This is a genomic window from Nevskia ramosa DSM 11499, assembly GCF_000420645.1.
Classification (GTDB): domain Bacteria; phylum Pseudomonadota; class Gammaproteobacteria; order Nevskiales; family Nevskiaceae; genus Nevskia; species Nevskia ramosa.
In genome coordinates this window covers 1-56299 of the sequence record NZ_ATVI01000007.1, presented here as the reverse complement: position 1 = coordinate 56299, position 56299 = coordinate 1, and the positions used below count along the sequence as shown (strand labels likewise).

60 protein-coding genes (1 of these 60 cut by a window edge) are annotated in these 56299 nt (G+C 63.7%); 47 read left to right on the top strand and 13 right to left on the bottom strand.

Going from position 1 to position 56299, the window contains the following annotated elements; translation table 11 throughout:
- From G513_RS22680 to G513_RS0111555, 18 genes are all read left to right on the top strand, one after another.
- Positions 1-179, top strand: the final stretch of a protein-coding gene (locus tag G513_RS22680; RefSeq protein ID WP_022977021.1) for a TetR/AcrR family transcriptional regulator. Its footprint begins 544 nt before the window's first position; only the last 179 of its 723 coding nucleotides appear in the window; the start codon falls outside the window, past its left edge; it ends in the stop codon at positions 177-179.
- A gap of 150 nt (positions 180-329) precedes the next feature.
- Complete coding sequence (lpdA, locus tag G513_RS0111635) at positions 330-1790, top strand: dihydrolipoyl dehydrogenase (RefSeq protein WP_022977020.1); 1461 nt, start codon at positions 330-332, stop codon at positions 1788-1790.
- Positions 1791-1859: 69 nt separating this feature from the next.
- Positions 1860-2582: a YebC/PmpR family DNA-binding transcriptional regulator gene (locus G513_RS0111630; protein ID WP_022977019.1), complete on the top strand. Its 723-nt coding sequence runs from the start codon at positions 1860-1862 to the stop codon at positions 2580-2582.
- 20 nt (positions 2583-2602) lie between these two features.
- The gene (gene ruvC, locus G513_RS0111625) at positions 2603-3148 is read left to right on the top strand and encodes a crossover junction endodeoxyribonuclease RuvC (RefSeq protein ID WP_028475446.1); all 546 of its coding nucleotides are present in this window, start codon (positions 2603-2605) and stop codon (positions 3146-3148) included.
- A gap of 13 nt (positions 3149-3161) precedes the next feature.
- On the top strand, positions 3162-3761 hold the full coding sequence (gene ruvA / locus G513_RS0111620) for a Holliday junction branch migration protein RuvA (protein ID WP_022977017.1): 600 nt from the start codon (positions 3162-3164) through the stop codon (positions 3759-3761).
- A 237-nt stretch (positions 3762-3998) separates the two neighbouring features.
- Positions 3999-6713, top strand: a complete 2715-nt coding sequence (gene gyrA / locus G513_RS22675; RefSeq protein WP_022977016.1) for a DNA gyrase subunit A — start codon at positions 3999-4001, stop codon at positions 6711-6713.
- A gap of 61 nt (positions 6714-6774) precedes the next feature.
- Positions 6775-7848 (top strand): 3-phosphoserine/phosphohydroxythreonine transaminase, encoded by a 1074-nt coding sequence (gene serC, locus G513_RS0111610; RefSeq protein ID WP_022977015.1) that lies wholly within the window; start codon positions 6775-6777, stop codon positions 7846-7848.
- A gap of 151 nt (positions 7849-7999) precedes the next feature.
- Complete coding sequence (locus G513_RS0111605; RefSeq protein ID WP_028475445.1) at positions 8000-9181, top strand: phosphoglycerate dehydrogenase; 1182 nt, start codon at positions 8000-8002, stop codon at positions 9179-9181.
- Positions 9178-10275: a prephenate dehydratase gene (gene pheA, locus G513_RS0111600; RefSeq protein WP_022977013.1), complete on the top strand. Its 1098-nt coding sequence runs from the start codon at positions 9178-9180 to the stop codon at positions 10273-10275. Before G513_RS0111605 ends, pheA begins: the two co-directional genes overlap by 4 nt.
- Positions 10276-10296: 21 nt before the next feature.
- A complete protein-coding gene (gene hisC, locus G513_RS0111595) occupies positions 10297-11436 on the top strand; it encodes a histidinol-phosphate transaminase (protein WP_022977012.1) in 1140 nt (379 codons plus the stop codon).
- Entirely contained in the window at positions 11433-12314 is an 882-nt protein-coding gene (locus G513_RS26125) for a prephenate dehydrogenase (protein WP_028475444.1), read from the top strand. The genes hisC and G513_RS26125 overlap by 4 nt, the downstream gene beginning before the upstream one ends.
- Positions 12315-12332: 18 nt before the next feature.
- Positions 12333-13661 (top strand): 3-phosphoshikimate 1-carboxyvinyltransferase, encoded by a 1329-nt coding sequence (aroA, locus tag G513_RS26120; RefSeq protein ID WP_028475443.1) that lies wholly within the window; start codon positions 12333-12335, stop codon positions 13659-13661.
- A complete protein-coding gene (gene cmk / locus G513_RS0111580) occupies positions 13658-14347 on the top strand; it encodes a (d)CMP kinase (protein WP_022977011.1) in 690 nt (229 codons plus the stop codon). The genes aroA and cmk overlap by 4 nt, the downstream gene beginning before the upstream one ends.
- 106 nt (positions 14348-14453) lie before the next feature.
- Positions 14454-16148 (top strand): 30S ribosomal protein S1, encoded by a 1695-nt coding sequence (rpsA, locus tag G513_RS0111575; RefSeq protein ID WP_022977010.1) that lies wholly within the window; start codon positions 14454-14456, stop codon positions 16146-16148.
- A 160-nt stretch (positions 16149-16308) separates the two neighbouring features.
- On the top strand, positions 16309-16617 hold the full coding sequence (locus tag G513_RS0111570; protein ID WP_022977009.1) for an integration host factor subunit beta: 309 nt from the start codon (positions 16309-16311) through the stop codon (positions 16615-16617).
- A gap of 49 nt (positions 16618-16666) precedes the next feature.
- Positions 16667-16960: a LapA family protein gene (locus G513_RS0111565; protein ID WP_022977008.1), complete on the top strand. Its 294-nt coding sequence runs from the start codon at positions 16667-16669 to the stop codon at positions 16958-16960.
- Positions 16961-16973: 13 nt separating this feature from the next.
- Entirely contained in the window at positions 16974-18068 is a 1095-nt protein-coding gene (locus G513_RS0111560; RefSeq protein WP_022977007.1) for a tetratricopeptide repeat protein, read from the top strand.
- Positions 18069-18129: 61 nt separating this feature from the next.
- Positions 18130-19131 (top strand): SDR family NAD(P)-dependent oxidoreductase, encoded by a 1002-nt coding sequence (locus tag G513_RS0111555; RefSeq protein ID WP_022977006.1) that lies wholly within the window; start codon positions 18130-18132, stop codon positions 19129-19131.
- 8 nt (positions 19132-19139) lie between these two features.
- Here G513_RS0111555 and G513_RS22670 read toward each other — a convergent pair whose 3' ends face one another.
- Entirely contained in the window at positions 19140-20597 is a 1458-nt protein-coding gene (locus tag G513_RS22670) for a M48 family metalloprotease (protein ID WP_022977005.1), read from the bottom strand.
- Positions 20598-20758: 161 nt separating this feature from the next.
- Here G513_RS22670 and G513_RS22665 point away from each other — a divergent pair, with 161 nt between their 5' ends.
- Together G513_RS22665 and purF are read left to right on the top strand one after the other, a co-directional pair.
- Entirely contained in the window at positions 20759-21277 is a 519-nt protein-coding gene (locus G513_RS22665; RefSeq protein ID WP_022977004.1) for a CvpA family protein, read from the top strand.
- Positions 21278-21282: 5 nt separating this feature from the next.
- The gene (purF, locus tag G513_RS0111540; RefSeq protein ID WP_022977003.1) at positions 21283-22809 is read left to right on the top strand and encodes an amidophosphoribosyltransferase; all 1527 of its coding nucleotides are present in this window, start codon (positions 21283-21285) and stop codon (positions 22807-22809) included.
- A gap of 14 nt (positions 22810-22823) precedes the next feature.
- Here the strand turns inward: purF and G513_RS26480 are convergent, their stop codons facing one another.
- From G513_RS26480 to G513_RS0111520, 3 genes are all read right to left on the bottom strand, one after another.
- The gene (locus tag G513_RS26480) at positions 22824-23129 is read right to left on the bottom strand and encodes a ferredoxin family protein (protein ID WP_022977002.1); all 306 of its coding nucleotides are present in this window, start codon (positions 23127-23129) and stop codon (positions 22824-22826) included.
- The gene (locus G513_RS0111530) at positions 23129-25267 is read right to left on the bottom strand and encodes a molybdopterin-containing oxidoreductase family protein (RefSeq protein WP_022977001.1); all 2139 of its coding nucleotides are present in this window, start codon (positions 25265-25267) and stop codon (positions 23129-23131) included. The genes G513_RS26480 and G513_RS0111530 overlap by 1 nt, the downstream gene beginning before the upstream one ends.
- 106 nt (positions 25268-25373) lie before the next feature.
- Complete coding sequence (locus G513_RS0111520; protein ID WP_022976999.1) at positions 25374-26378, bottom strand: AraC family transcriptional regulator; 1005 nt, start codon at positions 26376-26378, stop codon at positions 25374-25376.
- A 123-nt stretch (positions 26379-26501) separates the two neighbouring features.
- Here G513_RS0111520 and G513_RS0111515 point away from each other — a divergent pair, with 123 nt between their 5' ends.
- The 4 genes from G513_RS0111515 to G513_RS0111500 all read left to right on the top strand — a co-directional run bounded on the left by G513_RS0111515 (position 26502) and on the right by G513_RS0111500 (position 30332).
- Entirely contained in the window at positions 26502-26999 is a 498-nt protein-coding gene (locus G513_RS0111515) for a DUF2505 domain-containing protein (RefSeq protein WP_022976998.1), read from the top strand.
- Positions 26999-27889 (top strand): alpha/beta hydrolase, encoded by an 891-nt coding sequence (locus G513_RS0111510; protein WP_022976997.1) that lies wholly within the window; start codon positions 26999-27001, stop codon positions 27887-27889. Before G513_RS0111515 ends, G513_RS0111510 begins: the two co-directional genes overlap by 1 nt.
- Before the next feature lie 106 nt (positions 27890-27995).
- Entirely contained in the window at positions 27996-29117 is a 1122-nt protein-coding gene (locus tag G513_RS0111505) for a ferredoxin reductase (protein ID WP_022976996.1), read from the top strand.
- Between the two features lie 12 nt (positions 29118-29129).
- Positions 29130-30332 carry a fatty acid desaturase family protein gene (locus tag G513_RS0111500; protein WP_022976995.1) on the top strand — a complete coding sequence of 401 codons (1203 nt, stop codon included), beginning with the start codon at positions 29130-29132 and terminating at the stop codon, positions 30330-30332.
- On the opposite strand, the gene G513_RS0111495 is transcribed toward G513_RS0111500, so the two are convergent.
- From G513_RS0111495 to G513_RS25800, 3 genes are all read right to left on the bottom strand, one after another.
- Positions 30321-32477, bottom strand: a complete 2157-nt coding sequence (locus G513_RS0111495; protein ID WP_033417720.1) for a glycoside hydrolase family 3 N-terminal domain-containing protein — start codon at positions 32475-32477, stop codon at positions 30321-30323. The genes G513_RS0111500 and G513_RS0111495 overlap by 12 nt on opposite strands.
- 149 nt (positions 32478-32626) lie before the next feature.
- The gene (locus G513_RS22660) at positions 32627-33937 is read right to left on the bottom strand and encodes a sugar MFS transporter (protein ID WP_022976993.1); all 1311 of its coding nucleotides are present in this window, start codon (positions 33935-33937) and stop codon (positions 32627-32629) included.
- A complete protein-coding gene (locus G513_RS25800) occupies positions 33895-34500 on the bottom strand; it encodes a hypothetical protein (protein WP_156891605.1) in 606 nt (201 codons plus the stop codon). The genes G513_RS22660 and G513_RS25800 overlap by 43 nt, the downstream gene beginning before the upstream one ends.
- A gap of 312 nt (positions 34501-34812) precedes the next feature.
- Between G513_RS25800 and G513_RS0111485 the strand changes: the two genes are divergently transcribed.
- The 22 genes from G513_RS0111485 (at position 34813) to G513_RS0111380 (ending at position 48318) form a co-directional block, all read left to right on the top strand.
- Entirely contained in the window at positions 34813-35115 is a 303-nt protein-coding gene (locus tag G513_RS0111485) for a hypothetical protein (RefSeq protein ID WP_156891602.1), read from the top strand.
- Positions 35112-35375 carry a hypothetical protein gene (locus G513_RS0111480; RefSeq protein ID WP_022976991.1) on the top strand — a complete coding sequence of 88 codons (264 nt, stop codon included), beginning with the start codon at positions 35112-35114 and terminating at the stop codon, positions 35373-35375. Before G513_RS0111485 ends, G513_RS0111480 begins: the two co-directional genes overlap by 4 nt.
- Positions 35372-35584 carry a hypothetical protein gene (locus G513_RS0111475; protein WP_022976990.1) on the top strand — a complete coding sequence of 71 codons (213 nt, stop codon included), beginning with the start codon at positions 35372-35374 and terminating at the stop codon, positions 35582-35584. The genes G513_RS0111480 and G513_RS0111475 overlap by 4 nt, the downstream gene beginning before the upstream one ends.
- Before the next feature lie 32 nt (positions 35585-35616).
- Complete coding sequence (locus G513_RS0111470; protein ID WP_022976989.1) at positions 35617-35814, top strand: hypothetical protein; 198 nt, start codon at positions 35617-35619, stop codon at positions 35812-35814.
- Positions 35815-36142: 328 nt separating this feature from the next.
- Positions 36143-36724, top strand: a complete 582-nt coding sequence (locus tag G513_RS0111465; RefSeq protein WP_051144419.1) for a hypothetical protein — start codon at positions 36143-36145, stop codon at positions 36722-36724.
- Positions 36721-38703 carry a replication endonuclease gene (locus tag G513_RS24930; RefSeq protein ID WP_084711491.1) on the top strand — a complete coding sequence of 661 codons (1983 nt, stop codon included), beginning with the start codon at positions 36721-36723 and terminating at the stop codon, positions 38701-38703. Before G513_RS0111465 ends, G513_RS24930 begins: the two co-directional genes overlap by 4 nt.
- 15 nt (positions 38704-38718) lie before the next feature.
- A complete protein-coding gene (locus G513_RS0111455) occupies positions 38719-40116 on the top strand; it encodes a hypothetical protein (protein WP_022976986.1) in 1398 nt (465 codons plus the stop codon).
- A complete protein-coding gene (locus G513_RS25495; RefSeq protein ID WP_022976985.1) occupies positions 40103-40321 on the top strand; it encodes a helix-turn-helix domain-containing protein in 219 nt (72 codons plus the stop codon). Before G513_RS0111455 ends, G513_RS25495 begins: the two co-directional genes overlap by 14 nt.
- Positions 40322-40420: 99 nt before the next feature.
- Entirely contained in the window at positions 40421-41281 is an 861-nt protein-coding gene (locus G513_RS26115; RefSeq protein ID WP_022976984.1) for a transglutaminase-like domain-containing protein, read from the top strand.
- A complete protein-coding gene (locus G513_RS24925; protein WP_022976983.1) occupies positions 41278-41787 on the top strand; it encodes a LysM peptidoglycan-binding domain-containing protein in 510 nt (169 codons plus the stop codon). Before G513_RS26115 ends, G513_RS24925 begins: the two co-directional genes overlap by 4 nt.
- Before the next feature lie 9 nt (positions 41788-41796).
- On the top strand, positions 41797-42432 hold the full coding sequence (locus G513_RS0111435; RefSeq protein WP_022976982.1) for a hypothetical protein: 636 nt from the start codon (positions 41797-41799) through the stop codon (positions 42430-42432).
- 78 nt (positions 42433-42510) lie between these two features.
- Positions 42511-43248 (top strand): hypothetical protein, encoded by a 738-nt coding sequence (locus G513_RS0111430; protein WP_022976981.1) that lies wholly within the window; start codon positions 42511-42513, stop codon positions 43246-43248.
- A 72-nt stretch (positions 43249-43320) separates the two neighbouring features.
- Complete coding sequence (locus G513_RS0111425; protein WP_022976980.1) at positions 43321-43716, top strand: hypothetical protein; 396 nt, start codon at positions 43321-43323, stop codon at positions 43714-43716.
- Positions 43716-44003, top strand: coding sequence for a hypothetical protein (locus G513_RS0111420; RefSeq protein WP_022976979.1), 288 nt, complete (start codon positions 43716-43718; stop codon positions 44001-44003). Before G513_RS0111425 ends, G513_RS0111420 begins: the two co-directional genes overlap by 1 nt.
- Before the next feature lie 573 nt (positions 44004-44576).
- On the top strand, positions 44577-45338 hold the full coding sequence (locus G513_RS26295; RefSeq protein WP_245563108.1) for a hypothetical protein: 762 nt from the start codon (positions 44577-44579) through the stop codon (positions 45336-45338).
- Positions 45339-45454: 116 nt separating this feature from the next.
- Positions 45455-46237 (top strand): polysaccharide lyase family 7 protein, encoded by a 783-nt coding sequence (locus G513_RS0111410; RefSeq protein ID WP_169560620.1) that lies wholly within the window; start codon positions 45455-45457, stop codon positions 46235-46237.
- A 3-nt stretch (positions 46238-46240) separates the two neighbouring features.
- Positions 46241-46810, top strand: a complete 570-nt coding sequence (locus G513_RS0111405) for a lysozyme (RefSeq protein WP_022976976.1) — start codon at positions 46241-46243, stop codon at positions 46808-46810.
- A gap of 5 nt (positions 46811-46815) precedes the next feature.
- The gene (locus G513_RS0111400) at positions 46816-47223 is read left to right on the top strand and encodes a hypothetical protein (protein WP_022976975.1); all 408 of its coding nucleotides are present in this window, start codon (positions 46816-46818) and stop codon (positions 47221-47223) included.
- A 4-nt stretch (positions 47224-47227) separates the two neighbouring features.
- A complete protein-coding gene (locus G513_RS0111395; protein WP_022976974.1) occupies positions 47228-47707 on the top strand; it encodes a hypothetical protein in 480 nt (159 codons plus the stop codon).
- Between the two features lie 5 nt (positions 47708-47712).
- On the top strand, positions 47713-47877 hold the full coding sequence (locus G513_RS25795; RefSeq protein WP_022976973.1) for a hypothetical protein: 165 nt from the start codon (positions 47713-47715) through the stop codon (positions 47875-47877).
- Between the two features lie 58 nt (positions 47878-47935).
- Positions 47936-48133: a hypothetical protein gene (locus G513_RS0111385; RefSeq protein ID WP_156891599.1), complete on the top strand. Its 198-nt coding sequence runs from the start codon at positions 47936-47938 to the stop codon at positions 48131-48133.
- Entirely contained in the window at positions 48130-48318 is a 189-nt protein-coding gene (locus tag G513_RS0111380) for a hypothetical protein (RefSeq protein ID WP_022976971.1), read from the top strand. Before G513_RS0111385 ends, G513_RS0111380 begins: the two co-directional genes overlap by 4 nt.
- A 4-nt stretch (positions 48319-48322) precedes the next feature.
- Here the strand turns inward: G513_RS0111380 and G513_RS25790 are convergent, their stop codons facing one another.
- The 6 genes from G513_RS25790 to G513_RS0111350 all read right to left on the bottom strand — a co-directional run bounded on the left by G513_RS25790 (position 48323) and on the right by G513_RS0111350 (position 55144).
- Entirely contained in the window at positions 48323-49270 is a 948-nt protein-coding gene (locus tag G513_RS25790) for a hypothetical protein (protein WP_156891596.1), read from the bottom strand.
- Positions 49271-49420: 150 nt separating this feature from the next.
- The gene (locus tag G513_RS0111370) at positions 49421-50143 is read right to left on the bottom strand and encodes a hypothetical protein (protein WP_156891593.1); all 723 of its coding nucleotides are present in this window, start codon (positions 50141-50143) and stop codon (positions 49421-49423) included.
- 63 nt (positions 50144-50206) lie between these two features.
- Entirely contained in the window at positions 50207-50671 is a 465-nt protein-coding gene (locus G513_RS0111365) for a hypothetical protein (protein WP_022976968.1), read from the bottom strand.
- 525 nt (positions 50672-51196) lie between these two features.
- A complete protein-coding gene (locus G513_RS0111360) occupies positions 51197-51655 on the bottom strand; it encodes a hypothetical protein (protein WP_022976967.1) in 459 nt (152 codons plus the stop codon).
- A gap of 92 nt (positions 51656-51747) precedes the next feature.
- Complete coding sequence (locus tag G513_RS0111355) at positions 51748-54867, bottom strand: FAD-dependent oxidoreductase (protein ID WP_211219659.1); 3120 nt, start codon at positions 54865-54867, stop codon at positions 51748-51750.
- A 10-nt stretch (positions 54868-54877) separates the two neighbouring features.
- Positions 54878-55144 carry a 4Fe-4S dicluster domain-containing protein gene (locus G513_RS0111350; RefSeq protein WP_022976965.1) on the bottom strand — a complete coding sequence of 89 codons (267 nt, stop codon included), beginning with the start codon at positions 55142-55144 and terminating at the stop codon, positions 54878-54880.
- Between the two features lie 88 nt (positions 55145-55232).
- On the opposite strand from G513_RS0111350, the gene G513_RS24915 reads away from it, so the two are divergent.
- Positions 55233-55973 (top strand): TetR/AcrR family transcriptional regulator, encoded by a 741-nt coding sequence (locus G513_RS24915; RefSeq protein ID WP_169560618.1) that lies wholly within the window; start codon positions 55233-55235, stop codon positions 55971-55973.
- The last annotated feature ends 326 nt before the right edge of the window (positions 55974-56299 follow it).

The window sequence follows — 56299 nt, the reverse complement described above, 5'->3', positions numbered from 1 at the left end:
ATTACTGGCACAGCAGCATGGCGCTGATCGGTGCGATCCGGGAATTGATGATCGAATGGCTGATGAGCAAGGAGCGTCCGCCGATCGACACCGTGCACGGCCAGATCAAGGGCCTGTTTCGCTGCCTGATCGCCGGTGCTGGCGCGATCAATCGCGAGACGGCGAAGCTCAAAGCCTGAGCCCGTAACGATCCTTGGGGTTAAAGTTTTTTCCCGGATTTTCCCGGACGATCACGCCCTTGCGATAAAGTAACGCGCCTTTTCAGATCCGCGCGCAACAGCGCTGCAGGCTGTCAAGCCGCCCTCGAACCAGTCTGGAATTCCGCGATCATGAGCGACTCCCCCGAAGCCCCCTCCACGCCAACATTTGATCTCATCGTTATCGGCGGCGGTCCCGCCGGCTACCCGGCCGCGATCCGCGCCGCCCAGCTCGGCATGAAGGCGTTGTGCATCGATAGCTGGCTGAACCGCGACAACACGCCGAGCTTCGGCGGCACCTGCCTGAACGCCGGCTGCATTCCTTCGAAGGCGTTGCTGGAATCGTCGGAGCTGTTCCACAAGGCCGGCCACGAATTCGCGATCCACGGCATCGGCGTCGGCACGCCGGTCCTCGATCTGAAGAAGATGCAGGAACGGAAGATGGCGGTGTCCAAGGCCAACTCCGGCGGCGTCAAGCTGCTGTTCCAGGCCAACAAGGTCACCGGCGTGTTCGGCCATGGCGAGTTGCTTGGCAACGGCCAGGTCAAGGTCACCGCGCATGACGGTGTGGCCACCACCTACAAGGCCAAGCACATCCTGATCGCCACCGGCTCGGCACCCGTCGAGCTGAAGAAAATCGCGCCGTTCGATGGCGACAAGATCGTCGACAGTTGGGGCGCGCTCGATTTCTCGGCCGTGCCGGAACGCCTCGGCATCATCGGCGCCGGTGTCATCGGTGTGGAACTGGGCAGCGTCTGGTCGCGCCTCGGCGCCAAGACCGTGATCCTCGAAGCGCTGCCAGGCTTCCTGCCGATGGTCGATGCTGCTATCTCCAAGGAAGCGCTGCGCCAGTTCACCAAGCAGGGCCTCGACATCCGTCTCGGCGCCAAGGTCAGTGCCGTTGCCAAGGGCAAGACCGATGTCACCGTGACTTACGAGCAGGACGGCGAAACGAAGAAGGAAACCTTCGACAAGCTGATCGTCGCCGTAGGCCGCCGTCCGTTCACCGACAAGCTCGGTGCCGATGTTGCCGGTGTCGCGCTCGACGAGCGTGGCTTCGTCAAGATCGACAAGAACTACAAGACCTCGGCTGCCGGCATCTACGCCGTTGGCGACGTCACCGGAGGCGTGATGCTGGCGCACAAGGCGATCGAGGAAGGCGTGGTGCTGATCGAGCAGCTGCACGGCGAGAAGTCCGAGGTCAACTACAACGCGATCCCGTCGGTGATCTACACCAACCCGGAAATCGCCTGGGTCGGTCTGTCTGAGGAGCAGGCCAAGGCTGCCGGCCATGAGGTCAAGGTCGGCTCCAGCCCGTTCGCCGCCAACGGCCGCGCCCGCGCGCTGGAATCGATCGCCGGCCAGGTCAAGTTCGTGTCCGATGCCAAGACTGACCGCGTGCTCGGCGTCCACATGATTGGCCCGTATGTCTCCGAACTGTGTGCCGAAGCGGTGCTGGCGCTGGAATTCGCGGCGACCACGCAGGACATCCAGATGACCATGCACGGCCATCCGACCTTGTCGGAAACCTTCCATGAAGCCGCGCTGGCGGTGGACGGCCACGCGATCCACTCCGCGAACAAGAAAAAGTAAATCTTGCTTGGACAGGCATCGCGCCGTGAATGGCGCGGGGCCTGTCCGCACGATACACAGGAGTAGAAAATGGGACGCGGTCCGAGCATCGAAGGGCGCAAGAACGCCACCGACGCCGTCAAGGCGAAGAAATTCACCAAGTTCATTCGTGAGATCACCATCGCGGCCCGTGCCGGCGGTGGCGATCCGAACGCCAACCCTCGTCTGCGGCTGGCGATCGACAAGGCGCTGACCGCGAACATGACCAAGGACACCATCGAACGTGCCCTGAAGCGTGGTACCGGCGAAGGCGCCACCGAGCAGGTCGTCGAAATCCGCTACGAAGGCTATGGCCCGAGCGGCGTCGCGGTGATGGTCGATTGCATGACCGACAACCCGACGCGCACCGTCGCCGACGTACGTGCCGCATTCAGCCGCAACGGCGGCAATCTCGGCACCAGCGGTTCGGTTGCCTTCCAGTTCACCAAGACCGGCGAGATCATTTTCGACATTCGCGATGACGCGGCGCTCGAGGAAAAGATCCTCGAAATCGCGCTCGAGAATGGCGCCGATGATGTGCAGAGCGATGACGGCTTCGTCGACGTGCTGACCACGCCCGAGGCTTATCTGGCGGTGAAGGGCGCGCTCGAGAAAGCCGGTCTGACGCCGATCGATTCCGACGTTCTGATGCGGCCGGCGACCCGCGCCGCGCTGGATGGCGAGGCTGCCGCCCAGCTGACCAAGCTGATCGATCGTCTCGAAGAACTCGACGACGTGCAGGACGTGCATCACAACGCTGACCTTCCGACCTGAGAGTGTCCGCCAACGCGCCGATCCGCATCCTCGGTATCGACCCCGGCTCGCGGATCACCGGTTGGGGCGTGATCGAACACGGCGGCAATCGCTCGCGCTGCGTCGATCACGGCCGCATTCATCTCGAAGCCGGCGACCTGCCGGCGCGGCTGCTGCGCATTTTCAAGGAAGTGGGCGAGGTGATTCGCCAGTACCAGCCGCAGGAAACCGCGATCGAGGAAGTGTTCGTCAATCGCAATGTCTCCAGTGCGCTGATTCTCGGGCAGGCGCGCGGCGCGGCTATCTGCGCGCTGGCTTTCGCTGACTTGCCGGTGGCCGAATACGCGCCGGCGCAGATCAAGTCCGCCGTGGTCGGCAATGGCCGCGCCGAGAAGCAGCAGGTGCAGCACATGATCAAGATCCTGCTGAACCTGCCGGAAGCCGCACCGACCGATGCCTCCGATGCGCTGGCCGTCGCGCTCTGCCATGCCCACGTTCGCGGCACGGTGATCAAGACTGGCGAGGCACTGCGCGGCGCCTGGGGCAATGCTGTGGTGGCAAAGCCGCGAACTCCTTCCCCACGATGAACGGCCTCCCAACATGATCGGCAGACTCAGCGGCACCCTGATCGCCAAGCAGCCACCGCTGTTGCTGCTCGATGTGCACGGCGTCGGCTACGAGATCGAAGCGCCGATGTCGACCTTCTTCAAGCTGCCGGCGATTGGCGAAGCAGTGGTGCTGCAGACCCATCTGGTGGTGCGCGAGGACGCCCATCTGCTGTTCGGCTTCGCGACCCAGACCGAGAAGAACCTGTTCCGCGAGATCATCAAGATCAGCGGCATCGGCCCGAAGCTGGCGCTGGCGATCCTGTCCGGCATCGGCGTCGATGATTTCTGGGCGGCGGTCCGTGCGGCGGAGACCGGCCGGCTGGTCAAGCTGCCGGGCATCGGCAAGAAAACCGCTGAGCGCATCGTCATCGAACTGCGCGACAAGGCTGGCGCTGGCGGTCCGGGCGATCTCGGCATGCTGAACGCCTCCGGCGTGACAATCTCGGCCAGCCCGATTGCCGAAGCGCGCGCGGCGCTGGAATCGCTGGGCTACAAACTGCCGGAAGCGCAAAAGCTCACCGATGCCGTGCACAAGGAGGGCATGAGCACCGATCAGATCATCCGCGAAGCCCTGAAACGCGCGATTCGTTGATCCTGACGCCCGTTTCGGCGCGTAGCCGCTTACCCCTTTCCCCCTGACGGGATATCCCGCTTCGCGTCACAGGCGGCAAATGCGGGCCTTGCGGGGCGTGAACTGCTAAAATGCCGGCTTCTATTGGCAGCCCGCCCGCAGGCTTTCCGATGACGACCATGGCCAGGCAGTACCGGCCACCGCATCGCAGGAATCCTGAGCCGGTGCGCCTAAAACCGCATTCAGAACACTCTACGAATGACTGATTTCGCCAAAGAAGTTCTGTCCGTCAATCTCGAAGACGAGATGCGGCGCTCCTACCTCGATTACGCGATGAGCGTGATCGTGGGCCGAGCGCTCCCTGACGCCCGTGACGGCCTGAAGCCTGTGCATCGCCGCTCGCTGTACGCGATGAACGATCAGGGCAATCACTACAACAAGCCGTTCCGGAAATCGGCGCGCATCGTCGGCGACGTGATGGGCAAATACCATCCGCACGGCGATACCGCGATCTACGACACCATCGTCCGCATGGCGCAGCCGTTCTCGCTGCGCTACATGCTGGTCGACGGCCAGGGCAACTTCGGCTCGGTGGACGGCGATCGCCCGGCGGCGATGCGCTACACCGAAGTTCGGATGTCGAAGATCGCCATGGAACTGGTTGCCGACATCGACAAGGACACCGTCGATTTCGTGCCGAACTACGACGGTTCCGAGCACGAACCGGCGGTGTTGCCGACGCGCATCCCGAACCTGCTGGTCAATGGTTCGAGCGGCATCGCGGTCGGCATGGCGACCAACATCCCGCCGCACAACCTGTCCGAAGTGATCGACGCCTGCGTGGCGCTGATCGAGAACCCGGACATGGATCTCGACGCGTTGATGAAGCTGGTGCCGGCACCGGATTTCCCGACCGCCGGCCTGATTCTCGATGCCGCGGGCCTGAAGGAAGCCTACGAAACCGGTCGCGGCCGCATCGTGCTGCGCGCCCGCACGCACTTCGAGGACTTCGAGCGCGGCGGCGATCGCCAGGCGATCGTCACCACCGAGCTTCCGTATCAGGTCAACAAGGCGCGGCTGATCGAAAAGATCGCCGAGCTGGTCAAGGAAAAGAAGATCGAAGGCATCACCGATCTGCGCGATGAGTCCGACAAGGACGGCATGCGCATGGTCATCGAGCTGCGCCGCGGCGAGAACGTCGAGGTGGTGCTCAACAATCTCTACCAGCAGACCCAGCTGCAGACCGTGTTCGGCATCAACATGGTCGCGCTCGACGACGGTCAGCCGAAGACCATGGGGCTCAAGCAGCTCCTGGAAATCTTCCTGCGCCATCGCCGTGAAGTGGTGACCCGCCGCACCCAGTTCCTGCTCAACAAGGCCCGCGATCGCGCCCACATCCTCGAAGGTCTGTCGGTTGCGCTGGCCAACATCGATGAAGTGATCGAGCTGATCCGTCGCTCGCCGAATGCCGCCGAAGCCAAGGCCGGGCTGATGGGCCGCGACTGGCGAGCCGGGCAGGTCGCCGACATGCTGTCGCGCGCCGATGCGTCGCGTCCGCTCGGCCTCGATAGCCAGTTCGGCATGCAGGTCGTCAGCGGCGCGGCACTGGGGCCGGAAAGCCTGTATCGGCTGTCTGACCTGCAGGCGCAGGCGATTCTCGATCTGCGCCTGCAGCGCCTCACCGGCCTGGAGCAGGACAAGATTCACGACGAGTACCGCACGATTCTCGAAGCGATCCTCGACTACATGGACATTCTCGCGTCCGAGCCGCGCCTGCTGGGCGTGATCAAGGCCGAGCTGCTCGACGTCAAGGACAACTTCGGCGACGAGCGTCGTACCGAGATCACCGATTTCGCACTCAATCTGAACCGTGAAGATCTGATCACGCCGATGGACATGGTTGTGACCCTGTCCAAGGCCGGCTACGTGAAGGCGCAGCCGCTGTCCGAATACCAGGTGCAGAAGCGTGGCGGCCGTGGCCGTACCGCGGCGGCGACCAAGGAAGACGATTACGTCAACGGTGTCTGGGTCGCCCATTCGCACGACTGGCTGCTGTGCTTCAGCTCGCGCGGCCGCATGTACTGGCTGCGCGTGTTCGAACTGCCTACCGGCGGCTCGGGCGCTAAGGGCAAGCCGTTCAACAATCTGTTGCCGCTGGAAGACGGCGAACGGATCAGCGTCGCGCTGCCGATCAAGCGTTTCGACACCGGCCAGTACGTGTTCATGGCCACCCGCGGCGGCACGGTCAAGAAGACGCCGCTGGAAGATTTCTCGCGGCCACGCACTGCCGGCATCATCGCGGTCGATCTGAGAGTCGACGACGAACTGGTCGGTGTCGTGCTGACCAGCGGTGAAAGCGACGTGCTGCTGTTCTCCGACGCCGGCCGCGTGATCCGCTTCAACGAAAAGGACGTGCGCCCGATGGGCCGCGGTGCCACTGGTGTGCGCGGCATGCGTCTGATCGTCAAGTCCGGCGCCAGCGACGATGACGACACGGCGACGGTCGAAGCGGATGGCGAGGAAGCCGCCGCCGAACCGATCGCCAGCGGCGCCAAGCTGATCGCGCTGATCGTTGCCCAGGAAGGCGACATCCTCACCGTCTCCGAATTCGGCTACGGCAAGCGCACGCCGATCGCCGGCTTCCCGCTGCGTGGTCGCGGTGGTCAGGGCGTGATTGCCCAAGCGCTGTCGGAGAAGTCCGGCAGGCTGCTCGGCGCGCTGGACATCAACGATCGCCACGAACTGATGCTGATCTCCGACGCCGGCCATCTGATCCGGGTCAAGGCCAGCGAGGTCAAGCAGCTCGGTCGCAACACCCAGGGCGTGCGCGTGGCGCGGCCCAGCGAGGGCGATCGCCTGGTCGGGCTTGACCGGATCGAGCCGGAGCCCGATGCCGTGAACGAATCAGATGATGTGCAGGCCGCCGAACCATCGAACCCCGAAGACGGCAAGAACGCCGCTCCCAACGTATAAAACGAGGATTGATTGAACAGTCCGCGCCAGGGATGGCGCGGTCTTGTTCAGGACGAACACTATGACCAGAGTATTCAACTTCAGTGCTGGCCCGGCGACGCTTCCAGTTCCGGTGCTCGAACAGGTTCGTGACGAACTGCTCGACTGGCATGGCACCGGCATGTCGGTGATGGAAATGTCCCATCGCGACAAGCCGTTCATGTCGATCGCTGCCGAAGCCGAAGCCGATCTGCGTGAAGTGCTCGGCGTGCCGGCGAACTACAAGATGCTGTTCATGCAGGGTGGGGCGACCGCCCAGTTCGCGGCGGTGCCGCTGAACCTGCTGAACGGCAAGGCGGCCGATTACATCGTCAACGGTGCCTGGGGCGCGAAGGCGGTCAAGGAATGCGCGAAGTACGGCAAGGCCAACACTGCTGCCAAGCCGGACAAGTTCAATCACGTGCCGGCGCGTGACGGTTGGAAGCTCGATCCGAACGCCGCTTACGTGCACTACACGCCGAACGAAACCATCGAAGGCGTGGAGTTCCAGACCGTTCCGGACGTGGGCTCGGTGCCGCTGGTGGCCGACTTCTCGTCGAGCTTCCTGTCGCGGCCGCTCGATGTCTCGAAGTTCGGCCTGATCTACGCCGGCGCGCAGAAGAACGCCGGGCCGGCCGGCATCACCTTCGTGATCGTTCGCGAAGACCTGCTCGGCACCTGCAATCCGGTGGCGCCGTCGATCTTCGATTACAAGTCGGTCAGCGAGAACGAGTCGATGCTGAACACGCCGGCGACCTTCGCCTGGTATGTGTCCGGCCTGGTGTTCAAGTGGATCAAGTCGGAAGGCGGTCTGGCGGCGATCGGCGAACGCAACCATCGCAAATCGTCGCTGCTGTACGACTACATCGACAGCGAGCCGTTCTATGCGAACCCGGTCGCCAAGGCTGATCGCTCCTGGATGAACGTGGTCTGGACCCTGGCTGACGCCAACCTCGACGCCGACTTCCTAAAGGGCGCGGCGAAAGCCGGCCTGCCGGGTCTGAAGGGCCATCGCGCCGTCGGCGGCATGCGCGCGTCGATCTACAACGCGATGCCGGAAGCCGGCTGCGCGGTGCTGGTCGACTACATGAAGGAATTCGTGCGGACCCAAGGCTGAAAAGCGGTCGAGCAGCGGCACGCTACTTCCACAACCGTCATTCCCGCGCAGGCGGGAATCCAGTTTTGAAGTCTGCGTGTCGCCGGCGACAGAGAACTGGATTCCCGCCTGCGCGGGAATGACGCGGTTGGTGATTTCGACTTTTGAATCCATGTTCAAGATCAAGACGCTGAACAACATTTCCGTGCTCGGTCTCGAGCGCCTGCCGCGTGCGCGCTATGAAGTCGCGTCGGACATCGCGGCACCGGATGCGCTGCTGCTGCGCTCGGCGGATCTGCACAAGGTCGAGATTCCGTTAAGCGTCAAGGCGATTGCCCGCGCCGGTGCCGGCACCAACAACATACCGGTTGCCGCGATGAGCAAGCGCGGCGTGCCTGTGTTCAATGCACCGGGCGCCAACGCCAACGCGGTCAAGGAATTGGTGCTGGCCTCGATGCTGCTCGCCGCCCGCAACATCGCGCCGGCGATCGCTTTCGTGCAGGGGCTGAGCGGCACGGACGAAGAACTGCACAAGCTCGTCGAGGACGGCAAGAAGCATTTCGTCGGCATGGAATTGCCCGGCCGCAGCCTGGGCGTGATCGGCCTCGGCGCGATTGGTGTGAAAGTCGCCAACGCCGCGCTCGATCTCGGCATGAAGGTCTACGGCTTCGATCCGGCGATGACCGTGCAGAACGCCTGGCAGCTGAATTCCGGCGTCATCCAGGCGCTGTCGGTGGACGATCTGGTATCGAAATCGCAGTTCATCTCGGTGCACGTGCCGCTGCTCGACGCGACCCGCGGCCTGATCAATGCCGAACGCATCGAGCTGATGCAGAAGCCGGGTGTGGTACTGAACTTCGCTCGCGCCGAAATCGTCGATGAGGACGCGGTGCTCGCCGGCCTCAAGAGCGGCGCGCTGCAGGCCTATGCCTGTGATTTCCCGAGCAACAAGCTCGCAGGCAATCCGAAGGTCATCGCCACGCCGCACCTCGGTGCCTCGACCGGCGAAGCTGAAGACAATTGCGCGATCATGGTCGCCGATCAGCTGCGCGAGTTCCTGGAAACCGGCAACGTCCGCAACTCGGTTAACTTTCCGGAGGCGGTTATGCCGCTGCTGCCGGGCAAGCAGCGCCTGACCATCGTCAACGCCAACGTGCCGAACATGGTTGGCCAGATCACCACGGCGCTGGCCAAGCACGAGATCAACATCAACGATCTGCTCAACAAGTCGCGCGGCGAGATCGCCTATACGCTGGTCGATGTCGATCAGGCTTTGCCGGACGAGATGGTCGACGAACTGGCAGCGATTCCCGGCGTGCTGGCGACCCGCGTGATCGGAGGTTGTGTCCGATGAAGCTGACCACTCTGCCCGAGGCTCGCGCTGCGATCGATGCGATCGACGCCGAGCTGCAGACGCTGATCGCCCGTCGCGCTCGCGTTGCCGAAGCGGTGCGCGAGATCAAGGTGGCGGCCGGCGCGACCGGCGACCATTACCGCCCGGCTCGCGAAGCCGAGGTGCTGAAGAAGGCGATGGAGCGCAATCGCGAACTCGGCGGCCCGCTGCCCGATGAAGTGATGGCCAAGCTGATGCGCGAAATCATGTCGGCCTGCCTGGCGCTGGAGTCGCCGCTGTCGGTCGCTTATCTCGGCCCGGAAGGCACCTACACACAGGCTGCGGTCTACAAGCAGTTCGGTGCTCAGGTGGCTGCGCGTGCGGTGGCGACCATCGACGACATCTTCCGTGACGTTGAATCCGGTGCTGCCGCCTATGGCGTGGTGCCGATCGAGAACTCGACCGAAGGCGTGGTGAACTCGACACTCGATCTACTTGCGACCACGCCGCTTTCGATTTGTGGCGAAGTCTGGCTTCCAGTGCATCACCAGCTGCTGTCGCCGCATGCCGATCTGGCCGACGTGAAGGTCGTCTACGCGCATCCGCAGTCGCTGGCCCAGTGCCGGCGCTGGCTGGACGCCAGACTGCCGGGCGTGCCACGCGAGACCGTGGTCAGCAATGGCGCTGCGGCGAAACAGGTGTCCGAAACCGGGCAGGGCGCGGCGATCGCCAGTGCCGCTGCCGGCGAGCGCTACAAGCTGCATGCGCTGGCCGCGAACATCGAAGACGATCCGAACAACACCACGCGCTTCCTGGTCATCGGCCGGCAGCAGCCGGAAGTGACCGGTGCTGATCGCACCTCGCTGGTCTGCTCGGCACCGAGCGGCGGCGAAGCGGGCGCCTTGTTCCGCTTGCTGGAGCCATTCGCGAAAGCCGGCATCAATCTGTCGAAGATCGAGTCGCGGCCTAGCCGTCGCGGCATCTGGGACTACAATTTTTTTCTCGATATCGAAGGTCATCGCGGCGAAGCCATCGTCGCCGAGGCGCTCGATGCCGTGCAGAAGCGCGCGGCGTTCTTCCGGGTGCTGGGCTCCTATCCTCGCGCCGTTGTCTGATCACTGATTTCTGAATCTGTCATGACCAAGATTGAACAGCCTTTTCTGAAGAACGCGCTCGCCGGCGTCATGGCGCTGGAGCCGTATTCGCCCGGCATGCCGATCGACGAGCTGCAGCGCCGTCTCGGCCTGTCCGATGTCATCAAGCTGGCCTCGAACGAGAATCCGCTGGGCCCGAGCCCGCAGGTCAAGGCAGCGCTCGCCGAGCACGCGGCGAGCGGCAATGTCTCGCTGTATCCGGATGGCGGCGGCTTTCGTCTGAAGAAGAAGATCGCCGAATTCCACGGCATCGAAGCAGAGCGGATCACGCTAGGCAATGGCTCCAACGATCTGCTCGAATTCATCGCCCGCGTCTTCCTCGGCCCGGGCCGCAAGGCCTTGTTCTCGGAATACTGCTTCGCGGTCTATCCGCTGGCGACGCTGGCCCAGAACGCTGAAGCGATCGTTGCCAAGGCGTTGCCGTCGGATCACCCGACGATGCCCTACGGCCATGATCTCGATGCGTTCGCCGCGGCGCTGACGCCGGAGGTCAGCGTGGTGATGATCGCCAACCCGAACAACCCGACCGGTACCTGGGTCGAGGCCGCACCACTCGAAGCCTTCATCGCCCAAGTACCGGCATCGACGCTGATCGTGCTCGACGAGGCCTACATCGAATACTTCGAACCGGGCCTCGCGCCTGCCAGTCGTGCCTGGCTCGACCGCTATCCGAACCTGGTCATCACCCGCACCTTCTCGAAGACCTATGGGCTGGCGGGCCTGCGCGCAGGTTATGCGCTGTCGCATCCGAGCGTGGCTGACCTGCTGAATCGCGTCCGTCAGCCGTTCAACCTGAACATGCTGGCCTTGCTGGCGGCCGAAGTCGCGCTCGGCGATCAGGCGCATGTCGCGGAAGCCGTCGAACTGAATCGCAGCGAGATGGCCCGGCTGAAGGCCGAATTCGACGCGCTGGGTTTGAAGACCCTGCCGTCGCAGGCAAACTTCCTGACCTTCGACCTCGGCCGCGAAGCAGCACCGATTCACAAGGGCTTGCTGGAGCGTGGCGTGATCGTGCGGCCGATGGCCTCGTACCAGATGCCGACCTATCTGCGCGTCAGCATCGGCACCAACGCCGAGAACACGCGCTTCCTCGCGGCGCTGAAGGAAGTGCTGGCGGCGTGAGCGGCGTTGCACCGATCCGCCTCGCGATCGTCGGGCTGGGGCTGATCGGCGGCTCGCTGGCGCGCGCCTTGCGCGAAGCGGGGGCGGTATCGAATATCGCCGGCTTCGATCGTGATCCGGAGCAGATTCGCATCGCGCTGGAACTCGGCGTCATCGATCGCGCTGCGACCGATGCTGCCGATGCGGTGCGCGGTGCCGATGTCGCGGTGATCGCGGTGCCGGTGCTGGCGACAGCAGCGGCCGTTGCGGCTTGCAAGCCGGGGCTGGGGCCGAACACGATCCTGACCGATGTCGGCAGCACCAAGCAGTCGGTGCTCGATGCGGTGATCTCGGTGTTCGGCGACATCCCGCCGCGCTTCGTCGCCGCGCACCCGATTGCCGGCACCGAGAAGAGCGGTGTCGCGCATGCGAAGGCGGATCTGTTTCGCAAGCATCGCCTGATCCTGACGCCGCATCCGGCGCAGGACGCGCAGGCGCTGGCGACCGTCGAAGCATTGTGGACGGCGGTTGGCGCACGTGTCGTCAAGATGGATGCGACCCGTCACGATGCGATCTTCGCCGCGACGTCGCATCTGCCGCATCTGCTCGCCTACAGCTTCGTCGACATGCTCGATCAGCTCGATGGCGCCGATGCCGACATTTTCCCGAACGCTGGCGGTGGCTTCCGCGATTTCACTCGCATCGCGTCATCGAGCCCACGCATGTGGCATGACATCCTGCGTGCCAATGCCGGGCCGGTCGCCAAACTGCTGCGCAAGCAGATCGACGAACTGAACAGCCTGCTGCAGATGATCGAAACTGGCGACTGGGACGCGATGCGTACCGTTTTCGAGCGCGCGCGCGCGGCGCGTGAACGGCACCTGACAAGAATCGAATAGAAACCCGAATAGAGACTTATGAGCACTGATGGCCCCGGTTTGACCTATGTCGTGCAGCCAGGCGGGCAGTTGTCCGGGTCCTTGCGCGTGCCCGGCGACAAGTCGATCTCGCATCGCGCGGTGATGTTCGGCTCGCTGGCCGAAGGCGTGTCGGAAGTGACCGGCTTCCTGACCGGCGAAGACTGCCTGTGCACGATGAAAGCCTTCCAGGCGATGGGCGTGCGGATCGAGCAACTGGGGCCGACGCATCTGCGCGTGCATGGCGTTGGCTTGCATGGTCTGAAAGCGCCTTCGGGCCCGCTGGATCTCGGCAATTCCGGCACTTCGATGCGGCTGATGTCCGGCCTGATGGCGGCGCAGGCGTTCGAGACCACCTTGATCGGTGATGTCTCGCTGTCGAAGCGGCCGATGCGCCGGATCGTCGATCCGCTACGCCAGATGGGCGCGACCATCGCGACGACCGAGAAGGGTACATCGCCACTGAAGTTCTCGGCCGCGGGCGGATTGAAGGCGATTTCCTATGAGTCGCCGGTGGCCAGCGCGCAGGTCAAGAGCGGCATTCTGCTGGCCGGGTTGTACGCCGACGGCAAGACCGAAGTGCGCGAGCCGGAGGCGTCCCGCGACCACACCGAGCGGATGCTGCGTGGCTTCGGCGTCGAGGTGGAAGCGACGCCAGGCTACGCCGCCGTTCGCGGCGGCCAGCGGCTCAAGGCGACCAACATCGAAGTGCCGGCCGATATTTCTTCGGCAACTTTCCCGATGGTGGCGGCCGCGATCGTCCCCGGCTCGGACCTGTTGCTGACCGCCGTCGGCATCAACCCGACGCGCACCGGCATCATCGAAATCCTGCGCCGCATGGGCACGCAGATCGACCTGACCAACGAGCGCCTGTTCGGTGGCGAGCCGGTGGCTGATATCCGGGTTCGTGGCGGGCAGCTTAAGGGCATCGCGATCGGCGGTGATCTGGTTGCTTCGGCGATCGACGAGTTTCCGGCCGTATTCGTGGCGGCCGCCTGTGCCAGCGGCACGACGGTGGTCACCGAGGCTGAAGAACTGCGGGTCAAGGAATCCGACCGCATTGCGGCGATGTGCGATGGCCTGACTGCGCTCGGCGTGTCGGCAATTGCCCAGCCGGATGGCGCAATCATCACTGGCGGCGGTATCGGCGGCGGCACGGTGGATTCGAAGGGCGATCACCGCATCGCCATGAGCTTCGCGATCGCCGGACTGCGTGCGACTGGCGCGATCACCATTCTCGATTGCGCCAACGTCAATACCTCGTTCCCTGGCTTCGTCAGCCTGATGGGCAAGGCCGGCCTGCGGGTCAGCGAGCAGCAGCCCTCGTGACTTCCGCCCTGCCGTTGGTGATTGCGGTGGATGGCCCGAGCGGTGTCGGCAAGGGTGTGGTCACCCGCTGGCTGGCAACCCGAACCGGTTGGCATCGGCTCGACAGCGGTGCGCTGTATCGCATCCTCGCGCTCGCGGCCGTGCATGCCGGCATTCCACTGGATGCGCATGAACGGGTGGCGGCGCTGGCGAGCGATCTGCAGATCCAGTTCATCGGTGAAACCGAGGCGGATGAAGCGATTCTGGTGGGTGGCGCCAACTGGACCCACGAAATCCGCGCTGAGACCACCGGCAATCTCGCGTCGCAGATCGCCACGGCACCGGTGGTGCGGGCTGCGCTGCTGCAGCGGCAGCGTGATTTTCGCACCGCGCCAGGCCTGATCGCCGATGGCCGCGACATGGGCACTGTGGTGTTTACCGATGCGACCTTGAAGATTTTCCTTGATGCGAGCCCCGAGGCGCGAGCGGAGCGCCGCCATCGCCAGTTGAGCAGGAAAGGCGCAAGTGTTAACCTCGACGACCTGTTTGTAGAAGTCCGTGCTCGTGATGAGCGCGACCGCAAGCGAACTGTGGCACCACTGGTTGCCGCGCCCGACGCCGTAGTGATCGACACGACGCGGATGGCGGTACCGGAAGTGCTGGAAAACATTGAAAAACTGCTGGATTCCCGGCAGTTGGATCGATAGAGCGGGACCGTTGCAAAGCGGATTGCCAGGATGGCGATCCTTAAATCCCAGACCATGTTGCCAGGGCGGCTCCATGGAAGCGTTACCTACTTATAGAGCTTGCTGAATGATCGAAAGTGTCGTTGAACTCAGTTTCGCCGAGATGTTTGAAGAAAGCCTCTCAGGCGGCCAGTCGATGCAGCCTGGCACCATCGTTACCGCGCTGGTGCTCGAAGTTAAGGCTGATGTTGTGATCGTCGACGCCGGACTCAAGTCCGAAGGCGTCATCCCCATTGCCGAATTCATGGTCGACGGCGCACCGGCAACGGTGATGGTCGGCGACCGCATCGAAGTGGCGCTGGAAACGGTCGAAGACGGCTTTGGCGAAACCCGCTTCAGCAAGGAAAAGGCCGAACGCATCCGGACCTGGGACCGCCTCACGAAGGCGTTCGAGGGCAAGGAAACCGTCATCGGCATCATCACAGGCAAGGTCAAGGGCGGTTTCACCGTCGATATCGGCAACGTCCGCGCATTCCTGCCGGGTTCGCTGGTCGACGTCCGTCCAGTTCGCGACACCGCGTATCTCGAAGGCAAGCCGCTCGAGTTCAAGGTGATCAAGCTTGATCGCCTGCGCAACAACGTCGTCGTTTCTCGCCGTGAAGTGCTCGAAGCCGAATACTCGGCCGAACGCGACATGCTGCTCGAGAAGCTCCAGGAAGGCGCGATCCTGCGCGGCGTGGTCAAGAACCTCGTCGAGTACGGCGCGTTTGTCGACCTCGGCGGCATCGACGGCCTGCTGCACATCACCGACATGACCTGGAAGCGCATCAAGGATCCGGCGGAAGTCGTGACCGTGGGCGTGGAAATTGAAGTCAAGGTCCTGAAGTACGATCGCGAGCGTCGCCGCGTGTCGCTCGGCCTCAAGCAGCTGGGCGCGGATCCGTGGGTCGACATCGAACGTCGTTACCCGGAAAAGACCCGTCTGTTCGGCAAGATCACCAACATCACCGATTACGGCGCCTTCGTCGAAATCGAGCCGGGTGTCGAAGGTCTGGTCCACGTCTCCGAAATGGACTGGACGAACAAGAACGTCAACCCGGGCAAGCTGGTGCATCTCGGCGACGAAGTCGAAGTCATGATTCTCGACATCGACGAAGAACGTCGCCGCATCAGCCTCGGCATGAAGCAGTGCGTGCCGAACCCATGGGAAGAGTTCTCGCAGAACTTCCAGAAGGGCGACAAGGTCAAGGGCCAGATCAAGTCGATCACCGACTTCGGCATCTTCATCGGTCTGGATGGTGGCATCGACGGTCTCGTCCACCTGTCCGATCTGGACTGGAACGAGCCGGGTGAAACCGCCGTTCGTCGCTATTCGAAGGGTCAGGAACTGGAAGCCACGGTTCTCGCCATCGACGGTACCCGCGAGCGCATCTCGCTGGGCATCAAGCAGATGGGGCAGGATCCGCTCACCATGTTCCTTGCTGACAACCAGAAGGGCCAGATGGTCAAGGGCATCGTCAAGGAAGTCGACGCCAAGGGCGCCGTCATCACCTTGGCAGGTGGCGTCGAGGGCTACATCAAGGCTGGCGATCTGGCGCGCGAGCGCGTCGAAGATGCCACCAAGGTGCTGTCGGTCGGCCAGGAACTCGAGTCGCGCTTCATCGGTGTGGATCGCAAGAACCGCATCGTGACGCTGTCGGTTCGTGCCAAGGAAATCCAGGAAGAAGAAGAAGCCGTGGCCGAGTACAGCCGCAACGCTTCGACTGGCAAGACCAGCCTGGGCGACCTGCTCAAGGAACAGATCGGCGGCAACGACAACTAAGTCGAGCCAGCACCGAGCTTTTCCGCAGCACAGAAGAGCCGCGCAGCTGCGCGGCTCTTTTTTTGTGTCTCGAATTCAGAAAACTGCGCGACAACGGTTGCGCACTGAGCTATTTTTCACTATCGTCGACCGTCCCAAAGGTTTGATCACGCAAGCATTTATGACCAAATCCGAACTGATCGAAGCGCTTGCGCTGAAGCAGACCCACCTGATGCAGAAAGACGTCGAGCTGGCCGTGAAGCTGGTGCTCGACCAGATCAGTGATGCGCTTGCTCATGAGGAGCGGGTGGAGATTCGCGGCTTCGGCAGCTTTGCGCTGCACAGCCGTCCGTCGCGCATCGGCCGCAATCCGAAGACCGGCGAAGCGGTGCAGATTCCGGCCAAGCACGTACCGCATTTCAAGCCCGGCAAGGAAATGCGGGAGCGCGTCAACGCCAGCATCGAGACCACACCGCTGAAGAACCTCTGACCGCCGGTCAGCCGCCGTTTTCTTCACTCCATCGCGGATCGATTTCCCCATGCTTCGAGTGCTGACCGTGATCCTGCTGGCTCTGGTGTTTCTGACCGGCGCCAGCCTCGGCTATTTCAATGCCGAGAGAGTCACTTTCCATTATCTGTTTGGCCAAGCCGAAGTTCGCGTCGCCGTGCTCGTGGCGTTCAGCTTCGTCATCGCGGCGGTGCTGACCCTGGCGCTGTGTGGCCTGCGCATGCTGCGCCTGCATCGCGAAATTCGCCGTCTGCGCAAGGCTCTGCGCGACAGCGAAACCGAGCTCAAGAACCTGCGCAATCTGCCGCTGCTCGGCAGCCGCTGAGCACCGGCCGGCGATGTTCGAAACGCTGTTCTCCTGGGCTTTCCTGCCACTAGGCGTGGTGCTTGGCTTGGCAATGGCCAAGCGCAAGACGCTGGATCGCCCGGCACCTTCGACACCCGGCGAGCCACGGCTGGACATGAATCTGCCGCCGCGGACCGATACCGATCCGATCGAACTGCAGATGACGCTTGGCAGCCTGTTCCGCAAGCGTGGCGATTTCGATCGCGCCATCCAGCTGCATGAAGCCGTGCTGGCGAGACCCGAACTGACTGCGGACGAAGGGGCTCGTGCACGTCTTGAGCTCGCGCAGGATTTCCTGCGCGGTGGGGTGATGGACCGAGCCGAACAGCTGTTGCTCGACCTGGTCGCCGCTGGCCAGCATCTCGGCGAGGCATTGGAACTGTTGCTCGATCTGCATGAGCAGGGCCGAGACTGGCAGCAGGCGATGCGCACTGCGGCCCAATTGCAGGGTGTTCAGGGCAAATCTCAGGCGCGGCGCATTGCCCATCATCACTGCGAGCTGGCGGAAAACGCCCGCCATGACGGCGATCTCGCAACCGCGCATCAGCGTGCCGAAAAGGCTCTCGACTCTGATCACGGCTGCGCGCGTGCCAGCCTGCTGCTTGCCAGCTTGGCCGAAGCGGCCAAGGACTGGAAGGCGGCAATCAAGGCATACACGCGGGCGATTGAGCAGGACGTCCGGTATCTGCCGGAGGTGCTGGCGCCGATGCAGCGCTGCCACCTCGAAAGCGACGATGTCGACGCTTATGTGCAGTTTCTCGACGATGCCGAAGCCGATCACCCGGATTCGCTGGCCGTGGCGCTGGCCAAGGCCGACATCCTGGCCGAGCAGGGTGACAACGCGCAGGCCTATCTGGCGACCCGGCTGATGAAAACGCCGAACTGGCGTGGCCTGCTGGTCTGGATCGACGCCTCGATGCCCGGTTTCGATACGGCGTCCAGCCTGACCGCGGCGTATCGCAAACGTCTGCAAGGGCAGCCGCGTTACAGCTGCAGCAATTGCGGCTTGAAGCCCGGCGTGCTGTTCTGGCAATGCCCGAGCTGCAAGCACTGGGCGACGATCGCACCAGCGAAGGAAGACCTCTGAGTCTGCGCCGGCAACGGCAGTTCGCGGTGGCGGCGCAGCCGTCCTGGGCAGGTGCGCAGCCATGAGCCGTACGGCATTCGTGACCGGTGCCGATGGCTTCATCGGCGTCAATCTGGTCGAAGAACTGCTGGCCCAGGGCTGGCAGGTGACGGCCATGCACCGGGCCGATGCCAAGCTGCAGCGACTTGAACAACTGGCCGCGCAGCGTGTCATCGGCGATGTCACCGATCATCGAAGCCTGCGTGACGCGATGCCGGCGAATATCGATGTGGTGTTTCATGCCGCGACCAATACCTCGCTGTGGTCGCGGCAGCGCATCGAGCAGCTCAAGACCAACGTCAAGGGCACGCGCAATGCGGTGCGTGCAGCTTTGGAAACCGGGGCTGGGCGTTTCATCCATACCTCGAGCCTGGTCGCCTACGGTCTGCATGGCGGCACGGTATCCGAAGACACGCCGTCCCGCGGTCTCGGTTCGACGATCAACTACGTGCGCAGCAAGGCGCTCGCCGAGCGCGAGATCAGGCAGGGCATCAGTCGCGGTCTGAACGCCGTGATCATCAATCCGGCCCACGTCATCGGCCCGCATGACGAACACAACTGGTCGCGAGTGTTCCGGATGGTCGAGCGCGGGCGGCTGCCAGCAATGCCCGGAGGCGGTGGCAGTTTCTGCCATGTGCGCTCGGTGGTTCGCGCGCACGTCGCGGCGGTCGATCGGGGGCGGGCGGGGGCGAACTACCTGCTCGGTGGTGCCGATTCGAGTTACATCGGCCTGGCGCGTGCGATTGCCAAGCTGATGAAGGTGCCGGTCAGGCCGCGTTCCCTGCCATTGCCGGCATTGCGTGCGCTGGCGCGGCTCGACGAGCTGATGTCACCGTTGCTGCGTCGCGAACCGGAGCTGACGGTGGATGCGATCGAGCTGTTGTCGACCACGCTCTACTGCCGGAATGCCAAGGCAGTCGCCGAGCTTGGCTATGAACCGCTACCGCTGGTGACGCTGCTGGAGGACTGCCATCGCTGGATGACCGCCAGTGGCCGCCTCAAGTCAGGTGCAACTGAAACCTGAGGCGCGCCTTACTCGCGCTGCAGCCGGCGCAGCTGATCCTTCGGAATGGTCTCGAGAATTTCCTGACGCTTGGCGCTGAGGCGTGAGCGATCCTGGGTCGTGATGCTGGCCACCCGCAAACCCGCATTCAACTGCTGCAAGGCGCCGCGCACATCGCCGCGACCGTAGTAGTACAGGCACTGCTGATACTGCGCTTCGGCAACGTTGCCGGATGCGCGGGCCGCCGCGGCCAGCAGACGATAGGTGTCGATGCGGGTGCCGAGTGCCTGTTCGTGCGACAGCAGCACGCGCCGCGCTTCATCGGGGCGGTTCGCGGCAATCAGTGCATCGGCATAGGCGAGGATGGCAGGCGGATGACGCGGCACGCCGTTCAGCGTCTTCTCCAGCAAGGCCAGCCCTTCATTGGTCTTGCCCTGGCCGATCAGGATTCGAGCTTCGAGCAGCGGCACGCTGACAGCTTTCGATCCCGCTTTCAGCAAGGGTTCCAGCGCAGCCTGTGCTTCGTCGTAGTGCTCCTGCATCTGCAATGCCATGGCCAGCCCGTACTGGTTCTCCGGGGTCAGCTTGCCGGCGTTCAGTTCGCCTTCGAAGAACGCCGCGATCTCGCTTGCCGAATCGGCCATCAGCACGCGAATGCGCGCCCGCATGATCTCGAAGTCCGGTGAGTTCTTGACGTCGCGCTTCTGGTAGCTCGCCGCGCGGGCCGATGCTTCGGCGATACGCGTCGAGTTGACGGGATGGGTCAGCAGGATTTCAGGCAGACGATTGCCGTACAGGCGCGTCTGCTGTTCGAGCTTGGCGAAGAAGGTGGCCATGCCGTTCGGGTCAAAGCCAGCAGCGGCCAAGGTGCGGATACCGATGCGATCCGCCTCGAACTCGTTCGAACGCGTGTAGCTGACCTGACGGTTGTAGTTGATGCCCTGGCCCAGAGACAACGCGCCGATGACGATGTTCGGGTTCGCGGAACCGGCGATGATCGCAGCGATCACCGCTGCCCAGGTGGCGATGGTGGCGACCTGATCGTCGTTCTGGCCGCGTGCGGCATGGCGCTGGGTGACGTGCGCTTCTTCATGCGCCATGACGCCGGCCACTTCGCTCTCGCTGTTCGCCGCCAGCAGCAGGCCAGCGTTGACGCCGATGTATGCGCCTGGCAGCGCGAAGGCGTTGATGCGCGGATCGGCGATCAGGAAGAAATTGAAGGCGGGCGGTTTCTCGGTCCCGAAGGCGGCCAGACGCCAGCCGAGTGCGGTGAGGTACTCACCGATCTCGATGTCTTCAAGCACGTAGTTGTAGTAGTAAAGCTCGGCTGCAACCTGCTGGCCGATCTCGTTTTCTTCCGCGGGCGACAAGGCCAGATCAGCGGGGTTGCCGATCTCGGGCAGATCGATGATCGGCTGCTCGGCGTTGCTGACGGCACTGACGAACGCCAGCGCAGCGATGGCCAGCGAAAGGAAGGTTTTGCGCATGTAGGAGTTAAGCCCGGGGTAACGTCGAGTTTACGCTTAGAGACCTGCGGCTTACTTAAGTTTCAACACCTTCCTGTGTCTGCAACGTAAAAAACGGACGCCTCCATGCCTCATGGCGATGGTAGACTTCGCCCGATTTTTCGGGGGGACGTCCACGCGGCATGATCTGGGTCGATTACGTCTTCATCGCCATCGTTGCCTTCTCGCTATTGCTGGGCATCTGGCGTGGCCTCGTCCGCGAGGCCATCAGTCTTGCTGCCTTGATTGCAGCCTTCGTCCTGACGGCGCTATACGCGCCCGATCTCGCCCATTGGCTGGAGCCGCACATCGAATCGCCGCTCGGGCGCATTCTGGTTGCCAACGTTCTGGTCTTCCTGTCGGTGATGCTGGTCGGCGCGCTCGTCGCGTGGCTGGCGTCGCGCATCGTCAAAGGCGCCGGGCTTGGCAGTTTTGATCGCATGCTCGGCGGCGCCTTCGGCATCGCCCGCGGTGTGCTGGTGCTGGCGGTGCTGGCCCTGGTCGTACAACTCACCTCGTTGCATCGCGAGCCAGTCGTTCAGCAATCGAAACTGCTGCCAGCCCTTCAGCCGCTGGCCGATGACCTGGCGCGCATTGCGCCAGATGACTGGCTGAACTGGCTCAAGCCGGCCAACCCGCTGCGAAATACGGATTCGGAGTAACAGACATGTGCGGGATTGTCGGAATCGTTGCCAAGAGTCAGGTCAACCAGGAAATCTACGATGGCCTGACGATGCTTCAGCATCGTGGCCAGGATGCCGCCGGCATCATCACCAGCGAAGGTGATCGCCTGTATCTGCACAAGGAGAACGGGCTGGTTCGCGACGTTTTCCACAAGGACGAATACATGGTTCGCCTGCGCGGCAACATGGGCATCGGCCATGTTCGCTATCCGACCGCCGGCACCGCAACCTCGGCCGAAGCGCAGCCGTTCTACACCAACACCCCGTTCGGCGTGTCACTGGCCCACAACGGCAACCTGACCAACGCCGAGCAGCTGAAGCAGGAACTGTTTGCCGAAGATCGCCGGCATCTGAACACCGATTCCGATTCCGAAGTGCTGCTCAACGTCTTCGCCCACGAGCTGATGATGATGGGCTCGCCACGGGTGTCGCCAGAAGACGTGTTCGAGGCCGTATCCCGCGTCCACATTCGCGCGCGCGGTGCCTACGCCGTCGTGGCGATGATCAGCGGTTACGGCGTGGTCGGTTTCCGCGATCCAAACGGCATCCGTCCCGTGGTCTATGGCCGTCGTGAAGGTCCGCACGGCATGGACTACATGATCGCCTCGGAATCGGTCGCGCTCGATGCCGCCGGCTTCGAGCTGATTGCCGACATCGCCCCGGGCGAAGCGGTATGGATCACGCTCGACGGCGAGATTCATGTTCGCCAGTGCGCCATCAATCCGAGCTATTCACCGTGCATCTTCGAGCACGTCTATCTGGCCCGCCCGGACTCGGTGATGGACAAGATCTACGTCTACAAGGCGCGGCTGCGGATGGGCATCAAGCTCGCCGAAAAGATCCTCCGCGAGTGGCCGGATCACGACATCGACGTGGTGATCCCGATTCCGGACACCTCGCGCGTGGCCGGTGCCGAGCTGGCCGCGCGCCTGAACGTCAACTACCGCGAAGGCTTCATCAAGAACCGCTACATCGGCCGCACCTTCATCATGCCGGGCCAGGCTCAGCGCAAGAAAAGCGTGCGCCAGAAGCTGAATCCGATCCCGGTCGAGTTCCGTGGCAAGAACGTGCTGCTGGTCGACGACTCGATCGTGCGCGGCACCACCAGCCAGGAAATCATCCAGATGGCCCGCGACGCTGGCGCCCGCAAGGTCTACTTCGCTTCGGCCGCACCGCCGGTGCGCTATCCGAACGTCTACGGCATCGACATGCCGTCGGTCACCGAACTGGTCGCTCACGGCCGTACCCATGGCGAACTGGAAACCCTGCTCGGCGCCGATCGCCTGATCTACCAGGATCTCGAAGACCTGATCGAAGCCGTGCGCCACAAGCATTCGAAGATCGTCAACTTCGACTGCTCGGTGTTCACCGGCCAGTACGTGACCCAGGATATCGACGACAACTACCTGAACCAGCTCGAGCTGTTCCGCTCGGATTCAGCGAAGGAAGCGCGCCGCATCCGTGGCGGCAACGTGGTCATCGAACTGCACAACGCGCGGCAGGCCCGGTAAGCCCCACTGAGCGCTTAGTAGCCCAGCGCCTGGCGTCGGTCTTCGGCCGTCGGCAGCGGCGGTACTTTTTCGTCGATCACCGGAAGCTCGCGTGACCAGTGGCGATTGAGTTCGACCAGTGCTTCGGCGCCGGTCTCGACATCGAAGCTATCGATGATCGCCTTGACCGGACACACCGGCACACAAGCCGCACAGTCGATGCAGACATCGGGATCGATGTACAGACGCTGTCCGGAGCCATGGAAGCAATCGACCGGGCAGATGCTCACGCATTCGGTGTAGCGGCAGGCTTCGCAGTTGTCGGTGACGACGTGTGGCATTAGGCCAGCCCCACTTCGACGCGATTGTCGGAGAACGTCGGTGCGCCGCCCAAGTCGGCGAGGGCCGTGGGATTCAGCGCAGCGGGAGTGGCCTGCGCGCGCGAGCTGGCGATCCAGTGACCCATCGGCGCGATGACCACGCCCGGCATTGCCTCATCGCCGACCTTGGCAACTGCCACGAACGAGCCGCGATCGTTGTGCACGCGGACCACGTCGTCACTGCGGATGCCGCGCACAGTGGCGTCGGACGGATGAAGAAACAGCTTCTGCTCGCCTTCGCGCGAAGCCTGCCGGCGAAGATTGCAGTAGGTCGAGTTGAGGAAGGAATGGCTCTTCGGCGACATCATCGCCAGCGGATAGCGGGCAGGGCGCCGCTGTTCGCCGCCACCGGATTCATTCGGCGGCCGATAGGTCGGCAGCGCCGGCACCGGCGAGCCATCCTGATGATCGTTCGATCCCTGGCGGAAAGTCGGCAGCACGAAGTTGCCGCCGGCGGCCATCGACGCCTTCAGCTCCACCTTGCCCGATGGCGTCGGGAAGCCACCCTGCGCATGCGGCGCGAATACGTCTGCCGCCGGCAGATTCAGGCGTGCCCAGCCCTGTTCTTCCAGAGACTCCATGGTGATGCCTTGCATCGCGGGACTGGCCCAATCCATCGCATCGCGCATGATCTGTTCATCGCTGCGATAAAAAAACGGATCTTCGAAACCCATGGTGGTGGCAAGCCGACGGAACAGTTCCGCGTTGGCCACGGATTCTCCCAGCGGCGCGATCGCCTGCCGGTTCAGGGTGAGATACAGATGACCCCAGGAGAACATCAGATCCACCTGTTCAACCTGCGTGGTCGCCGGCAGCACGATGTCGGCGTAGCGCGCCGTATCGGTCAGAAACTGCTCGCTGACGACGGTGAACAGGTCTTCGCGCGCCAGGCCTTCCTTGAGCAGCAACTGGTTGGGCGCCACCACCAGCGGGTTGCTGTTGTAGACGAACAGCGAACGGACCGGCGGATCAAGCTTGAGGTCGCCGGTCAGCGCGCGGCCGAGCTGCCACTGGTTGACGACGCGGGTGCCGGGTGTCGCCAGATCGGCACGGTGCAGCACGTCCCAGCGAACCGGAAACGCCCACAGCGGCAACTGCAGCAAGCCACCACCCGGTTTGCGCCAGGCGCCGACCAGTGCCGGCAGACAGGCGAGGGCGCGGACCAATTGCCCGCCACCTGCCGAGCGTTCGATCGCCACGCCGATGCGGATCGCCGATGGCTGCGCGGTGGCGTACTCGCGGGCCAAGCTGCGGATCACCTCGGCGTCGATTCCGGTTTCCTGCGCCGCGAATTCGGGCGTATACGGCGCCACGTGCTCGGCAAGCTCTTCGAAGCCGATGGTGTAACGGTCGACGTAATCCTGGTCGACCAGACCTTCGCGGATGATCACGTGGATCAACGCGAGCGCCAGTGCGCCGTCGGTGCCGGGGCGCACTCTGATGTGCTGGTCCGCCATCGCCGAGGTGCCGGTCTTGACCGGGTCGATGACGATCACCTTGGCGCCGTTCTTCTTCGCCCGGTCCACGAACGGCCACATGTGGGCGTTGGTGCTGAGCATGTTGCAAGCCCAGAGGATGATCAGGCGCGAGTGCTGGAAGCTTTCCGGATCCATGCCTGGCGTCGGTCCCACGGTCATCACATAAGCAGTGGACGCACCTGAGTCGCAGAAGCTGCGCTCCGAAACGGTCGCGCCGAGTTTGTTGAAGAAAGGATCACCGACGGTGAGGCCGTTGACCAGCCCCTGGGTGCCGAGATAGCTGTACGGCAGGATCGCGGTCGGGCCGTCGTCGGCGATGATCGCCCTCCATTTCTCGCCGATGGTGGCGAGCGCTTCATCCCAGGAAATGCGCTCGAACTCGCCCGAGCCCTTGGGCCCGGTGCGGCGCAGCGGATGCAATATCCGGTCAGCGTGGTAGACGCGCTCCTGATAGTGATTGGTCTTCGCGCACAAACGGCCTTGCGTGAACGGATGCACCGGGTTGCCCTGGACACCGGTCACCTTGCCGTCCTGCACCAAGACCCGCATCGAGCAGGTGTCCGGACAATCGTGGGGACAGGCGCCGATCACCGTGGCGTCGTTCAAGAGCTGGGTCGGCATGGCGTTCCTCGCGTGTTTCAGGGAATGCAGCTGGCGGCGTTGGCGTTGATCGAAGAATGCTGCAGCCCGGCGATGGATTCAACCGGGCCGACAACCATCGCTTCGATCAATGCGTGATGATTTTTTCGCGCCCCTGCTGCGGCGTCATCCCGGTCCATTCCCGATAGGCGCGGGTGAAAGCGCTGTGCTCGGAATAGCCGAGCAGCAGCGCGATATCGACGATCTGCAATCCCGGATCACGCAGGTAGGATTCGGCAAGTTCCCGACGCACCAGACCCAGCTCTTCGCGGAAGCCCGTGCCCGCTGCCTTGAGCCGGCGCTGCAGTGTTCGCGATGCACAGCGGAGCTGCGCCGATACCGCTTCGATGTCCGGCTCGCCCGCGTGCAGCAGGTAGGCGGTGGCCTTGCGGACCTGCTCGACGACGGCGTCTTCCTGCGGCAGTTGCTCCAGCAGCTGATCGGCGTGGCGCTCCATCACCGCGATCAGGCCGGCATCCGGGCTCTTCAGCGGTAGCGCCAGCGTGTCCAGGCTGACCCGCAGTAGTGCTTCCGGTTGACCGAACATCACCGGGCAGCGGAAGTAGTCCTCGTAAGGCCGCACATCGGCGGGGCCGGGACTGGTGAAGTGCACCAGCAAGGGCGACACCGGCGTGCGAACCATACTGCGGCAGAACGCCGTCACCACGGTCAGGCCGTTCTCGCCGACCAGCCGGCCGGGATGGAACTGCGAGCTGTCCCAGACCAATTCCACCCAGCCGGGGCCTGGGCGACTGCTCATCGGAATGACGTCGAAAACCAGGCGCTGGTAACGCTCCAGGCGCTCCAGCGCCGCGGCCAGGTTGTGGCAGGCCAGCAGCACGTAGCCGAGCACGCCGAGGTGTCGCGGCGTGATGGTCTGGCCGAGATGCAGGCCGAGCAGGGGATCGTCGAGATGCTGCGCAGCCCGATCCAGCATGCCGGCCCAGCGTTCCACTGCGACGCCACCACCCTGCGCGGCAGGCCAGGGCTCGCCAAGTACCGCCTCCGGCGAATGGCCGCGCGCGTCGAGATATTCGTACACCAGCTGCACGAAGGATTCCGGAACCACACGCCGATGCAGCGGTTTTCCCACGAGACCTCCTCGGTTCCGAGTGGCGCAAAGTGTCAAGCGCGTCGTCGGCAATCGTCAAGAGCGGCCGCTGCTTTCCATCCAGCATGGCTCTAACCAATAAGAACGATCTGGAAGGAGACGACGATGGAATTCAGCAACGAGCAAGTCATGCCCGCGCCGCTCGAGCGCGTCGAGAAGATGTATTGGGATCTCGCCTTCGTGCCGCGCAAGTACCGGGAACTGGGCCTGCAGGACATCGAGGTGGTGTCCCAGAAAAAGGAGGGCCGCGAGCTTCAAATCTGCTGCAACTTCAAGATGAAGCCCAGCATCGAACTGCCCAAGATCGCCCAGAAGTTTGTCCGCGGCGGCGAAGCGCTGGCCGTTACCCAGACCGATACCTGGGACATGCAGACGCGAACCGGCCGTCTGGACATCGTCATCCACGCCTTCAAGACCGTGACCATCCGCTGCGACATGAAGCTGGAAGCGCACCCGCAAGGCGCGGTCAATCGCATGCGCTGGAAGATCGAAAGCTCGATGCCGCTGATCGGCGGCACGATCGCGAAGATTCTCGCTCAGGACATCCAGAGCAAGTTCAAGGACGATGCCGCTGCCGCCAACCGGGTTCTAAAGGACTACTGATGGCCACGACCCTCGAAGTCCGCTTCGACTCCGGCGATGCCTGGTGCAGCGCCTCGCTTTACCGGCCAGACGGCTCCGGCCCGCATCCGGTAATCGTCATGGGCCATGGCCTCGGCGGCCTGCGGCAGATGCGCCTGCCGGCGTTTGCCGAGCGCTTCGTCGACGCCGGTTACGCCTGTCTGGTGTTCGACTACCGGCACTTCGGTAGCAGCGGTGGCGAACCGCGCCAGCTGCTCGATATCAAGCGGCAGTTGCAGGACTGGCAATCAGCCCTGCGCTACGTGCGTGGTCGCGCGGAGTTGAACAGCGCGAAGATCGTTCTCTGGGGATCATCCTTCGGCGGTGGTCACGTGCTGGTCGCCGCTGCCGACGATGGCAAGGTCGCAGCAGTGGTTTCCCAATGTCCGTTCACTGACGGCCTGTCTTCCGCGATGGCGGCCAACCCGATCAGTTCGGCGAAGGTCACGGCGCTCGCAGCACTGGACAAGCTCGGAGCGTCCTTCGGGCGAGCACCGATCATGGTCGCGCTTGCTGGCCAGCCCGGTGCGGCGGCGCTGATGACGGCGCCGGACTGCGAACCGGGCTACCTGCGGCTGGTGCCGCCGGGCCTTGCCTTCCAGAACCAGGTCGCGGCGCGCTTCGGCCTAGACATCGTGCGGTATTTCCCCGGCCGCCGAACGAGCGACATCACTTGCCCGGTGCTGTTCTGCGTCTGCGAAACCGACACCGTGGCGCCGGCCAAGGCGACCTTGCGCCATGCGCGCAAGGCACCGAAGGGCGAGATCAAGCGCTATCGCGATGGTCACTTCGACATCTATGTCGGCGAAGGCTTCGAGCGAGTGGTCGGCGATCAGATCGAGTTCCTGCGGCGGCACATCCCGACGGCCTGATCGCTGGATTTGCAGCGCCGTCGAACGGCTAGGCTGCAAGGATGCGGACGTGGCAGAGTCCTTCCGTCTCGTGCCGCCAGCAAAACTATAAAAGAGGGGAGAGCCGATGCAGACCGATCCGAGTCCGATGCGCAGCGCGCCGTCTTTGTGGTCGCGCGTCACCGCCGTCACCGATTACTTCGCCTTTCCGCTGCGAACCTCGCATTACGTGGAGCTGGTCAATCCGCTCTGGGCTCGCCATTCGCTGCAGGCCCGAGTCGAGAAAGTCTGGGACGAGACCAAGGATGCCCGTACGCTGACTCTGCGCCCCGGCGTCAACTGGCGCGGCCATCGGGCTGGCCAGCATGCACGACTCGGCGTGCCGATCGGCGGCATGCACTACACCCGCACCTACACGATCTCCTCGGCGCCGGAGCGCGATGACCGCTGCATCACGATCACCGTGAAGGCGATCGCCGGCGGCCGCATGTCGCATCACCTGGTGCGCAATGTGAAGCCCGGTGACTACCTGCCGCTGGGCCTGCCGCAAGGCGATTTCTATCTGCCCGATGCGCAGCCGGTGAAGCCGCTGTTCATCACCGCCGGCAGCGGCATCACGCCGGCGATGAGCATGCTGCGTGGACTGATCGCCCAGGAACGCCTGCCGGACACCGCGCACATCCATTACGCCCCGCACGAATTCGATGTGATCTTCGGTGCCGAGCTGCGGGCGATGGCGGCGACTCATTCCCGTTACAAGCTGAATCTGCAGTTGACCCGGGAAATCGGTGTCGAGAGTTCCGAGGCGCGGCATTTCTCCGCGGCGCAGCTGGAGGCGCTATGTCCGGACTGGCGCGAGCGCGAGGTTTACGCCTGCGGTCCGCAATCGCTGCTCGAAGCGCTGGAGCGACATTGGCAAGGCGCCGGCCTGTCGCGGCGGCTGCATGTGGAACGTTTCCGTGCTGCCTATGCCGGCGTTCCGGCCGATGCCGTCGGCGGCAAGGTGAGCTTCTGCAAGAGCCGCATCGTCGCGCAGGGCGATCACCTGACGCCGCTGCTGCGCGTTGCCGAGGATGCCGGCATGAATCCACCGCATGGCTGCCGGATGGGCATCTGCCACACCTGCAACACCCGGCTGCTCGGTGGCTGCGTACGCGATCTGCGCACCGGCAAGCTGCTCAACGAAGTGGGCGCCATCGTCCAGACCTGCATCTGCGCCGCTGCCGGCGATTGTGAAATCGACCTCTGAGGACCCCGAACCATGAACAGCGCCGGCATGCCCGTGGACCTCAGCGACGCCCAGATCGAAGAATTCGGACGCGAGATGGATGCCATCCGCGACGAAGTGTTCGACAGCCGCGGCGAACGCGATCGCCGCTACATCCTGCGAGTGATCCGCACCCAGCGGACCCTGGCCGTGGTCGGCCGCTTCATCATCTACGCCGGCCTGTTTTTCGTGCCGGCCTGGGGCCACGCGCTGGCCGGCTGGTGGACCACGCTGGCGATCATCGGCCTGGGCACGGCGATGCTCGGCACCGCCAAGATTCTCGAGAACATGGAGATCGCCCACAACGTGATGCACGCGCAATGGGACTGGATGAAGGATCCGGAGATTCAGTCGAACACCTGGGAATGGGACACGATGGGCCCATCCGATCGCTGGATGCATTCCCACAACGTGGTGCACCACACCTGGACCAATGTGGTCGGCAAGGATCTCGATGTCGGCTACGGAATCATGCGGGTCACGCCGATGCAGAAATGGCATCCGGCCTATTTGTTCCAGCCGATCGCCTTCCTGCTGCTGATGCTGCTGTTCGAGGAGGGCGTGGCCCTGCACGAGCAGGCGATCGACGATCACATGAAGGGCCGCAAGACCTTCGCCGAGATCAAGCCGGTGCTCGCCCATATCGGCCGCAAGGCCGGGCGGCAGATCGTCAAGGACTACATCGCCTGGCCGGCAGCGGCGGCACTGGTTGCCATCCCGATTTCGTTCTACGTGCCCTGGTCACCGTGGGCGGTGTTCGGCATGGTCGCGGCGGCGAATGCGATCGCCAACGTGATGCGCAACATCTGGACCTTCACGATCATCTTCTGCGGCCACTTTCCGTCCGGCGCCTACAACTTCAGCCAGAAACAGGTGGAGGGCGAGACGCGGGCGCGCTGGTATCTGCGGCAGCTGCTCGGCTCCTGCAACATCAAGGGCGGCAAACTGTTCCACTTGCTGGCCGGCAATCTGTCTCACCAGATCGAACACCATCTGTTTCCGGACATGTGCAGCAACCGCTACGCGGAAGTTGCGCCAAGAGTGCAGGCGCTGGCCGCACGCTACGGCCTGCCGTACAACACCGGCTCGCTGATGCGGCAGTTCGGCACCACCTGGCTGAAGAACCTGCGCCTGGCTTTTCCAGGCGGCGAGGCGCTCGATCCGGCGCGTGCCCACCCAGCCCAATCAAGGGCGTAGCGGCGACCCTTCGAGCACGAAGACCTTCGGCGTGCCGGCGGTCGCCGACGGCGCGACCCAGACTTCGAACTCGCCCGGTTCGGCGATGAAGTTCATCGCGGCGTCGTAGAAGCAGAGATCGGCGCGTGTCAGCTTGAAGCTCACCACGCGCGATGCGCCCGCGGCGAGTTTCAGCTTCTGGATGCCTTTCAGTTCGCGTACTGGCCGGGTGAGGCTGGCTACTCGGTCGTGGATGTAGAGCTGCACCGTTTCCTCGGCTTCGCGAGTCCCGATGTTGGTCAGCTTCGTGCGGATCGTGATCGCGCCATCCCAGGCCAGCTTGCCGCTGCCGACCTCCGGTTCGCCGTAGCGGAACTGGGAGTAGGTGAGCCCATGGCCGAACGGAAACAGCGCCTCATGGGTGACGTAGCGATAGCGCGTTTTCCAGTAGGGGTCCTTGGGATTGGTCTGCGGCCGGCCGGTGTTGCGATGGCCGTAGAAGAACGGCTGCTGGCCTGAGGACTGTGGAAAGCTGACGGGCAGGCGGCCGGAAGGTGAGTGATCGCCAAACAGCACATCGGCGATCGCGTTGCCGGTTTCGGTGCCCAGGAACCAGGTGACTACGATCGCCGAGGCATCGCGCACCGCGCCTTCCAGCGCCAGCGCGCGGCCGTTGCGCAGCAGCACGATCACCGGCTTGCCGACATCGACGATCGCCTCCGCGAGCGCCTGCTGCACGGCCGGCAGCAGGATGTCCGCCCGCGACGCAGCTTCGCCGGACATGTCCTGTGACTCGCCCAGCGCCAGCAGCACGATGTCGGCGGCCTTGGCTGCGGCCACGGCCTCATCAAGACCACCGCGAATGATCTGCTCCGGATCGCAGCCTTTCACCACCTTGAGCGACGCCGGATCACGCAAGACTGCGCGCAGGCCTTGTTCCAGACTCACGGCGTCCTTCATGTCCGAGAACGGCGACCAGGGGCCGGCAAGATTGTCGGCATCGGCACCGAAAGGGCCGATCAGCGCGATCTTCTGGCTGGACTTGCGCAGCGGCAGCAGCTGTCCTTCGTTCTTCAGCAGCACGATCGAGGCGCGGGCACTTTCACGAGCAAGGCTGCGCGCGGCCGGCGTATGGGTATCGCGCTGCTCGACCACGGGATCGAGCGAGCGATAGGGATTGTCGAACAGGCCCAGCAGCTTCTTGACCCGCAGCACTCGCCGAACGGCTTCGTCGACCACCGCCATCGGCACCTCTCCGCGCTCGACCAGCGAGGGCAGGTGGAGGTTGTACAGATCGCTCTGCATGCTGATGTCGACACCGGCAAGGATCGCCAGGCGCGTGGCATCGCGATCGTCGCGGGCGACACCGTGCATCACCAGTTCGCGGTCGGCGGTGTAGTCCGAAACGACGATGCCGCGAAACTTCCATTGCTCGCGCAGCAGGCCGGTGAGCAGCGGCCGATGGGCCATCATCGGCACGCCGTTGAGATCGTTGAAGGCACTCATCGTCGACAGCGCGCCAGCGTCGAATGCCGCCTTGAACGGCGGCAGATAGACCTCGTGCAAGGTCTGCTCGGACATCTCGACGCTGTTGTAGTCCATGCCGCCGATGGCGCCACCGTAGCCGACGAAATGCTTGGGGCAGGCGAGCAGGCTGTCCGCGTCCGACAGACGTTGACCCTGGAAGCCGCGCACCCGTGCCGCTGCGAACAGCGAGCCGAGATAAGGGTCTTCGCCAGCGCCTTCGGCGACTCGGCCCCAGCGCTGGTCGCGGCCGATGTCGATCATCGGCGCGAACGTCCAGTGGATGCCGTTGGCACTGGCCTCGATAGCGGCAGCGCGCGCCGTGCGTTCGGCAAGACCAGGATCGAAGCTCGCCGTTTCGCCGAGCGGAATCGGGAACACCGTGGCAAAGCCGTGCAGCACGTCGGCGCCGAACAGCAGCGGAATCTTCAAGCGCGATTCCTCGATCGCCAGCCGCTGCAGCGCTCGGCCTTCGGCTGCACCGACGCCGTTGAACAGCCCGATCAAACGACCTTCGCGAATGCGCTGCGCAAGCCCGTTATCGATCTTTGGGCCAGCGTCCGGGTTGATCTGCCGACGCGTGCCGATACGCATGGGATCGGAATAGATGCTGAGCTGACCGGCTTTCTCCGCCAGGGTCATGCGGGCGATCAGCGCCTCGATGTCAGCTTCGTCGTGATCGCGGTTCAGCGTCTGTCCGGTGACGCGCTGCGCGAAGGCGAGCAGGGCGAGGGACGAGGTGCCCGCCAGGAAGGCGCGACGCGTCGTCGTGGGCGGCGGAGCTTGATCGGTCATGCAGGCAAGGTGTGATGAGCGTCGGCGCGATCAAGCGCGCCGATGCGAGTGAGGATGGCGAAGCTGGCGATGCCGACGTAGCAGATCGCCGGCACCAGGAGCGAGGCGGGCAGGCCGAAGTGATCCGCTGCGAGCCCGGTGATCACCGGCACTACGGCGCCGCCGACGATGGCCAGGCAGAGCAATGCTGAGCCTTGCGGCGTCTCGTCGCCAAGCTTCTCGATGCCGAGCGAGAAGATGCCCGGGAACATGATCGAATTGAACAGACCGATGGCGATGATCGTCACTGCTGCCACAGTGCCGGTGGACAGGCTGGAAACCACCGCGAGCGTGGCCGCACCGAGAGCACAGAACGTCAGCAGGCTTGCGGCTTCGATCTTGCGCAGCAGTACAGAGCCGATGAAGCGGCCGATCATCGCGCCGGCCCAGTAAAGGGACACCAGCTTGCCGGCACGCGCGGCGGTTTCGCCGAGCGTGCCGGGGAGCATCAGGTAATTGGTCAGGATGCTGCCGATCGATACCTCGGCACCCACGTAAAGAAAGATCGACAGCGTGGCCAGCGCCAGGCGCGAATGACGCAGCGGTGCCAGAATCGCCCGGCCGCTGACCTGATGCGGCACGTCTGGCAAACCGGGCTTCCGGCGCAGCAGCCAGAAGCTGATTGCCAGAATGCCGAGTGCGGTGGCTATGGTCAGGAACGGCACCATCACCACCGATGCTTCCTGTCGGCGCAGCGCGCTGAGGGCCTCGGTCGAAAGCGTGGCCGGATCGCCGGGCAGATCGACACCAGCCGACAGGATGAACGCCGCACCGACCCAAGGTCCGACCGTCGTGCCCAGCGAGTTGAACGCCTGTGCCAGGGTCAGCCGCATATGCGAACTCTGCAAACTGCCGAGGTTGGCGATCAGCGGATTGGCCGCCACCTGAAGCAAGGTGATGCCGCTCGCCAGCACGAACAGCGCAAGCAGAAACATCGGATACAAGCCGACATTCGCCGCCGGCGCGAACAACAGACAGCCCGCGGCCATCACCGCCAGACCGACGACGATCGAACGCAGATAGCCGATACGCGCCAACAACAGACCCGCCGGAATCGACATCACCAGATACGCCAGAAAGAACGCGAACTGCGACAGCATCGCCTCGGCATAACTGAGCGAAAACAAGCCCTTGAGCTTGGGAATCAAAGTGTCGACCATCACCGTGCAGAAGCCCCACACGAAGAACAGCCCAACGATCATCGCGGTCACGCCGATTTCGGGTTTCACGCCGCTGCGGGTCTCAGCAGCGTGGGATGGCACGTCCATGGATTCGTCCTGGTAACGAGTTCGCCGATTACGGCGTGATGTCCGGCGTCGATTGCGACGGCCGGGCATTTTTCATCATTGAAGCGGCGAAGTCTTCTTGGGCAACACCTTGGTGTCGACGGTTCCGTAAACGATACCAATAATAAGTGCACAATAAATATTATGTAAAGTCCGAGGGCGGTTAAAAGCGGCGCTAACCTCGCGCCGCTGTTCGGGAAACTCGCCGAGCCAAAAAGCAAACCAAGTGTCAGCACGGCACCGATGCTCAATGCGCGTGACGCAACGCCGTTTGCGCCTCTCGCCAAGGCTGCCACCCGTTCCCATAGCGCGCGAGCCTCGGTTGTCTTGGCGCGCTCGCAATGAATCGAGGCAATAACGATTGCAGGGTCTTCGCCTGCAAGAATTGCAGCTTGGACGGCCGAATCGTCATCCATCTGAGTGCGTCCAGTTCGATAGCTCGAAATCCGGGACGTTGACGTGCTTAGAGCCTTCGCAATCGCGTAATCGGACTTGAGTCCGTGACGTTTTGCGATGCGATCAAGTAGTTCGTTCGATGCATTCATAGCTGACCCCTAGCCGAGTCAAAAAAGCAAAAGTTGTCGCGGTGCAGCGTAAGCCCATATCGGACTGTTGGGTAGCGTCGTGATGTTGCTTAGCGTCGGTCCGTTGGCTACGGTCCGCCTCGCTGCCCTAGCCGGTCGCGCCCGCCCCCTTACCGGGGCGGGACTTTCCGGGCTACCGCAGCGACCGGCTAACTACTTGAGGGCTCCCGAATGTCTGCAACCCTGCGTGCAACGTCGTCGCGGGCGGCTGAATCGCCGCTGAACCGCGCACCATCCAATCCGCAACCTGCCTGCTCCGCTGATCTCGCCTCGGTGTCTTTCGAGGCGGTTGCGGAACGCTCCACCCGCGATCGTGTGTCGCTGATTCGCATCGTCGAGCGCCGCTTTGCCGGCGAAACCATTTGCACCATTGAAGGCCCGGAAACCCGCGTCGTTACTGACAACGGGCTGACTGCCGGTGACCTTGCCGGCCTGATCGTGGGCGCGCCGAAACTGGTCAACGCGCTGCGCGAAGCGGCGGCGAATATCGGCCAGCCGATGCACCCGGCCGATGCGCTGCGTTTGCGCTCGGAATGGTCTGTTTTGTTGGGGACGCTGTCGGCGGTGACTCTGTGAACGGCGTCACGGAAGCGCGCAGCGATTCGGCCGATCTGGCGGCGCTGATTTGCCAATACGAGATTGCAGCCGAGGCAGGCACGCGGGCTCGGGCTGAATCAGCGCTCGCGGAAAGGAATGCTGCCGGCTGCTTGGACCGGCTGTTGCGGCAGATGCCGCCGCGCTCTTGCGTGCTGGTTTCCGTGGGCGGGAAACGCTCCGCGCTGCTCAATGACGGCGGGCGTGGGGCGGTCTGGATGCTGGTCGAGGTGCCGGCGTGATCGTCGCCCGCGCGGTCCATCGTTCGCACGCCGGCCCGATGGTCGACAAGGTTTCGGCCTCGTGGTCTGCCCGTTCGGCACGCCGCGCGACCGTTCGCCGCGTGGTGCTGCATCTGGTCGTCGCGGCGGTGGTCGCGGCCGGTGCGGTGCAGTGCGATTCCATCGGTGATGAGCATGGCGCGCCGGTTCCGGCGGGTGTTCGGTCGTGACCCCCGCCCCGTCGCTCTCGCGTCCGCAGCTAATGCTGTTGAAGCTGCTGCGGCGGGATGAATGGAAGCTGGTCTATCGGCGTCGCATGCGAACGCTGGCGGTCGTGGTTCGGCTCGGCTTCGCTGAGCTTTGGCCCGACAACAACAGCTATGCCCGGATCACGGGGCGCGGCCTGCATGCGGTGATCGCACACGACAAAGGCCAGGCGAAAGCCAGGGCGGCGGCGTGAGTGCTGCCGCTGCCGTCTCTGTCCGGTCGCAAGTTCGGCCGGTCCTGAACGAACGCGCGGCCCGCGCTCGGCACGATGCCGACGCCTCGGATGGTCCGGCGGCGGCTGTCGTCGGGTCGGCTGAATGGTTCGCCCATTCGGCGGCGCTTGCTTACTCCGCGTCCTGCGCCGTGTGCGTCTATCACTGGCGCGGCGAATGCCGGGCGCGCTCGCCGCTGCCAACGCGGCAGGCCGGCGCGGTGGTCGCGGTCTGGCCTGCCGTTTCGGCTGGCGAGTGGTGCGGGGAGTTTCGCGACAAGTGATCGCGCCGATTGCTCCCCCGCTCCCCGTGGCCGTGCTGTTCGCCCGCCGTGACTCGTTCTACAAGGCCCTACCCGGCTGCGACGTGTACGACGAAGATCGCAACGCGCTGACATGGTCGGGCGGCTCGCCGCTGATCGCGCATCCACCCTGCAGGGCTTGGGGCGGGCTGAGCCATTTCGCGAAGCCGGTGCCGGGCGAAAAAGAGCTGGCCTTGTGGGCGGTCGACCAAATCAGGCTTTGGGGGGGGGCACTGGAGCATCCGGTCGCCTCGCGCCTCTGGCCGGCGAAAGAGCTGCCAGCGCCGGGCCAGGTTGACCGCTTCGGCGGGTGGACGTTGGCCGTCGATCAGGATTGGTGGGGCCATCGGGCGCAGAAGCGGACGAAGCTCTACATCGTCGGCGTTGACCCTCGGGACGTGCCGCTGATGCCGTTCAAGATCGTGGAACCGTCGCACGTCGTCAGCCCGTCGAGCCGCATCCGTGTCGGCCATCCGAGCTATCGGCCGCAGCTTCGCAAGTCCGAACGCGAGCACACGCCGCCCGATTTCGCCCGCTGGCTGGTCGATCTCGTTCGCCGCTGCCGCCAGCCGATGCGCGAGGCCGCATGACGCTTTCCGCTGGCCTGCCTGCTGGCCTCCCCCTTGGTCCTCCCGCTGGCCTGCTGGCCGGTGCCGGGCTGGCAGCGGGGCTGGAATGGACTGCCAATCCCATCGATCTTGACGCGGCAATGATGGGGTTTCAGGCCGATATCGTTCGCAAGATCGCGGGCGATCGGGTGCCGTGGCGGCTGGCGAAAGCCTTTGCGGAGTCTGAAGCGCTGGCCGAAACGGCCGTGCTCGAAAGGCAGGCGGCGGCAACGGCGGAACGCTGGCAATCAGCGCTTGAGGCGATGCGCGAATGCAGCGGCGCACGGGTGCGGAAGGCTTCGGCCGAATCAGAAGCTGCGATCCAGCTGACGCGCGATGCGCTGGCCGTGCAGACCACCGACAAGGCGCTGAAGCTGTGGGCCGCAGCGCGCTGCGCGGAAGCGCGGGTGATGGTCGAGGGCTTGCCGGCCGGCGGGCTGTGCGCATGGGCTCGGCTCGCTGCGCACTGCGCGGCTTGGGACGTGGATGCTGCGCAACCGAAACGGCCGCGGTCTTTGCCCGGCTGCGCCTTGCGGATGGTCACCCTGAAATGGTGGCGCAAGGTATCTCGCCAGCGGTGGGCGCGGCTGCGGGAATATGAGGCGATCCAGTCCGGCCAGGTGCATGCACGCGCCGGCCTGTACGTCTCCCGCGAGATGATGGAATGGGCGCGGCGGCGGCGATCCGACAACCGCGACATGCTTGCCGAAATGATGGCGATCAGCGATGCCGGCGATTCGCTGTCGTTGCTTGAAGCGATTGACGCCAGCGTGTCTAACCCGGCGATCCGCTGCACCGAAATGATGACGCGGAATGCCGGGCTTGAATTCGTCGCGGAGTGTCGCGGCGATGACGCGATCTTTGTTACTTGGACGCTGGCGAGCCGGTATCACTCGCACATCTGGCGGGACCGGTTCGTGACTGAAAATCCGCGCTATCGCGGTACCTCGCCTCGTGAGGGTCAGCGGCGGCTTGCAGAGCTGTGGGATGGGTTCGTACGCGAGGCGCGCCGACGGAAAATCAGGTGGTACGGCTCGCGATTCGTGCAACCGCACCATGACGGTTGCCCGCATTGGCACATGCTCATGTATGTCGCGCCGGATCGTCGCGAAGAACTGGAAAGCCTGCTGAAGCAATGGGCCTTGACTGACGATCCCGACGAAAACGGGGCGGCCGTGCGGCGGTGCGTGGTCGAGCTGATCGACCGCGAAAAAGGATCAGCCGTCAGCTATGTGGCCCGGTACATCGCCAGGGCGATCGATGGCCGATCGCTCGATGCGTTGACTGATGCCGACGACGACGGCCATCGCGAAGAAACGGCCGGTGCTGATGCTGTCGAGCGCGTGACGGCATGGGCCTACGTGTGGGGCATGCGACTGTTTCAGTTCGTCGGCGCGCCGCCCGTCACGGTATGGCGCGAGCTGCGCCGTGTTCGCGAGCCTGACCCCAAGGCGGACGGCGGCGCTTGGGTTATGGAACGGCTGCGCGAGGCTGCGGACGCTGGCGACTTCGGCGAGTTCATCGAACTGATGGGAGGCGTCTGCGCGCCTCGCAAGCTGCAGACCGCGCACACGCTGCGCGAGCCGGACGGCCGCTTGAACTGCTACGGCGAAGTGCCGGCCAACAAGGTGCGCGGCGTCCAGCTCTCGCTTGAATTCTCGGCGGATACCGACCCTGCCGTTGTGGACGCGGTGGCCGTGGCTGTCGCGGCGGTGCCGTCTCGCCGATCGCGGCGGCGTGCTGCGCTCCGCGCTCGGCGCGAAGCCTTGGGCCGTCCTGAAGTCGTCGCAAGGCTTGCGGTGCGCTCTGCATTGCGTACACGCGTCAAGCGCTGGCTGATCGTGCGGCGCAGCGATATCGCGTTGTCCGCTGTTGCCGTTGCTGTTCCTTGGACCCGTGTCAATAACTGTCCGGCCAAACAACCGGCCGGGCCTCCCGATCCGTCGCGGATCGCCGCTTAACCCCCTCTTTCATCCATGCCGACCGCCACGCGAACCAACCCGACCACGCCGCCGCTTGTTGTCCCCGTCATCACTCGCGCGAAGTCGCTGCGCGGTGTGAAGCCGATTGCGCAGCCGTATCCGCCGTGGGCGCAGCAACCTGCGCCGCGCGTCGATGCGGTTGCGGCCCCTGATCCCGATGAAGGCGACGACGTTGCCGTTGCCGATCTGCAAGCCCCGTTGCCTCCTGATCCTGCTGTCTCTCGCCCCAAGGTGAAACCGATGACCAAACCCGAACCCCTCCCCCCGACCGCTGCCGGCGAGTTGCCGGCGTCGGATGCTGTTGCCAGTCCGACGCCGGCCGGGGCTGATGATCTTGAATCGCTGCTCGATACCCTCGCCGGGCCTCGGCTGAAGCTCGGCCTTCGCGTACATCGCACGCGACCGGACGGCTCGCGCGGCGAAATGCTGTTCACAGTGCCGGCGTCTGAGCACCCGGACGCGCTGCGCGAGCGCATCGCGAAATACGGCCCCGGCGAATATGAGCTGGCACCCGTCGCGGATGGCAAATACAGCGGCCAGGCGCGCCGCATGGTGGTCGAAGCGCCGGCCAGCTCGGCCGCCGCAGCGCTGCCGGTTCCGGTTGCAGCGCCGGCGCCGGCCGGCTTCGATGTCGCCGGGCTACTCGCCGGCCTCGCCGGCCTGCAGCGCGAAAGCCAGGCGGCCCAGGCGGCGCAGTTCGAGCGGATGCAGTCGGCCGCGAAGGACTCGCAGATTGAAACGCTCAAGCTGTTTCTGTCGCATCGGCCGGCCGAAGGCGGCGGCTCATCCGGGCTTGATCCGATGATGAAAATGATGATGCCGATGCTGCTCGCGAAGTTTGGCGAAGATCCTTTCGCCCGCGTGCTGCAGATGCTGGAAATCAACAAGGCCGTTCGCGAGGACTCCGCGCCACCCGATCGAACCGGCGAGATATTCGCGAACCTTGCCGGCACGCTGCCGGCGCTGTTGGCTGGCGCGCAGCAAGCCGCGCCGGCCGCCCTGCCGCGCCGCGTGGTGTCGGTGACGCCGGCAGGCCAGCCAGCGGCGACGGCTGCAGCGGGCGCGGCACCCGAAGCGTTGCCAGCGGCGGGCCTGCAGGCGATCGTCGTCGACGCGCTGCCGATGCTGAAGCGCATGGCCGTAAAGCAGGCCGACGCCGCAACCGTCCTCGGTGGCCTCGGTGCGATGCTGACGGATACCGAAGTGTCGGCCGTGCTGCCGATGCTGAGCCAGGCCGGCGCGGTCGATTTTCTGTTGACCATCGCGCCATCGCTGGCACCGCATCGGGAATGGCTCGATGCCTTGCTGACTGAGGTCCGCGCGATGATCGCGGCAGAAGCTGCGCCGGAAGCTGCGAGCGCCCCCGCTGGCGTCGAGCATGCCGCCGCTTGAGGCCGTGCCGTCCGAGTCAACCGGCGAGCGCATTCGCCGGTTGCGGCGTGCGCGTCGAATGAAGCAGACCGCGTTCGCAACCAACATCGGCTGCAGCCAGGCGGAGCTGTCGCGAATCGAATCAGGCGATCGGCCGTTGACTGTTTCGGCCCTCGGAAAGATCGCCGCTGTGCTCGGCGTCACGCCGGCTGCGCTGCTGTCGTAGAGCATGCTGAAGTCGAAAAGCCCGCCTCGCGCGGGCTTTTTTATGCGTCTCCGTCATATCCATTCAGGAGGCGTTCCGGGCGACGGTACAACGTCGCCCATGTTAGTCACCACTATCAACGGCCTCGGCAAAGTCTCCCGCGCAACCGTGCGCGGCGGCGCTGCCGGTATCTCTGCCCTGCTGGTCACCATGCGCAATACCGTGCGCGGTGCGGCCACGAATCCGGCAATCCTCGGGCTTGCCCGGTCCATCGTGGCCAGCGTGCTCGGCAAGGACTACACGGCCGAAGCTGCGGCGGTGCAGGCATGGGTTCGCGCCAATATTCGCTACACGCTCGATCCGCGCGGCTCTGAGCTGCTGATGTCGCCGGTCTGGCTCATTAAGCCGGGCAACCGCCAGGACGATTGCGACGGGCACGCGCAGCTTGTCGCCGCGCTGCTGACGGCCATCGGGCACCGCGTTCGCCTGATGGCGATCGGCACGCAACCCGGCGTGTTCTCTCACGTCTACGCGGAAACGTTTATCCAAGGCGCATGGGTTCCGGTCGAAACGACGGAACCATGGCCACTAGGCAAAGGTCCGGCCGGCATTGCGATCCGCATGTCTGCTGAGATTGCGAGTAACGATGCGCCGCAGCTCGGCAGCATCTTCAAGAAGATCGGCAAGGCGGTTAAGGGCGTCGTCAAGACGGCCGTCAAGGTCGCGCCGCTGGCGGCTGCAGTAACCGTTCCCGGTGCCGCTGCAGCGCTCGCCACGGTGTCCGCCGCAACGGCCAGCCGTAAGCAGGCCCAGGCGACGCTGACCACCGCGCAAGCCGATCAGACCCGCGCGCAGACGGAATCCGTCGTTGCGACGCAACCGCTCTATGCCGGCGGTCAACCCTCGTTTTTCGAGGCGAACAAGGTGCCGCTGATGATCGGCGGCGGCGTGCTGGCGCTCGTGCTGGTGCTCAAGCGGTGATCGTCACGGTGAAAGCCGGCGACACCCTGAGCCGCATTGCGGCGCAGTACGGCGTGTCTGTCGCGGCCATCGCCAGCGCCAACAAGATCGGCAACGTCAATCAGATTCGCGTCGGCCAGGTGCTGACGATTCCGGGCGCAACGATCCCCGGCAATGCCGCTGCGCTGCAGAACACGGCCGGCCCGGTCGTGGTCGGCGTGCTGCCGGTTGCGGCGCCGATCCCCGGCACGCCGGGATGGCTGCAGAACATCCTGAACAGCGTGCCGGCCATCGCCCAGGCGAACGAAGCGAGTAAGACGGCCAACGCGCTGAACCGCGCCAATCTCGATCGCGCCCGCGCCGGCCTGCCCGCCGCTGAATCCCTGACCGCTGCGGCAGCTGCCGTGACGCAGCAACAGCGCCCTGAAGTGCCCCGCTGGCTGCTGATCGGCGGCGCTGCCGCGATCGGCCTTGTGATGCTGTTTTCGTCGAAACCCTCCCCCCAACGCAGTACCCGCAAAAGCTGAGGAACCACTATGGCTACCGCCATCCAGAAGTTGATGAACAACCCGAAGGCACAGGCGGCCATCAAGTCGCGCGCCTCGGCTCTCGCCACCCGCAAGACGAAAGAGGCCGTCGCCGAAGCAAAGGCCAAGTTCAAGAAGATCGCCCCGGCGATCAAGCGTGACGTGATCGACTCGCATCTGATGCCGGCCGCGATCGGTGCCGGTGGTGCCATCGCCGCCGACATGCTGATGAAGCGCCTGCCCGCCAAGCTGACCGGCGGCGCGCGTGGTGATGTCATCTACATCGCCGCCGGCATCGGTGCCGGCGTGCTCGGCCGCAAGGTCATCAAGAGCCCGCATCTGATCAGCGCGACGCTCGGCATCGCGACGATTGGCCTCTACAAGCTCGCAAGCCGCGTCGTGAATCGTGCCGGCGTCGGTGCGCTGTCCGGCCTGCTGAGCGAAACGCATGACATGGACCTCGCCGGTTATCCCGGCATGCAGCCGGTATCCATGCAGCTTTCGGACGGCTCGATGATGGCCGGCCTGCAGGACGGCAATGGCGCGTTGTACGGCGTCGGCGGCGAACCGATGGCGCTCGCCTCGGATGGCCTCGCCGGCACGTTCTCGCAAGCCCCGTACGTGCCTGCCTCGCAGATCGGCTGACCCCAAAACCAACCCGCATCACTCCACTAATCGGGGCGGCTCTGCCGCGCCAATCGACACGAAAAAGAGGATTCAATCATGGCAATCAACAAGCGTTACCCGCACGTCTATGACGCCGAATATGCAGTGATGAACGGCGTTCGCGAAGTCAACCTGTTCCGCCGTTCGGCGGCAACCTCCGTCAATTACACGGACGTCAGCGGCTCGGTGTCGCGCCAGAAGGGTTTCGAAGACACCAATCTGACCGAGGACGGCCGCGTCAACGAAACCGGCATCGTGCTGCAGACGATTGGCATTCGGATCGTTCCCACGTCGATTCCGGCCAATCTGCTGCAGCCGGGTCAGACCCCGCTTGATGAGCTGGACAACTACGACACCCGGCTGTTCTACGAACGCGGCTATGCCGAACTCGTGCTGAACGACAACCAGGTCGTGTTTACCGCGCGCATCCGCGATCTCGTGCCGGCCAGCAACATCGTCGCGAGCGGCGCGCTGATCGGTCTCGATCCCATCGGTGCGAACGCCGTCCGCACGCAGTACAGCGAAAGCGGCTCGGTGACCATCAACAACGTCGGCCGTGCCTATCCGGCCAACGGCATCCGCATTCCGCGCGGCGTGCGTTTCGCGCTGAACCTGCGCTGGGACCGTCCGCTGTCGATCCTCTCGATGCCGCAGGTCGCGCGTATCGAGGCCGAACTGTGGGGCGTCAGCGATGGCGACGGCCTGACCGATGCGGAGCGCGCCAGCATGCCGGGCGGTCTGGTCGTGCCGTCGCCTGCCCTGTCGATCGCAACCGGCCTGCCAGCCGTTCGCTGATCGCGGCTGTAACCCGCGAGGGCGTGCGCTGCGCGCCCTCGCTGTTGCAAACCATCCATTCGGGGAAAAGCCATGTCGGCATCCAGGCACTACATCAATTCGTTTGCCGTCACGCTGCCCGGCGCCATTGGCGCCGCCGCAATCGCAACGCCTGTCGAGCTGCCGCGTGACGGCTTCGATGTGGAGTTCACGCGGATCAGCATCGCCCAGGTGCAAGACGGCGAAGTTGTGCCGGCGAACTGCACCATCCAGATCTTCGAACAGGGCGGCACCAATAGCGCCTTGTTCGTCCAGCCGCAGCACGCGCGCAACATTGCCGGCGACGGCTCGCTGCCGTGGGAGCTGGCGGAAAAATTCCGTGTCAGCGGCAACGTGCGCCTATCGCTGTCGGTGGTGCAGCTCGGCAACGTCGAGTCCGACGTCTACGTGACGCTGCACGGTCGCCGCGTCCAGGCGAGCGCGCAGTAATGAGCCAGCCGCGCCCGTCGCCGGAATACGCCGAAACGATCGGCGACGCCTTCCGGGAAACCGGGCGCGGCGTTGCGCTGTTCAAGCGCAATCCGAATCGGCGCGCGCTGCTGATCGTGAATACCAGCTCAAGCGGCCAGCTCTATCTGAGCTTTGGCGGCCCGGCCACGCCGCTGCATCTGCGGCTGGGTCCGGGGGCGTCGTTCTCCGAAACGCAAAGCGCGCCGGCCAATGAAGTTTGGGTCATGGCGCTGCAGCCGTGTCCGTTCTACGCATTCGAGGGCTGATCTGTGCCCGTCAACAATTCTGAATTTCCAAACCCGGCGCTGGCCTATCCGTATCAGGAAGGTCCCGCTGGTCCTGAAGGTCCGAAGGGCGACAAGGGCGACACGGGCAACGCTGGAGCCGCTGGCGCTGTTGGTCCGGCCGGTGCGGTTGGCCCTGCCGGTCCTACTGGCGCGAAGGGCGACACGGGCAATGCGGGTGCCGCTGGCGCTGTTGGTCCGGCCGGTGCGGTTGGTCCTGCCGGCCCTACTGGCGCGAAGGGCGACACGGGCAATGCGGGAGCCGCTGGCGCTGTTGGTCCAGCCGGTGCGGTTGGTCCTGCCGGTCCTACTGGCGCGAAGGGCGACACGGGCAATGCGGGTGCCGCTGGCGCTGTTGGTCCGGCCGGTGCGGTTGGTCCTGCCGGTCCTACTGGCGCGAAGGGCGACACGGGCAATGCGGGTTCCGCTGGCGCTGTTGGTCCGGCCGGTGCGGTTGGTCCTGCTGGTCCTACTGGCGCGAAGGGCGACACGGGCAACGCGGGTGCCGCTGGCGCTGCCGGTCCAGGCGTGCCGGCCGGCGGCGCTGCGGGGCAAGTGCTGGCGAAGCAATCAAACGTTGATTACGCCGGTCTGTGGGTCACGCCGACCCGCGCAACGGTCGGCCTGAATTCAACGGACGATCTGCCGGAAGACGGGGACCCGAGCAATTTGTGGTTTACGCCGGAACGCGCTCGCGCCGCTGTCGAGGCGAGCAATGCCGCCATGGGCGTGATGCTGCTCGCCGATCTTCCTGCGGCTGCGGCGGAAAATGCTGATCGCGTTTTCGTGGTGCGAAAGAGCGCGGGCGACGCGCGGCGCATCATGCTGATCTGCGACGGCGCGAAGTATCAGTATCTCAACAGCGCTTCGATCATTGACGCTTCGGCCAATGAATCGGCCGATATGGTTTTGGCGGCGGCCGCTGCGGACTTCAGTACCGGCGTGATCGTGGTCCCCGGCAAGCTGATTCAAGGTCGGACCGAACTCGATCTGGATTTTGACGTGCTGTTCCAGTCGGCCAGCGCGTCGAACGCGGTGTCGGTGACTGCGGACGGGCTGGACGTGTTTGTCCCTCCCGGCACTGCCAGCACGCGCCGCTATGCCGGCGTCTGTCGCCTGTTCTTCAACGCTGCCGGCACTGCCTACCGGCAGGGCGCGCATCTGTCCGGGTTCGGTTACGGAACGGCGTCGGGCGGCGGCTATCTGACTGAGTTCGCCCATACGCCGGGCGCTGATCTGACGTTGCGCATCCGGGCGCTCGGTGTCGTCGGTGAGGCCGCCCGGCTCTGGCGCTGGCGTCTGCGGGCGACGGGCTGATGTCTCGCCTGATCCGTGTCTATCGGCCTTCGCAGGGTGCCCAGCTGGTCAGCCGCATCCGCTGGTCAAACTACGGCTCTTTCACGATCCCGCCGTCTGCGGTTGCGCCGCCGGCAGTGGGTACGCCGATCACGCTGCAATACGGCCAGCTGCAGAATCTCGCGCGGCCGCCGGCCGTCGCCGATCCGTACCTTGCCTTCGGCTCGGCAACACTGACTGTCTCGCCGAACTCCGGCGCTGCAATCGCGCAAGGTGAATCGCTGCTGTGGTGTCCGGTGGATGCCAATGGCGGATCGCCGAACGATCCGACGCCGCACCCGCGAAGCGAAGGGCGCGAACAGCGAATCATCGGCGGTGCAAGCGGCGATTGGGACATTACGACCGGCACGCACTGGCAATCTGGCGTGCTGCGCGTAACGAGGTTCTGCAGCCCGCTGAACGGCACCGGCCAATCCCGCACGGTCTGGAACCAGGTGCACGGCAAAGTTCCATCAACGGGCCTGCCGATTATCTCGGTGATCCGCAAGGCCACGCCGGGTAGCTCAACGGTCGAGCTGTACAACATCGTTCGCACCACGCCGGCCAGCGGTGCGCCAGTGCAGCAAAGCGCGTCGATCTCGATTCCGGTCGGCGCTTCATACGCCTATGACTGCCGCATCGTGAATGGCCTGCTGACGCTGCGCGTAGCGCATCCAGTGCCAGCGGTGCCGGTGGGCGACGTGTTCCCGTTCGGTGCCGATCCGGGCAACGTCCAGGTCCTGCATAGCTATCAGTTCGATGGCACGTGGGCGGGCGGAACCAATTACTTCAAAGCCGGCAATTACATTCAGGACGATACGACCACGCACACGGGCGGTATCGAGGTGATCTATCAGCGGCTGGAATGGGGTCACTCGTGATCCATGAACATTCGCCCCGCCCCCGTCCTCGCGATCGTCACCCTGCTGACGCTGGCGTTGTATTCCAGGCGCGCGAGCGCATCGTTTCTGCCGTCGTCGTTCCTGCCGGCGCTGCCGTTCATGCCTAACTCACTCGCCAGCTACATCGAGCGGCACGAAGGGCGGGTCGCGTATGTCTATCGCGATTCGGCCGGCATCGAGACTTTCGGGGTGGGCCACAAGCTGACGGCGGCGGACGGCTACCTGCGCCAGTACACGAAAGCCAACCCCGCGCCGGCCTCGGTGATCGACGGGCTGTTCGCTCGCGATGTCGCGGCGGCTGTCTCGGCGGTCGATGGCCTCGGCGTCAAGCTGACGGCCAATCAGCGCACCGCGTTCGTAAGCCTCGCCTTCAACATCGGCGCCGGTGCCTTTCGTTCGTCGACGGCCGCGCGGCTCGCGAAGGCTGGCGACATGCGCGGCGCGGCCGATGCTATCGCCCTGTTCAACAAGGCCACGGTGAACGGCAAGCTGACCGTCGTCGCCGGCCTCGCATCGCGGCGCGCGGATGAACGCGCGCTGTTCCTCGCCTGATCGTTATGACCGGCTCCGTCGACAAGGCTCTAGGCGTCGCCACGCTGGCACTGATCGGCGTCGGCAGCTTCATGGTCTATCGCGCGATCACGACGGCCGGCGCGCAGGGTGCAGGCGCAGCTGCAGGGCGTGGCGCTGTGGATCTAGGAAAGGGCGTGGTCGTCGGCATCGGAGATAGCGTCGGCCTGCCGCGTCCAGCGGCGGACAAGTGCGCCGATGCGATTCGCCGCGGCAGTCGCTGGGATGCGTCCCTGCACTGCGACGCGCCGACGTTCATCCGCTCGCTGTGGGGCGGCGTCTCGATCCCGGTTGCGCCTGGCCGAACCGAGTACGTGACGCGCAGCGGCTTAAGCGGCCTCTCTCAACCTGCCGGCGCGCATCGCTGCGCCTGCCATTCGCAAACCATCGGGTGACCCCATGAAAGGCAACAACACGGCACTTTACGTCAAGCTCGGTGTCGGCATCGCTGCCGCCGCGCTGCTGTACGTCAAGCGCGACGAAATATCGGCGGCCGTCAGCAATGCATTCGCCAGCATCAAGGGGTCTGCCAGCTCGCCAGCGTTCACGCCGGCCGCAACGTATGCCCCGGCGTCGATCGCTGCGCCTGCCGCCGCGTTAACGGCTCCGGCCACGCCGGAAGCCACGGCCGCGCTGATCGCCGATGCGCTCGCGCTGTCGAAAAAGCGCGCCGCTGAAGAACGCGCCAAGTCTGGCCGCCCGGTGCCCGTCGCCATCGCCCCGAAGGGCGCTGCAACGGCCGCAAAGCCGCTGTCGGCCGCGAAGGTGCAGAAGGTGGTCAACAAGATCAACGCAAATCCTGCGCTTGCCCGCGCTGCAGCTCGCGCCATCGCGCCGGCTTCGGGTTCTCGCTTCAACCGTAACGTCCGCTCTGCCTGATCGAAATGAACGCCTTCAAGAAACGCGTATTCCAGCCGTCCACGTGGGCCGGCCTTGCCGCCATCTTCGCCGCACTGGCCCCGCTGTTCGGTATCGCGCCGGACGTGGTGCACGGCGCTACTGCGGCGCTCGGTGGCGTGGCCGTGGTGATGAACGAGCACGCCGGCTGACATGATTGTGCCGGCCAATGTGGTTTCGATTGATCGTGTCGCGTCGATCCTCGGCGCGATGCTGCTGGTCATCGTTTCGTGGCTGTCTGCCCGGACGCTCGATCGTATCGACGCGCTATCGGATCAGGTGCAGGCGATGTCGGTATCGCTGCTGCAGGTCCCGGAGTTGGCGGCCACGGTGCGCGAGCATGACCATCGATTGGCCGTGCTCGAAGCGCGCGGCCTCATCGTCTCGCCGCTGGCCGATCGACAATGAACCCACTTGCCGTCATCACGGCAACGCCGCGCCGTGCCCAGGTCGCAGAGTCGGTCGGTATCAATCTCGCGGCCTCGGCCGCGTTCTATCTGGTCACAACCGACCGCATGCACTGGAAGGCCGCGACGGCCGCCGGTTTGATTGGTGTTTGGCTCTGGCGAAACGTAGCGGCGGCACGAGCATAGATATTCAATCGCAGATGATCGTTGCGGGTTTTGCGAGGAAAATCGGTGCGCTGAGCCAATCGGGCTGGTCAGGTCTTATCACCACGGGATACTTTTTTTCCGCATCGAATGATGAAACGATGTACGAGAATCGCGTTTGATGAACGCGGTTTGTATATGGCGATTTGTAACTGAGGCAACCATATACAACTGGTGAGATATACCAACCAAGGGCTTTAAAATTTTCGTCAATTGCGGTATCTGACAGAAATACATGGCATGAATGTATCGATTCTTCATCGGGAAAGATTGTCTGCGCGTGAACGTCGTTTTGCCCAGTCTTAGAGCGTTCTTTATCGCAATACCGCGTCATTAGTTCGTGGGCAACTGGGGTAGACTGCGAGCACAACGAAAGCTCGACACGGAAGGCTACGTTTATAGCGGGTGAGCGTCCGTGATTCTTTGCTTTGCACGTTACGTTAAAAAATATGCCGTCAGTACCAGCCTGCGTCTTTTCTCGCTTGGGCTCTCCCAACGAACACGAGACGGAAATCCATGGCCGCACTTGTGCTTCATTTGTATCCCTAGCGACCTGCACTGCGCTCTGCGCCGCTACTGTTGCATCGCGGGTCAAGCGTAACGAACGAATCAACTGCCAAAGGCCTACGGCGCTTAGCCCCGTTCCGATAAATACGATGAGGACCGACCACATTGCCCAGCCGGCCATAGCCTCTTGAGCTGCAAGATCGCGTTTGTCGTGATCATCATTTTTTTGCGCCTCTCTTTCTGCTTGCTGAATCGCAATGCTTGCCTGCTGGGCTTGGGCGATCTTCTCCAGCTGAGCGGCAATTGCACTGTTTTCTGACGCTGCGGTGGCTTGGGGTTGCTGCGTCGCTGGCGGTGCCGGAGCGTTCTTTTGGGCTTGGCTGTTAGGGATCGCCAAAACAACGAACAGGAGAATTAAAGCTTTCATTGGCGCTGACTGTTCTCGGCGTGGATGGAAATTCGCCAAAGTAAATCACACACATAGCCTGATAAGGAAACCGTATAGCTGCCGGCTTGATCGGCGTGCAGATCTGACGTGCCGGTGCAGCCGCACAACCTGGGTCGAAGATATGAAGGCCTACTTGGGCGTGTAATGGGGGTCTATCCGTAAGGGTTCCAGACTTGCCGCGCATCTTTCTCTGAGTATTGGGTCTAATTTGTTCGCGCGTTGGCGAGCGGCGTCGGCGGAAATCTCACCTCTGGAGAATAAATCCCAAAGTCCTTGTATTTCAGGGGCTGCATCATCGAGTCGCATAAATGCAGTATTGCCCGTCGTAATGCCTGTCCAGACATAGCCGGCTGCCGTCCCCACCACCTCTAACGCTTTGTCGAGCCAGGCAGAAGATTGAACGGTGGAATCAAGTCCGCCGGACCAATGCAAATAGTTAGACACTGTCCCGCTGTCGCGGATCAGCCTGCGGTTGTCCCATTTAGTAACGGGAAATCCGACTGGGGACATAGCCCGTGTAAATTCTACCAATAGTTCATACTTGGGAATTAGCGATTCGAGTAGATGGCTGAGTTGCGTGGCCTTGCCCTTGCATTTTTTATATTGAGCGGCGTCCAGCCTCGTTCCCGCGCCGACGATCAGCTGTTCAAACAGTAGTTGTTCAATGCCAATTCTTGTCTCGAGCGCGGCATATTCCATGGCACTGATATTCCTGCTCTCCTTCGCGTATTCGATCCAAGACATAGCCCTGAAGATTCGGGCGGACGAGTCAAAGAACTGATGATCGGTGACTATCGCTGCAGGGCTGCGATTCTTGAACGAGGGAATGTTCATTGCTGGCGGGAAATTCATGTTCGTGTGAAGGTCGATGCTTGGCAAGCAAAACCCCATATTGGACGGTAACGGACAATCCCGTTAGCGCGCGGCTGTATCGGCCGCCGTTGGCTCCCCCGCCCTCGCCGCACGCCTCGTCGCGTGAAGCTTCAGCATCCGTTTCGATCGCGCCCGGCTGATCGCCTCCAAACGTTCGGCCTCCTTCGCCGCCCGCTCCTGCCGCCAGTATTCAAGGGCGTCGGCGGCTTCTTGCCGGCTGGCTAGCTCTGCAGGCGACAGCGCCTTTTTCCAGTCCTTACCGTATAGGTCGGCGCGCCACGCTTCGGGCAGCTGAGATAGTCCGTATTGCAGGCCACGCCAGAACGAGCGCGACCACGGCGGCGCAGCTCGCTCGATCGAGCGCGCGAGGCGTACGGCAGTCGCTGGAACCTGCCCTGTTACCCGGTATCGAATAACCGTTCGTCGGCTGATTCCGAACACGCGTTGAGCGCTGTCAACGGTCATGGAAAACGACGACATGAAGCCTTTGAAATCGAAATCCTGCACATCCCCTCCCTTTCTTATTTTTTTTGGAGGGTGATGCTATACGGACAGTCCTGAAACGACCGGGGCTCTAAATATTATGTTAAATAATATATTGGCGTTCGCCTTCCTGGTGTCGTGCACCGGCCCTTATTAATTAAATGCTTCGGCCCTTAATAATTTTCAACACGTAAGAAATCTGGGAGGCGAGCTACTGACCCTGATCCGGAAGCTACCTCGATACTGGCAATGAAAAGGACCTGCAGCCACTGCCCGCAGCCTTCTACCGCTGACCCCAGGAGCATCTCCACACATGGAAACTACCCGACACGACCCCCCCTCCCTACCCTCGATAAGGGCAGATTGTCGCGAAGGTTCTCACAACCGCAATTATGCTTGTCGGCGTAGTGCGCCCACATCATTGGGTTATCTCACCCAGCGCCGAAGCAGATCATGCCAGTGCGCTTGTTGTGGTAGCTCTCCAGCATTCGGAAGGTATCGCGGCGCTTGGGGTCGCGGCTATCGACGAGCTTTAGTTCAAACGGATCATCACGGCGCCAGCTTCTCAAGCCTTGCGGCGCGAATCGCCATCACGGCGATCACTACGGCGATGATCGCGGTCAGCGTGACCGCTGGAAAGTCGCGCGCGATTGCCGAAGAGGAACAGATTCCGACCGCGACTTCCCAGAAATGAAACAGAGAATGACCGGACAGCCAGAGCGCGCAAAGTGACCACATCGAGGCTCGTAGCGCAGGTCGCGTAGCGCCGATGAGAAAGGCCGTCCCGATAAGCAGAAAGATAAGCCCGATGTCGCGGATGAAGTGTTGATTGAAGGGCCCCGAAGTGGTCACGCCGGGCACCGCGAAATACCAGCTTCCAGGGTCTGCCAACATAAAAAGGCCGTTGGCCGCAGCTGCGGCGCCGAGAACTGCGGCGGTGCCGCACGCCAACTTCATGCTGCCGGAGAGCCTCGTCTCGGGGCGATTGTCAGATACGTAGGTGCTCATGTGTTTTCACTCGTGTGAGCTGCTTTGCTTGGCGTGAATTGATGCGCGTTAGGGCCGCCGAACGCATTCGCTGCCATTCATCACGCCTCCACTTACGCCGCCACCGCGTCCTTTTCGTCGACGGGATCCGGTCGGCGGGAGTGACCTCGGCACGCTTGGAATGGATCCCAGTCGGCGCCATGGGCCGGAAGCGCGTTGCGATCCACAATGACCTTGCCCTTGTGGAACTCCGCGAACAAGTCGCGCCCCAGTATTTCCGATGCAGCGCCGACGCCCCCGCGCAGGGTGAATGCAATGCTGTAGAGGAAAGCTGTCGATGCACCGGCCAGGAACAAGCCGTCGATCTCGGTGCGAACGGACGGACGACGGAACGGGCCAAGCTGGTCGGCCGTGTTTTCCGGGCCGTACGGCATTCGCGACAACGTGAATCGCTCATGCGTGAGCGGCGACGCCGACTCCTGCCACGCGACGTGCCCGCGCAGCTCAGGCAGTGCGCGAAGGATGCGATCCAGCATCACCTGCTCGATCTCCGCTTTGCGTTCGCGATAGACCGGCGACCACTTGTAGCCAGTTCCTGCCATTGGGTCTCCGCCACCCCAAAACTCGTACTCGCCGGGCACGGCGCAGAAAGCCTCGATCGAGCTGTAACCCGGCGGACCGTAGTGACGTACGCCGCCTGTCTTGAGGGTTGGCGAACTGATGGCTAGCCACCCTTTCGGATCCCATTGTCCCTTGTCGAGCAGATCAAACGTCGTCTGCATGTCGTAACGATCATGCAGAATGAAGTTGGTCGCCGGGCGCGTACGCGACAGGTCGATATCGGCACCCAGATACATCGAGTAGATGGAATGCGGACGGCGGAGGCGCGCAATGCGGTCAAGCGTCCGACGGCTCAGATGACGCGGTTCGATGAGATCCTGGAAGGTGCGATGTATGTCGGCATTGCTGACGACCACATCGGCGCGAATACGCTCGCCGTCGGTCAGCGTCACGCCCTGCACGCGGCCGCCCTCGACGTCAATTGAACGGACCCGCGCCTTGGTTCGCACCACGCCGCCGTGCGAGCGAATAACCTCCACCAGGTTGGCAGGGAGTACCTGTCCGCCCATAGTCGGAAAGAACGCGCCCTCTTTGAAGAAGCAGCGGAGGAGCATCGCGACTAGCAACGCCGGCGTTCTGGAGGGCGCCGTGTTGTGAAGGTGGACCAACGAAAGTAGGGCCGCTCTTGCGTGGAACGACAACTTGTAGCGATCGAACAGCCGGCCGATCGGAAGTTCGAGCCCGCGCGCGATCTTGAACACTTCGACGGGACGCTTGAGCAACGGGAGAAGCACGCCAAGGGAGTGCGGGACATCGTTGATGCGATCGAAACCTTCCCCTATGCATTGGAGCTCGGCAACGGCCTTGGCCAGCCCGTCGGCATCCTTGGGAAAACACTGGCACAGGTTCGCGGTGAGCCCCGCCCAGCTCGTTGGCACCCTGAACTGGTGCTCCGGGAACTGGACGGTATCCATGCCGCTGTCGTCCAACCGCGACCAGGCGATCCGATCCTCAATACCCAGGCCGCGGAAAACGGTGGCGATCATGCCGTCGCCTCCCGGGACGCACCCGCCGACATAGTGCACGCCGCAATCGAATTCCCAGATACCTTTCCGACGGAACGTCTGCGCGCATCCCCCCACGATCTCGTGCGCCTCGAGCACCATCACAGACTTGCCGCTGGCCGCCAGACAGGCTGCAGTGGACAGGCCGCCCAGACCCGAACCCACGACAATGGCGTCAAGTCTGCGCGCCTTCGAGGCGGAGGCAATGTCGGACACGTGCTCCGGACGAGCGGCTTCCAGCAAAGCGGGGATGGTCGTGAATTTTTCGCGTGGTCGTCCCGCCGCTCGACCTGCACGCTTCTCGCGTCGGTCGATAGTTTCCCAGTCGGCGAACGAAATAATGCGCGCCTTCTTCCCCACCAAGTGACGCGCAAGGTCCTCTCGACTCGGAAGTTGCGAGCGCCCGATGACGCCCCGATCCGCGTCCGCGAGCAGCGTACGTACCGTGTTGCGCGCGCACAGCCGGTTGGTCCCGATAATGCCGCTGGGCCCTCGCTTGGCCCATCCCGCAACGTACAGCCCGACAGCCGCGGTTCCATCCGTCTGCACGACTCGCCCTTCGGAGTTGGGCGTGATGCGGCGGAGCGCGTCAAATGGCAGACCCTGTACCGGTATTCCCGCATACCCGACAGCGCGAAGTACCAAGCCGGCGTCGATCTCGAAGTCCGCGGACGTGGCATGCGCATGCATCTGACCCTGCACATCCGCCACCAGTCGATTCTTCGTGAACCGTAGGCTCTCCACGCGTCCCGTGCCCAATACCTCGACGGGAGAGGCGAGGAAGCGCAACAGGATTCGACGATTGCCGGGGCTCGGCGCGATCGCCGCCATTTCATGAAGCCGCTCCAGCTTTCGACGCGAGACGATGTCGGCGCTGCCCCCCTCGCCTTCGAGTTTCGGTAACTCCTTGGCGTCCACCACGATGTCGACTCCCTCGATCTCGGCCAATTCCTCGAGTTCGGGGAGATTGAACGCGGCCTCCAGCGGTCCACGCCGTCCCACGATGACGACTTCGCGCACCTTGCTTGTTCTCAACTTTTCGAGGGCGTGCGTCGCGATATCGGTCTTCGCCAGATGGGCCGGATCGCGAGTGAGAAGTCTCGCGACGTCCAAGGCAACGTTGCCGTTTCCGATGACGACGACGCGCTCGTGCGAGAGGTCGAACTTCAGGGCACTGGAGTCGGGAGAGCCGTTGTACCAGGACACGAATTCACGGGCCGAAGCGACGTTCGCCAGGTCTTCACCGGGGATCCCCATGCGGCGGTCACCCTGCGCGCCGTGCGCGAAGATCACGCCGTCGTACCAGCTCAACAGCTCCTTCACCGACAGATCGCGGCCCACTTCGAGGTTCCCGAAGAATCGGAACTCCTCCCGGGATGCCACCCGCTCGAACACATCGACGATCTGCTTTTTTTCGGGATGATCCGGGGCCACGCCACCGCGCACGAGGCCCCATGGAGTGGGCAACCGTTCAATGACGTCCACCTCCACGCGACGATGGGTCAAATGCACCATTCGCCCGTCGAGCCAAGTCCCCGCAGGTGTTCCCAGAAGATGCGCCGCCGCGTACATGCCAGCCGGGCCGGAGCCAATGATGGCGATCCTCATTGCGCGTGTGTCAGTCATTGCGTCGCTCCGAAAAGTAGGCTGCGTTGAGTGCGATGGCACCTTTCCAACGCGGCGGAATGCGGTCCGCCGCAAAGATGGCGCCGACAGGGCAGGCTTCGACGCAGGCCTCGCAGTCGATGCACTTGGCTGGATCGATGTAGAGCTGTTCGGCGGCGCGAAACTCCCGATCGTCTGGATGCGGGCCGATGGCATTCACGGGACAAGCTTCCACACAGGAATAGTCTGCGATGCACAGGGATGTAATCACGAAAGGCATGACGCGAATCTCCTCCTCTTGGCGGCGGGCCTACGAACGGGCGCGCCTCTCTTTTGTATAACGTCGTTATGGAATGTATAACCGTGTTATGAAACCTGTCAAGACACCACTCGCCCGAGGGCGACTTCTGGAGATCGCGGCCCACATCTTCGCGACCGAAGGGGCCGGAGCCCTGACGGTTCGGAGGCTGGCCCAGGACCTCGGCACGTCGACGATGTCGCTGTACACCCATTTTTCCGGGAAGGACCAGCTGATTGAAGCGACGGCAGACGAATTTGTGGTGCGGTTCGCCGATGCGCTGCGTTCAGTACCGCTGACCGACGATCCCCTCTTCGATTTCGTGTGTATGTCGCACCGATATCGTTCCGTCTCGCTCGAGCATCGAGACCTCTATCGCGTCGCGCTGGTAAGCGGACGACTTTCCATCGCGCAGGACACGCCGCGTGGAATGAAGGGGATGTTCGACTACTGCGTCGGTTCGGTGGCTCGCTGTCGCGACGCTGGCGTGCTCAAGGTGCTGGATGCCCGCCAAGGCCTGACGATCTTCTGGACCGCCGTCCACGGCCAAGTCACGCTCGAGATGGAGCGGGTTTTTCCTTCACCCCGAAGTGGACTTCGCGCATGGGAAAAATGCCTGGCGGCCCTGCTCGTAGGACAAGGCGCGCAGCGAGTCCAGGTCGACGCGGTCATGGCGCGTGCGCGCCGCACGGCGACATCCGCCCACGCTGCGGCGGAACTCGTTACGTCGCTCACTGCCGATGCCAAGCGCGCGGACCCACGCCGCAAGCTCTCCAAAGGCACAACGGCCCCGAAGGGCGGACATCGCTGAGATCGTTCGGTATCCGTACTGAAAGCAAGAGGCGCAGGCCAGCTTCCAGGGAGGTAGCCGCGGTGAAATGTCTTGGCGAGCACTGTTTCGAACACGTCGGGAATCATCGACGGCCGTCAGGCCAAATGAATGTCGCTTTCACACTTTTCGACCGCAGGCGATAGGCCGCTTCATGACTGTCGCGAACGTCGGCTTTTACGCCGTGATTCGCGAAGGACAAGTGGCGGCTGCGGGCTGAGGCTGTGTGAAAACGCGTCGGAATAGATTATGTCGGTGAGCTGGCGCGATCGAAAGTTCGAGATTGTCCTGTCCTTTCGTCAATTTGG

Excerpts from the sequence above, each read along its gene's own strand:
- lpdA (WP_022977020.1), top strand. The coding sequence starts at position 330 with ATGAGCGACTCCCCCGAAGCCCCCTCCACGCCAACATTTGATCTCATC.
- G513_RS0111630 (WP_022977019.1), top strand. The coding sequence starts at position 1,860 with ATGGGACGCGGTCCGAGCATCGAAGGGCGCAAGAACGCCACCGACGCC.
- ruvA (WP_022977017.1), top strand. The coding sequence starts at position 3,162 with ATGATCGGCAGACTCAGCGGCACCCTGATCGCCAAGCAGCCACCGCTG.
- gyrA (WP_022977016.1), top strand. The coding sequence starts at position 3,999 with ATGACTGATTTCGCCAAAGAAGTTCTGTCCGTCAATCTCGAAGACGAG.
- serC (WP_022977015.1), top strand. The coding sequence starts at position 6,775 with ATGACCAGAGTATTCAACTTCAGTGCTGGCCCGGCGACGCTTCCAGTT.
- G513_RS0111605 (WP_028475445.1), top strand. The coding sequence starts at position 8,000 with ATGTTCAAGATCAAGACGCTGAACAACATTTCCGTGCTCGGTCTCGAG.
- pheA (WP_022977013.1), top strand. The coding sequence starts at position 9,178 with ATGAAGCTGACCACTCTGCCCGAGGCTCGCGCTGCGATCGATGCGATC.
- hisC (WP_022977012.1), top strand. The coding sequence starts at position 10,297 with ATGACCAAGATTGAACAGCCTTTTCTGAAGAACGCGCTCGCCGGCGTC.
- aroA (WP_028475443.1), top strand. The coding sequence starts at position 12,333 with ATGAGCACTGATGGCCCCGGTTTGACCTATGTCGTGCAGCCAGGCGGG.
- rpsA (WP_022977010.1), top strand. The coding sequence starts at position 14,454 with ATGATCGAAAGTGTCGTTGAACTCAGTTTCGCCGAGATGTTTGAAGAA.
- G513_RS0111570 (WP_022977009.1), top strand. The coding sequence starts at position 16,309 with ATGACCAAATCCGAACTGATCGAAGCGCTTGCGCTGAAGCAGACCCAC.
- G513_RS0111565 (WP_022977008.1), top strand. The coding sequence starts at position 16,667 with ATGCTTCGAGTGCTGACCGTGATCCTGCTGGCTCTGGTGTTTCTGACC.
- G513_RS0111560 (WP_022977007.1), top strand. The coding sequence starts at position 16,974 with ATGTTCGAAACGCTGTTCTCCTGGGCTTTCCTGCCACTAGGCGTGGTG.
- G513_RS0111555 (WP_022977006.1), top strand. The coding sequence starts at position 18,130 with ATGAGCCGTACGGCATTCGTGACCGGTGCCGATGGCTTCATCGGCGTC.
- G513_RS22670 (WP_022977005.1), bottom strand. The coding sequence starts at position 20,597 with ATGCGCAAAACCTTCCTTTCGCTGGCCATCGCTGCGCTGGCGTTCGTC.
- G513_RS22665 (WP_022977004.1), top strand. The coding sequence starts at position 20,759 with ATGATCTGGGTCGATTACGTCTTCATCGCCATCGTTGCCTTCTCGCTA.
- purF (WP_022977003.1), top strand. The coding sequence starts at position 21,283 with ATGTGCGGGATTGTCGGAATCGTTGCCAAGAGTCAGGTCAACCAGGAA.
- G513_RS26480 (WP_022977002.1), bottom strand. The coding sequence starts at position 23,129 with ATGCCACACGTCGTCACCGACAACTGCGAAGCCTGCCGCTACACCGAA.
- G513_RS0111530 (WP_022977001.1), bottom strand. The coding sequence starts at position 25,267 with ATGCCGACCCAGCTCTTGAACGACGCCACGGTGATCGGCGCCTGTCCC.
- G513_RS0111515 (WP_022976998.1), top strand. The coding sequence starts at position 26,502 with ATGGAATTCAGCAACGAGCAAGTCATGCCCGCGCCGCTCGAGCGCGTC.
- G513_RS0111510 (WP_022976997.1), top strand. The coding sequence starts at position 26,999 with ATGGCCACGACCCTCGAAGTCCGCTTCGACTCCGGCGATGCCTGGTGC.
- G513_RS0111505 (WP_022976996.1), top strand. The coding sequence starts at position 27,996 with ATGCAGACCGATCCGAGTCCGATGCGCAGCGCGCCGTCTTTGTGGTCG.
- G513_RS0111500 (WP_022976995.1), top strand. The coding sequence starts at position 29,130 with ATGAACAGCGCCGGCATGCCCGTGGACCTCAGCGACGCCCAGATCGAA.
- G513_RS0111495 (WP_033417720.1), bottom strand. The coding sequence starts at position 32,477 with ATGACCCTGGCGGAGAAAGCCGGTCAGCTCAGCATCTATTCCGATCCC.
- G513_RS22660 (WP_022976993.1), bottom strand. The coding sequence starts at position 33,937 with ATGGACGTGCCATCCCACGCTGCTGAGACCCGCAGCGGCGTGAAACCC.
- G513_RS25800 (WP_156891605.1), bottom strand. The coding sequence starts at position 34,500 with ATGAATGCATCGAACGAACTACTTGATCGCATCGCAAAACGTCACGGA.
- G513_RS0111470 (WP_022976989.1), top strand. The coding sequence starts at position 35,617 with ATGCTGTTGAAGCTGCTGCGGCGGGATGAATGGAAGCTGGTCTATCGG.
- G513_RS24930 (WP_084711491.1), top strand. The coding sequence starts at position 36,721 with ATGACGCTTTCCGCTGGCCTGCCTGCTGGCCTCCCCCTTGGTCCTCCC.
- G513_RS0111455 (WP_022976986.1), top strand. The coding sequence starts at position 38,719 with ATGCCGACCGCCACGCGAACCAACCCGACCACGCCGCCGCTTGTTGTC.
- G513_RS25495 (WP_022976985.1), top strand. The coding sequence starts at position 40,103 with ATGCCGCCGCTTGAGGCCGTGCCGTCCGAGTCAACCGGCGAGCGCATT.
- G513_RS26115 (WP_022976984.1), top strand. The coding sequence starts at position 40,421 with ATGTTAGTCACCACTATCAACGGCCTCGGCAAAGTCTCCCGCGCAACC.
- G513_RS0111435 (WP_022976982.1), top strand. The coding sequence starts at position 41,797 with ATGGCTACCGCCATCCAGAAGTTGATGAACAACCCGAAGGCACAGGCG.
- G513_RS0111430 (WP_022976981.1), top strand. The coding sequence starts at position 42,511 with ATGGCAATCAACAAGCGTTACCCGCACGTCTATGACGCCGAATATGCA.
- G513_RS0111425 (WP_022976980.1), top strand. The coding sequence starts at position 43,321 with ATGTCGGCATCCAGGCACTACATCAATTCGTTTGCCGTCACGCTGCCC.
- G513_RS0111420 (WP_022976979.1), top strand. The coding sequence starts at position 43,716 with ATGAGCCAGCCGCGCCCGTCGCCGGAATACGCCGAAACGATCGGCGAC.
- G513_RS0111405 (WP_022976976.1), top strand. The coding sequence starts at position 46,241 with ATGAACATTCGCCCCGCCCCCGTCCTCGCGATCGTCACCCTGCTGACG.
- G513_RS0111400 (WP_022976975.1), top strand. The coding sequence starts at position 46,816 with ATGACCGGCTCCGTCGACAAGGCTCTAGGCGTCGCCACGCTGGCACTG.
- G513_RS0111395 (WP_022976974.1), top strand. The coding sequence starts at position 47,228 with ATGAAAGGCAACAACACGGCACTTTACGTCAAGCTCGGTGTCGGCATC.
- G513_RS25795 (WP_022976973.1), top strand. The coding sequence starts at position 47,713 with ATGAACGCCTTCAAGAAACGCGTATTCCAGCCGTCCACGTGGGCCGGC.
- G513_RS0111385 (WP_156891599.1), top strand. The coding sequence starts at position 47,936 with ATGCTGCTGGTCATCGTTTCGTGGCTGTCTGCCCGGACGCTCGATCGT.
- G513_RS0111380 (WP_022976971.1), top strand. The coding sequence starts at position 48,130 with ATGAACCCACTTGCCGTCATCACGGCAACGCCGCGCCGTGCCCAGGTC.
- G513_RS25790 (WP_156891596.1), bottom strand. The coding sequence starts at position 49,270 with ATGAAAGCTTTAATTCTCCTGTTCGTTGTTTTGGCGATCCCTAACAGC.
- G513_RS0111370 (WP_156891593.1), bottom strand. The coding sequence starts at position 50,143 with ATGAATTTCCCGCCAGCAATGAACATTCCCTCGTTCAAGAATCGCAGC.
- G513_RS0111360 (WP_022976967.1), bottom strand. The coding sequence starts at position 51,655 with ATGAGCACCTACGTATCTGACAATCGCCCCGAGACGAGGCTCTCCGGC.
- G513_RS0111355 (WP_211219659.1), bottom strand. The coding sequence starts at position 54,867 with ATGAGGATCGCCATCATTGGCTCCGGCCCGGCTGGCATGTACGCGGCG.
- G513_RS0111350 (WP_022976965.1), bottom strand. The coding sequence starts at position 55,144 with ATGCCTTTCGTGATTACATCCCTGTGCATCGCAGACTATTCCTGTGTG.
- G513_RS24915 (WP_169560618.1), top strand. The coding sequence starts at position 55,233 with ATGAAACCTGTCAAGACACCACTCGCCCGAGGGCGACTTCTGGAGATC.